Source organism: Streptomyces sp. NPDC003691 (genome assembly GCF_053981115.1).
The window spans coordinates 55058-111870 of record NZ_JBSFNQ010000011.1; the positions used below are offsets into that span (position 1 = coordinate 55058).

Consider the following 56813-nt stretch of genomic DNA (forward strand, 5'->3'; position numbering starts at 1 on the left):
GCTCGTCCCGCAACCACCTCCGAAGCAACGCACACCGTCTTCGAGGATGACCTGGACGCCTATCTCACCGACCACTGGCCGGCGTGGGTCATGCGGCGGAGGGAGCTGGTCAAGGAGAGCGACGGCTACTTCGACGGCAAGCATGCGCCGACGTACGGCGAGGCCGCCCGAACGGCCAGCGGCGAGCCGCAAGCCCTCCACGCACTGCTTGAGAACGTCATCGCCATGGCAAGGGCGTGAGATCAAGCGCCCATCAGGTCGCCTCAACGGAGGGTCCGCCCAACAGCCACAGCCTGGGCGGGCCCTCCGCACCGGTTTATGGAGACTCTACAGAGCAACACAAAGGCCAGTTGGTGGCGTCCTTCTCAGGCTCCCGTGCACCGTACGTTCACCTCAGCCCCGCGCGCACCGACCTCACGGGAACAGCACCGGAGGCGACGACAGGCCAAAGGAGCGATGGATCGCCCACTCCACTCAACATGACTACCTGTCAGTAAAGTCAGCATTGAGTCAGCATTAGGTTTACCTAACCTGGCCATAGAGCGCCATACACGGGAATGATCGCAGCCTGCCGCGCGCCCACCGGAGCGCCTCACGAGCCGCTCCGGTGAACCCGGTCGGCGCAGTGCGACCGCGTTGACAGCCGGGCCGCACCGCCCTCTAAAAACACCAGGTCAGCGCACCCGCCCGCGCTTCTTCAGCGGCACCGTCGGGAGTTCGGGGGCAGGCAACGGATCGCCGTCGTACCCCTTCACCTCGCCGAAGCGTGTGCCTTCCATCCAATCCTTTCGTGCCTGTACGATCTCGTCGTTGCTTCGTGCGATGAAGTTCCACCACATCACGATCTCCTCCTCGAACGGCGGGCCGCCCAGGAGGATCGTCCGGGCCGGGCTGCCCGAGTCGTTGGTGAGGGTGAGGCTCGTGCGGCCGGGGGCGGCGTAGCCGAGTTCCGCGGGGCGCAGAAGGGTTCCGTCGAGGCGGACGTGGCCCTCGTCGGAGAGGAGTCCGTGCTCGAAGCCGGGGTCGACGTCGAGGGTGGCGGTGGCTCCGGCGTCGAGCAGGACCTCGGCGCCGAGGAGCGGGGTGAAGGTACGTACGGGAGAGGTGTCGCCGGCGAGCGTGCCGAGGAAGACCCGCAGTTCCGCGCCGTCGAGGCGGCGCGGAACGGGGGCGTGGTGCTGGAACTCGCGCGGTGCGTGGCGGTGCTCACCGGGAAGGGCCACCCAGAGCTGGACGCCGTGGAGCACGGTGGTGCCGGGGGTGGATACCTCCGTATGGCTGATGCCGCGGCCCCCGGTCATGAGGTTGAGCTCGCCGGGCCGTACGAAGGCGTGCGTGCCCAGGCTGTCACGGTGCTCGATCTCCCCGCTGAAAAGCCAGCTGACGGTCTGGAGCCCGGTGTGGGGATGGGGCGCGACGTCCATGCCGCCGGAGTCGGCGACCCGGTCGGGGCCGTAGTGGTCGGCGAAGCACCAGGCCCCGATGAGCGTCCGGGCCCGCTGCGGCAGGGTGCGCCGCACGGTCATCGCCCGCGGTCCGCCCAGCGGGACGTCCCGCGCGGTGAGGACCTCGACGCCGGCCTCGACGCCGATATCCGTGTGATCCATCTCCCGGCCCTTCCCCAACAAAGTAGTTTTGTTTTCAACAATTATGGGTGATCATAGATCCGAAGACAACCCGGGACGGCAGACGGAGGACACAGGTGACCGAGACCGCACAGGCCGCGGCGGCCCACCGGCCCAAGAGGCGGATCTACCTCGACAAGCAGAGCCCCGCCGCCTATCAGGCGCTGGTCGGGACCGCCGACGTGGTCCGTACGACGGCCGCCGAGGCCGGCCTGGACCGGATCCTGGTGGAGCTGGTCAACCTCCGTGTGTCCCAGCTCAACGGCTGCGCCTTCTGCCTCGACGTCCACACCCGGGCCGCGCTGCGCGCCGGGGAATCCACACGGCGTCTCGGGGTGCTTCCGGCCTGGCGGGATACGGAGCTCTTCACTGCCCGGGAGCGCGCGTCCCTCGCCCTGGCCGAGGCCACCACCCACCCTGCCGACGCCCTCGCCCAGGAGCGGGCGTACGCGGAGGCGGGGCAGGTGCTCAACGACGAGGAGATCGCCGCCGTGGTCTGGGTGGCGATCACGATCAACGCCTTCAACCGGGTCTCGATCCTGAGCAAGCACCCGGTACGGGAGACCCCCGCCCGCTGAACCTCCGCAGGGCCGTCGGTGCGGCCTCGCGCCGGGCCGGGAGCCGCCGTGCCGTCGAGGCCGGGCTCCTCATGACGTACGACGCCGACGGCGGTCATGGCAGGGGCGGGGAGGCCGGCCCCGGACCGCGCCGACGGCCCGGCCTTCGAGCGGTGGCCGGGGAAGTCCCGCGGCCCGGCGCCGCGGGAGTGCCGTCCCGCGGCGCCGGGCGGAGTGGTCAGCGGAAGGTGCGGAGGAAGACGTCCGGCTTGCCGTTGGTGTCGCCGGGGACGATGTCGTCGGCCGCGGACTGGAAGACCACGTCCCGGCCGCCGGAGCTGACCGCGTCGATGCCGGCCGAGGCGGGCCGGGCCGAGACGATCTCGTCGGTGTCCGTCCGCAGGTCTCGCAGGACGAGAGCAGGGCCGGTCGTGGTGTGCGGGGCGTACAGAAGGTACTGGCCGGTGGGGTCGATGGCGACACCCTTGACGTTCGGCACCGTCCGGGTGGTGCCCGAGGCCGTGTCGTAGACGTAGGTGTCGGAGCCGGAGAGATAGACGACCTTGCTGCCGTCGTCGCTGAGCTGGACGAGCGTCGCGGCCTTGGACGGGCCCTCGATGGGGCCGGCGGGGGTGCCGTCGGCCCGGTCCCAGACGAAGACGTCCTTGGTGCCGCCGTCCTGGTAGGCGAGATGCCCGCCGTCGTCGCTGAGGGACGGTGCGGACGGTTCGGTGTTGTGGATGACGTCGATGGTGTACCTGATGTTGGTTTCCCAGTCGACGACGTCGATCCGCTGGTTCGGCTCCGGCGGCCGGAAACGGATGCTGTAGGCCAGGTGTAGTCCGTTCGCCCCCAGCGACAGTTCGCAGTTGTAGGCGGAACAGCTCTGGCCGATCGAGCTTCCCGTGCTCACCTGGTACAGACGGATCAGCTCGCTGTTCATCCACTGCACCGGGTAGCCCACGTACCCCCCGTCGGCGCTGATCACCGGGGGCTTCAGCGGGGCATCGGAACCGTGCCGGGTGGTCTGTCCGGTCTGCTGGTCGCGGACGTACACCATATTGCCCACGGCCGTGTTGCCGGGCCTGAGGTTCTTCGCCCACGACGAGAAGACGATGCGCCGCCCGTCGGGTGTGATCGAGGCGTCGGCGGACCTGTCGTCGGCCTGGACGCCGCCGGCCGCGACGCTGATCCTCTCCACGGCGGTGACGCGGGCGTCCGATACGGGCTCGGCCGCCCGGGCGGCGCCCGGCAGCGCCAGCGCGACCGCGCAGACCGCGACCGCCGTGCTCAGGGCGGCTCGTGCCCGCCCGGCGGTGCCCGGCTTCGCGTTTCCCCTCATTCTTCCCCCTGGAAAAGAGACACGGAATTTCCCCTGGTTTCCTGCCAAAGAGCCAGAGAGGTATGCAAACACGAAGCCGCGGCAGGGTCGAGGCACGCTTTCGGTCATGTGGGAGGCCGGTTTCGGCGGTCCGCGCGCAGCCCCCGGTGCCGTGGCCCCGGTCAGGCGTCCCGGCGGAGCAGTCCGACCCGGCCCGCCCAGACCGCCGCGGCCGTCCAGAGGGCCTGAACGCCCAGCCCGCCCCAGGGGCCGAGGGTGCCGGACGGGTCCTGGAGGAGCATCTGCTGGCCCGCGTGGTCGGGGAGGAACTCCAGGAAGCCGGTCTCGCCCGGGCCGCCGAGGATGAACGAGACCATGATCAGAAAGGGGATCAGAATCCCCATCGTCAGGGGGCCGCTGCGCAGCAGGAAGGTGAGGGCCGCGGCGAAAACGGTGATCAGGGCCAGATAGAGGCCGCCGCCGACGATCGCCCGGGGCGCGCCCGGCGAGAGGACTCCGACCCCTTCGGCACCGAGGGCGGACTGCGTGGCGAAGAAGCAGACCACACTGGTGGCGAGGCCCACCAGCAGGGCGGATATCCCGATGACGGTGAGCTTGGCCGCGTACAGCACACCGCGGCGGGGGACCGCCACGAGCGAGAGGCCTATCCCTCCGGCGCGGTACTCCGCGGCGACCGTCATCGCACCGAAGCAGATGGCGGCGACCTGCCCCATGGCCAGACCCGCGAACGACGCGTACAGCGGGTCGAAACCGTCCTCGGTGCGCGCTTCCGCGGACAGGGTCGCGTTGGCGAGTACCGTGAAGCCGGCCGTCGCCACGAAGACCAGGCCCAGGGCCGCGCCGAGCGACCGGACGGTGACGATCTTCAGCCACTCGGAGCGCAGGGCCGCGGCGAAGACCTCGGCGGGGGCGGGCCGGGCCGCGGACCGGCCGACGGGCGCCGGGCCGGTGGCCGTGGGAGAACCGGATGTCGGGAACGAGCCGGTCATGGTGCTACCTCCGGGGTTTCGGTACGGGGTGCGGTGGCGGTGAACTCGGCCTCACCGGAGGTCAGGGCGAGATACGCCTCCTCCAGGGACGGTTCCTCCGCGGCGAGTTCGAGAACGGACAAACCCTCCCGGGCGGCCAGTGCCCCGATATCGGCGAGCCGCGCACCCTCCACGGCCCACCGCCCGTCACCGGTCGCGGAGAAGGTGTGCCCGGCCGAGGCCAGGACCGCCCGGGTCCGCTCGCCGTCGGCGGTCCGCAGCCGCACCCGCGGCACCGTCCAGGCGGAGACGAACTCCCCGAGCGGCAGGTCGGCGAGGAGTCTGCCCTTTCCGAGCACCACCAGATGGTCGGCGAAGGCGCTGGTCTCGCCCATCAGATGGCTGGAGACCAGCACCGTCCTGCCCTCCGCCGCCAGGCTCCGCATCAGCTCACGGATCCAGGTGATCCCTTCGGGGTCCAGCCCGTTCGACGGCTCGTCCAGCAGCAGCACCCGGGGATCGCCGAGCAGGGCCGCCGCTATCCCCAGGCGCTGGCGCATCCCCAGGGAGTACGTCCTGATCCTGCGGTCCGCGGCACCGGCGATACCCGTCTGCTCCAGGACCTCCCGCACCCGGCGGTCCGGTATCCGCGCGGCGGCGGCGAGGATCCTCAGATGCCCGCGGCCGGTGCGTGAACCCAGCGCCGCCTGCGGATCGAGCAGCGCGCCGACCGTGCGCAGCGGGTCGGCCAGTGAACCGTAGGCACTGCCTCCGACGGTGGCGGTGCCCGCGGTCGGCCGGTCCAGGCCGACGATCAGGCGCATGGCGGTGGACTTGCCGGCTCCGTTCGGTCCGAGGAAACCGGTGACCCGGCCGGGCCGCACGCTGAACGTCACGCCGTCCAGGGCCCGTTTCATCCCGTACTTCTTCGTCACTCCGACGACGTCGATACTGGTCATGTCCGTAAGCCTGGCCGGGAAAAGCCGACGGGAGATCCCCCGGGCGGGGGGATGCGGCTCCCCCTGGAGAGTGTTCTGTTTTCCCCCGTGCGGGGGAGCCGCTCACGGGCCCGCGCTGGCACGATGGCGCAATGCCCACCCTGTTCCGGCCGCTGTTCAGGCGTGTCACCTACACCCGTGTGCTCCATCTCCTCATCGGCACCATTGCTTTCGCGATGTGGCTCTTCGTCATGGACGAGCACCTGTACGTGCCGTTCGTGCTGATGGCACTGGTCGGTCTCGTCCCCGCGGCAAGAGTGGCGGAGGGGTTGCAGGCCCGGCTGCTGCTCACCCCGTACGGCTACCGGAATCCCGTCTCCGGCATTGCCGCGACCCCCTCGGCGAGCTGGGCCGACCGGGGGCGCACGGTCGTTTGGATGGAGGCCCGGATGGTTCTCGGCCTGCTGACCGGCCATCTGATCGTCAATCTGCCGGCGCTCTCCGTCGACCTGGCCCGCGGTACCGCCGGCGGACCCGGCCGGGTCTCTCTCATCGGCCTGCCGGGCGGGGCCGACTGGCCCGCGGCGCTCGCCCCGCTGCCCCTAGTGGTGCTCGCCGTCTCCGTCGTGGGCATCGGCGAACTGGCCGCACTGCTCGCCCGGCGGCTTCTCGGGCCGTCCGCCCAGGAGCAGCTGACCGCCCTGGAGGAGCGCACCGAAGACCTGCTGGAGCGCAATCGCATCGCCCGCGAGCTGCACGATTCCATCGGGCACGCCCTGACGGTCGCGGTGGTCCAGGCTGGCGCGGCGAAGGCGGCGGGCAGCGCGGAGTTCACCGAACGCGCGCTGACCGCCATCGAGGAGACCGGGCGGGAGGCCCTGGAGGACCTCGAACGGGTACTCCGCGTACTGCGGGACTCCGGCGCGCCCCCGGGCGCCCGCCCGTCGCTCGCCGACACCGACCGGCTCCTGGAGTCGGCGCGTGCCTCGGGGGCGGAAGTCGACATGGAGGTGACCGGGCCGGTGGCACGGATACCGGGCCCGGTGTCCCGGGAGGGGTACCGCATCCTCCAGGAGTCGCTGACCAATGTGCTGCGCCACGCGGGGCCGGTCCCGACCCGGATACGGATCGCCGTGACCGGCGAGCTCCTGGAGCTGGAGGTGACCAGCCCCCTCCGGGAACCCGTCCGGCCGGGCGGCGGCAGCGGACTGCGCGGTATCCGGGAGCGGGCGGCGCTCCTGGGCGGCAAGGCCGTCACCGGCCCGCAGGACGGCGAATGGCGGGTCCGCGTGGGCCTGCCGCTGAGCGGACCCGGGTGACCGCCTTACCGTCCCGCCGCAGTGCCCGCAGTGCCCGCAGTGCCCGCAGTGCCCGTCGTGCGCGACTCCACGCCCGGAGCCGCCGCCCGCCGCCCAGGACGGGACTCGCGGTGAACGGGTCCGGCACCCCGTGCCGGGCCTCGGCCTCGGCGGTCCCCACGGAGCGGGCTCGCGCAAGGGCAGGCCGCCGTCCCGTACCGGGGCGCTCGCCCTTACGCTGGCACCGTGCCCATCTCCGTACTCCTCGTCGACGACGAACCCCTGGTCCGCGCCGGTCTCCGGGCCGTCCTGGAGGCCCAGCCGGATATCGAGGTCACCGGGGAGGCCGCGGACGGCGCCGCCGTCGTCCCGCTGGTGCGCCAACTGCGCCCCGATGTCGTGGCCATGGACGTACGGATGCCCCTGCTCGACGGCATCGAGGCGACCCGCGCCGTACTGCGCTCCGTCGACCAGCCGCCGAAGATCCTCGTCGTCACCACCTTCGAGAACGACGAGTACGTCTACGAGGCGCTGCGCGCGGGCGCCGACGGGTTCCTTCTGAAGCGCGCCCGGCCCGCGGAGATCGTCCACGCGGTGCGGCTGATCGCGGAGGGCGAGTCGCTGCTCTTCCCCGCCGCCGTACGGTCCCTGGCGGCCGAGTACGGCGGCGGCGCGGCCCGCGCCGCCATGGAGCGCGCCGGGCTGACCGACCGCGAGGCGGCGGTGCTGCGGCTGATGGCGCACGGACTGACCAACGCCGAGATCGCGAAGCGGCTCACCCTCGGCACCGAGACGGTGAAGTCCCATGTGAGCGCGGTCCTCGCGAAGCTGGGCGTGCGGGACCGCACCCAGGCCGTGATCGCCGCCTACGAGTCGGGGTTCGTGGCGCCCTCCTGACGGGCGGGCGGACGGGCCGTGTGCGGGCGAGGCCGGTGAGCGCGGCGCCCGGTGGTGATACCTGCCGCCCGGTCCAGCCGGAAGCAGGAGCCCCGGTATGTGCTGCGGGGCCTGTGAATCGTCGGGCACTGCACCTGTTCCCCGGGCTCCGGCAGAGAGAGCGGGCTTGCACGGCGCATCGGCCCGTCTGTTGCGGCTGCGGTCGTGAACGGGCGCGCCCCGCCCCGGGAAGCGGTAGGGAGCGGCTGCCGGGAATCCCTCCACCCCACCCGCCCCGGTGTGTGCGGCTGTCCCGCCGGAGTCCACGGCACCGGCCGGATGCCGCCGGAACGCCCCCAATGATGATCGGCCGTTGCTACGCTCCAAGACACGCAGCGGAGCACGGGGAGGCGGCAATGGCTCCACGGCTGGTGTTCGTGCACGGAATCGGTGGCCCCCGTGATCCGGAGCGCGAACTGGCGAACTGGTGCACAGCACTTGCCAAGGGGATGGCCGGGGCCGGGCACACCCGTTTTGCCGACGAACTTGCGGACCGGGCCGAGTGCGTCTTCGCCGACTACTCCGACCTTTTCCGCCGGGACCAGGCCCAGGGCACCGGTGGTGCTCCCGGCACGGCGGACGACGAAGCGGAACTGCTGGCGGAACTCCTGGTCGCCTGGGCCGGCGGGCAGAGCGCCGCGGAGGACGAGCCGGATGGGCAGTCGCGTCTGCTTCTGGCCCGCGCCCGTGCCGAGGCGGGCGTGCGAGACCAGAGCCAGGGCGGCATGGACGTGGTGCGCCGCGCGGTCAACGTCGCGACGGCCGTGCTGGCCCTGCGCCCCTGGTCCGGTGCCGCGGGATGGATCACCCCCAAACTGATGGTCCACCACTTGGCGCAGGTGGCCCGCTATCTGGCCCGCGGCGAGCCGGACTCCGCAGGACGCACCATCGACCAGCGGATCCGGGACCGGATCGCGGAGGCGATCGACGGACGGCCCGCGGTGATCGTCGCCCACTCACTCGGGACCGTCGTGGCGCTGGAGACCCTGCACCGGACCCCTGCGCCGATCCCACTCCTGGTCACCCTCGGCTCACCGATCGCTCTGCGCACCGTGGTCGCGCCCCGACTGGTTCCCCAGCCGCCCTCCGTCCCCGCTTCCGTGCAGCGCTGGGACAACTACTGGGACCGCGACGACATCGTCGCCGCCCGCCCGCTCCTGGAGAACGACCTCCTCGCAAGTCCGGCGGGCGTCCTGCCACGCTCCCGCCGTGTCGACTCCGACGGCTTCTGGGTCCACTCGGCCGAGACCTACCTCGCCCATCCCGACGTCGCCGGGCCGGTCGCCGAGGCACTCAAGGAGTCGGCAGGCGGATGAGGGGACCCACCACAGTCCGCCACGCCCTGGTGGTGGCGCCGCACTGTATCTCCATGCCCCCGCTGGCCCGTCTGGAACAGGCCGCCACCGGCCTCTACGAGGCACTGACGGACCGTTCGCTGGGCGGTTGCGCGCCGGGTCTGCCCTCGGACGGCGGCCTGGTCCACGGCGACCTCACCAGCCGCGCGATCATCGATACCGTCCAGGAGGCCACCGCCCATGCGGCACGCCGCGGCGCGGTCCTGGTACTCGCGCTGCTGGGGCACGGCTTCATCCCCGGCAACGCGACCGGTCTGCGGTTGATGGGCGCCGATTCCCAGGAGGACATCAGACTGGGCTCGGTGAACGTCCCGGAGCTGCTCACCGACGCCCTCGACCACCCCGGTATCCCGGGTGTTCTCGGCATCATCGACACCTGCCACGCCGCCGGTGCCCTCCCCCGGGCACCGGATCTGATGGCCGGCACCCGCCATGGGAACAGCCGCATCAGCCTCCTCATGGCCTCGTCCCTCACTGAAGAAGCCGTCGACCTCGCCTTCTCCCGGGCACTCACCTCCGCGCTGCGCGACGGTGTCACCGGCGCCGGCCCCGTACTCACGCCCGGACGGCTGAGGGACCGGCTCCGGACAACCCTCCCCGGACAGAGCGTCACCGGCTTCGACTACGACGGAACCCCGGCCGAACCGCTCTGGCTCGCCCGCAACGTCCGCCACACCACGACCGGTTCCGGTGCACTCATCGGCCGGCACGCCCACGATGTGCTCACCGACGCCCTGGGGGCGCTGGACCCGCCGATCGCCCTGTCCGGTGCCGATCTCCCGTTCGTTACGGCCTGCCGCGCGGAACTCGACACCCGTCCGCCCGGCTGGGCGAGAGAGCAGGCCCGGCACGCCGTGGGACAACTGGACACGGCCCTCCGTACCGTGCTGTTCATCAGGGACTGGCTCGGCGGGGACGTCACCACCTCCACCCTGCGCTACGCCCTGCGCACCCTCTTCGCCGACGAGCGCCGTCCCCACGCCTCCGGCATCGCCCTGACCGATGTGGCCATTGTCGACGAACTGACCTTCAACCACCCCGCCACCGAGCCGGACGGCACCGCCGGCCTGGCCCGGTACCTCGCCCTGCTCGCACACGCCCTGGGCAAGGACCCCGGTGGTGAACTCCACCGCTGGGCACGAGAGGTGCAGATCTCCCCGACCGTCGTCAACGACGCCGTGGACCGGGTACGGGCACTGACCGCCGGGAACCGCCTCGGTCTCGTCGTCAGCCTGCACTCCTCCCTCGTCGGGGAGTGGCCGGACCTGCTCGACGCATGGCTGCTGAGAGACGGCTCGACGGTGGCCCGCGAACAGTTCCCGAACGGCAGCGCCGACCGGGAAGGTGCCGAAACGGCACTCGAGGAGGCCGCCCAGTGGGCCCTGGACCATGCGAGGCACCTTGCCCTGCCCCTGAAACGACTGGACGTCGCGGTCCCCGGCACCCTGCTGCTGGGCTGGCGCCCCGAGGAGTCCGGTACCGGCCTGCGGATCGGAGCACGCTTCGACGTACGGCTCCACTGGAGCGACCGGCTCACCCCCGATGCCGTGCTGCGCAGCATCGAGAGCACCTTCACCGAGAAGTGGGAGACGATCGACCGCTGCAACACCGGCGCTCCCGTCGACTGGCTGGCGCACGACGACGTCCGGGACCGGCAAGGGCTCCGCGGCCGGCTGCGCAACGGCGGTTACACCCGCGGCATCGGCCTGACCCACCACCCCGGATCCGATACCGGCCTGCTGGAGACACTGCTCGCCTACACCCCGGTTTTGTTGTGGCCGAGTGCTCCCGACGGTTTTCCCAAGGAGCGCCACGCCTGTCTGGACGCCGGCTGGCTGACCATGCCCGAAGCCCTCGGCCGGGCCTACCGGGAGCGCTGGGACGCCCCGGGCACCGGGGGCTCCGCCGATGCGCTCCGCCCCCCGGACGCCGACGGCCCCGACGCCCTCGCGGACCTGCGGGCCGTCTGGGACGACAAGGATTGGCTCCGTTTCTGCTGGGAATTCCGGTCGGTGCCTTCGGCACGGACCACGGACGAGGAGACCGCACCATGACCTACTACCGCGGGGACGGTATCGCCAGGCCCGGCACGGAGCTGCCGGTGCCGCCGCCCTGGCGCACCTTCCCCCGTACCTCCCAGGCCACGGTGTTCCAGCCGCCCGAGGGTCTCACCGACGCCGTCGACGCCGCTCTCGCCCTGCGCCGGCCGCTGCTGATCACCGGTGGGCCCGGTACGGGCAAGTCCACCGTCGTCGAACAGGTCGCCGCCGAACTCGACCTCGGCCCCGTACTGCGCTGGCACATCACCTCCCGCAGTACTCTCGCGGACGCGCTCTACCGTTACGACGCACTCGGCCGGATCCACGCCCACCGGCTCCAGCAGGCCGGAGCCCGCGCCGGAGAGGAGGCCGGAAACGATTCCATCGACGACTTCCTGACGCTCGGCCAGCTCGGCACCGCGCTGCTGCCCGCCCCGCGGCCGCGGGCCCTGCTGATCGACGAGATCGACAAGGCCGACCTCGACCTGCCCGGCGACCTGCTCGACGTGCTGGAGCGCGGTGAGTTCCACATCACCGAACTGCTCAGGGAAGGCCAGGAAGAGGCGCACGTACGTCTCTGGGGCGACGGGCAGCGCCATCTCGTGCGCGACGGACACATCCAGTGCACGGAGTTCCCGTTCATCGTGATGACGAGCAACGGCGAGCAGGACATGCCCGCACCGCTGCTGCGCCGCTGTGTGCGGTTCACCATGCCGAAGCCGGACACCGCATTCGTCACCCGGGTGGTCCGGGCCCATCTCGGTCCGGACACCGGTGCGGACGATCCGGCTGCCGCCCTGGTCAACGACTATGTGCAGCGGGTCGCGGCCGGCGGGAGCGTTGCCATCGACCAGCTCCTCAGCACCCTGCACCTGCTGAACGGCACCGCTCGCACCCCGGAGGAGCGGCAACGCGTCGTCGCACTGCTGATGAAGGATCTGTCGGGTGCCTGAGCCGGCCGGAGGTTCGCAGCCCGATGCCGTGGGCCGGGTGGTGGCCGCGCTGCACGGTCTGGAGCGGGACCTCGACGGCATCGGGATCGCCGAACTGCTGTGGCTGGCGGCCGGCTGGCGCGACCGGCCACCGGATCGCGGAGGGGTCTCCCCGGTGGGTTCCGGCGAGCGGGAGACCCGCGCCGAGTTCTCACGACCGCCGCCCGTCGCCCACCGGCGGGAGCTGCCGGTCCATGGACACACCGGTGCCGCCGAGACCGAGGACCGGGCGCGGGAAATCGTCGTCCCCAGGGCATCGGCGCTGCCGGGGGCCCGCCGGATCGCGACCGCACTGCGTCCCCTGGGCCGCCCCTGGCCGGCCGGGCGCGGCCTGCGGCTCGACATCGGGGCCACCGTCGCCGACTACGCCCGCAGCGGAGAACTGGTCCCGGCGTTCGTCTCCGCACCGGAGCGCTGGTTCGACCTGGCGGTCGTGGTCGACCGCACGCCCACCATGCGGGTCTGGGACGACACCGTCTCCGAACTGCTGAAGCTGCTCACCCGGTCCGGTGTCTTCCGGACCGTGCGGGTGTCGGGCACCGACCTGGGCGGCACCGGGGAGAACACCCGGCCCGGCCCCGGTGCGCGATTGCCCGGACCGTCCGGGGACGTCCGCAGACTGGTGCTCGTCGTCTCCGACTGCGTACCCGGCCGGACCGGCGGACAACTGCTGTGGGAGCGGCTCCACCAGTGGGCAGGCGCCGGTCCCACCCTGCTGGTCAACCCCCTCCCACAGGAGAAATGGCGGCTGAGCGGTCTGGACCTGCCCGCGGTCCGGGTGACCCGGCCGTCCCCTCCCGGACTCCACGGCAGCCGTCTGCGCTTCACCCGGCCACCCGTACTGGACGCTCTCCCGCCCATCGGGGGCCCGCCCGCGCCGGACGACTGGCTGCCCGTGCCCGTGGTCGGTCTCTCGGCCCGTGCGGTCCACCGCTGGGCCCGTACGGTGATGCGGGGTGATCCGGCCGGCTGTCCGGCGGTCCTGGTGCCCGCGCCCGGTGTCTTCCGCCGCCTGCCCCCGCAGCCGCCCGCCGACGGTGCCCACGCGGTGGAGTCCTTCGTCCAGCGTGCCTCCGACCCGGCCTTGTCCCTGGCCGTGCTGTGCTCGTCCTTCTCCCGGCTGAATCCCGCCCTGCTCCACCTGGTGCGCCAGGAACTGGTACCGGATGCCACCACGGCGGATGTCGCCGAGATCGTCACCGGCGGGCTGGTCGACGTCGCGGCCGGTGCCATGGACCGCTCGGGGCCCGTTCTGGTCTTCCGGCCCGGGGCACGGGAGGCGCTGGCGCGCCGTCTCGGGGTACGGGACCGGCTCCGCACCCGGGAGACGGTGAGCCGCTGGATCGCCGCCCGTCCGGCCGCGCTCAGCACCTTCCACGCACTGGTACCGGATCCGGCGGGCGACCGCGGGATCGCCGGGGACTCCACCCCCTTCGCCGCCGTGCCGGCGCACCGGCCCGCGCCGTTGGACAGGCCCGGTCCCGGTCCGGAAGCCGCGGCCGCCCGAGAGCCGCGGCGGCCGATGCCGCGGCTGCCGCTGTTCCGGAGGCGGATGGCAGCCACGGAACATCAGCCCTACTTCTTCCTGAGCTATGCCCGTACCCCGCGCATGCTTCCGGGGGGACCCGATCCGGACATGTGGGTGGAGCGGCTCTTCCGGGATCTCTGGGACCATGTGGCAGCCATGACGGACCTGCCCGGGAGATCACCGGCTGGGTTCATGGACCGGGAGGTCCGTTCAGGAGAAGGCTGGTCGGCGGGAGTCGCCGAGGCGCTGGCGACCTGCAGGGTGTTCGTACCGCTGTACTCACCGCGGTACTTCGCCAGCGAGCTGTGCGGCAAGGAGTGGTCCGCCTTTGCCCGGCGTGCTGCCTACGGCCGGGCCGGGAGCGACCGCCCTGCCGAGGCGATCGTGCCCGCGCTGTGGGTTCCGATGCAACCGGCGGAACTGCCGGTACCCGCCGAGCGCATCCAGTACAACCACCGGGCCTTCGGGGACCGCTATGTCACCGACGGGCTGTACGGGCTGATCAAGCTCCGCATCTTCGCCGAGGAGTACGAGGCCGCCGTCTACGAGCTGGCCAAGCGGATCGTCACTGTCGCTGATACCACCCGGGTCGCTCCCGCTTTTCCCGCCGACTGCTGGAGCGCTCCCAGTGCCTTCGGGACCCCCACCGGCGGTCCGAGGCCCCTGAAGCTGACCGTGGCGGCTCCCACGCGCCACGATCTCCCGGCAGGCCGCGTTCCCGACTACTACGGCAAACGGCCCCAGGACTGGAATCCGTACCATCCGCGATCCGTCCGGCCGATCGCCTCGGTGGCACAGGATCTCCTTCGCTCCCTCAACTACCGGGCGACGGTCTCCTCCCTGGAGGAAGAGACCCTTCCCCGCTCCGGACAGCCTCCCACCCAGCCCGAGATCCTGCTGGTGGACCGGTGGACCCTGGCGGACGACAACCGGTGTGCCCGGCTGGCCGCCTTCGCCGCGGAGCCGCGCCCCTGGGTGACTGTCGTGACGCCCTGGAACCGGGACGACCCCCAGAGCCGGACCTCCGAGGCGGAACTGGACGAACGGCTGGAGCGGATCATCCCCGGCCAGCGGCAGACCGGCCGGGTCACCGGCCGGGACGTCCTCAGCATGGAGGCCTTCGGGCGGATCCTGCCCCAGGTGGTGGAATGGACGGTCAACGAGTACCTGCGGCATGCCGTTGCACGGCCGCCGGCGCCGGGCGAAGCTCTCGCCCGTCCGCCGAGAGCGCTTCACCACACGGGTGAGGCCCCGGGGGGCGGGGAGTCCGAGGAGTAGTCCTCTTCGCGGAGAACGGCGATCGCAGGCGGACCTGCCGGGGGATCAGGACTTCCCCGCCCCCCGCGACCTCATCAGCGGCTGGATCCGGGTCCCGAAGTTCTCCATGCCCGTCAGGAACTCGTCGAAGACCAGGATGATCCCCTTGACCCCGGTGACCCCCGCGATCTCGTCCAGCATCCCCGCCACCGTCCCGTAGGACCCGACCAGCGTCCCCATGTTCAGGTTCACGGCGCCCTCCGGCAGGGCCACCGTCTTCGCCGTCGACGCGGCGTCCGCGTCCTTGTCCGTCGCGGTCTGTTCGGTGAGATAGCCGAGTGCCGCGAGGTCCGCGTGGTCGTGGTAGTCCTGCCACTTCGCCCGCGCGGCCTCGTCCGTCTCGTCGGCGATGACCATGAAGAGGGTGTAGGCGCCGACGTCGCGGCCGGTTGCGCGGGACGCTTCGGCGAGGGTGGCGGTGGCGTCGGTGAGGGCGAGCGGGGTGTTGACGCCGCTGCCAAGGATGAAGTTCCCGTCGGCGTGTTCGGCCGCGAACCGCATGCCCGTGCCGCTCTGGCCCGCGGCCAGGACGTCGATATGCCCGTTCGCCGGGCGCGGGGAGAGGACGCAGCCGTCCATGGTGTAGAAGTCGCCGCTGAAGTCGCTCCTGCCGTCCCGCCACAACTGCCGCAGTACGGTGACGTATTCGGCGGCCCGAGCGTAGCGGTCGGCGAAGTGGCCGTCGCCGGGCCAGAGGCCCATCTGGGCGTACTCCGCGGGGGCCCAGCCGGTGACGATGTTGACACCGGCCCGGCCGGGGGCGACGGCGTCGACGGTCACCGCCATCCGGGCCGCCATCGCCGGGGGGAGGGCGAGGACCGGTACGGAGGCGTAGAGCCGGATCCGGTCGGTCACGGCGGCCAGGGCCGCGGTCAGGGTGAACGATTCGAGGCAGTGGTCCCAGAACTCCGTCTCGCCGCCGAAACCCCTGAGTTTGATCATCGACAGGGCGAAGTCGAGCCCGTACTCCTCGGCCCGCTGGACGACCGCCTTGTTCAGTTCGAAGGTCGGCAGGTACTGCGGGGAACTCTTCGAGATGAGCCAGCCGTTGTTGCCGATGGGGAGGAAGACCCCGATCTCCATGCCGCTCCTCAGTCGTCGGGCCGCCGCCCCTGCCGCCGCGTCCCCGCAGGGGCAATCCTGCCGGTGCCCCGGTGCCGGGCACAACGGCGCCGTCCCGCCGTTCACCCGCCGGCCGGGCCGCTCCCGGATTCTTCTCGGTAGGCGTGGGAACCATGGGACCGCCGATGAGCATCGCTATGGGCGCGGACCGGTGCGGCAGGGGGAGCGGGAGCGTGCCACGTACCCGCGAACACCGGACGGACACGATACAAAGGGCGGGGATCGTGACGTATGCAAGGGCTCGGCTGGGGTGGGGGTCCCTCGCCGTGTGCGGGGTGCTGGTGACCGGCTGTACCGGTGACGGGGGCGGGAACAAGGGGGACGCCCCCGGCGGCGCGGTGGTCGCTTCGCCGGATCCGGGGGTGTCACCCGCCGCCGTACTGAAGGCGGCGGATCCCGGACAACAGCCCGGGACACCCGCGGCGGCCCGGAAGCTGATCGCGAAACTGATCGCCGGGCCGGGGGACTTCTCCGCGGGGGTGCGTGCGGCGGTGCCGTACGAGAGCGACCCGGGCAGTTGGTCGGTGCTCCGCGGCAACTGCGTATGGAACCGCGAGCCGCTGCCCCGCGACGTCCTGGCCACCCTCACCCGGCACTTCGAGCTTCCCGCCGCGGCCGGGAAGGGCCGGGTCCGCCTCTCGGCCACCGTCACCTTCCACCGGACCGCCGCCGATGCCGCCTGGGAGCAGTCCCGGATGGTCGAGGAGGCCCTGGACTGCGACGAACAGACACTCCGGCAGGGCGAGCGGCTGACCGGGCTGATGCCCCAGCCCGCCCGGCACGGCGAGGCCGCCAACCTGTACAGCGAGGACTCCCTGATGGAGTCCGGGCAGTGCGTCAGCGCGGAGCACGGCGGGCCGTACCCGTACTGGTGGCAACAGGTGACATACGGCTCGATGGTGGCATCGGCCTCGGTGTGCGGCGGCCGTGGATACGACACCGACGCGCTGATGAAGATCGTGGTCAATGCCCTGCCCACCATGCAGGCCAGAGCCCGCGGGGAGTTCGGCCGGGATCCCGTGGTCAAGGGCGGCACGCCCGCGCCCGGTGGTACGCCCGCGCCCGGCGGCTCGGCCTCGCCCTCCGGCGCCAAGGACGGTGAGTGATGGAGCGGCTGCTTCCGTCCGACCCCTCGCGGCTGGGCGCCTACCGGCTGCTGGGCCGGCTCGGCGCGGGCGGTATGGGCGTGGTCTATCTCGCGCGCGCCGCGAACGGCGATCTCGCCGCGGTCAAGGTCATCCAGCCGGAGTACGCCGAGGAGCAGGCGTTCCGGGCACGATTCCGGCGCGAGGCCGATACCGCACGCCGGGTCCGGAGCCCCTGGGTGGTGCCGGTGCTGGACGCCGACACGGAGACCGCCGCGCCCTGGCTCGCCACGGCGTTCGTCCCCGGCCCCTCGCTCGCCGAAGCGGTCCAGGAGTGCGGGGTGCTGCCCCCGCGCGCGGTCCGGATCCTGGGCAAGGTGCTGGCCCGGGCGCTGGCCTCGGTCCACACCGCCGGGCTGGTGCACCGGGACGTCAAACCCGGCAATGTCCTGCTGGCGATGGACGGGCCACGCCTCATCGACTTCGGTATCGCACGCTCCACTTCGGCCGAGGCGACCGAGCTGACCTCCGCCGGTGTTGTGGTCGGCACCCCCGGATTCCTCTCCCCGGAGCAGGCCCGGGCCGGTGAGGTCGGCGCGGCCAGCGATGTGTTCTCGCTGGCCTGTGTGCTCGCGTACGCCGCCACCGGACGTCCGCCGTTCGGCACCGGCGCCGTGGACGCCCTGCTGTACCGCACCGTGCACGACACGCCGGATCTGGCCGGCCTCGCGGACGAGGAGTTGCGGGACCTCCTCGGGCGCTGTCTCGCCAAGGATCCGGCCGCGCGGCCCGCGGCCGCCGAGGTCGACGCGGCCCTGGCCGGGGACGCCCCCGAGGGGACCGTCGACTGGCTGCCGGATCCGGTGGTGATGGTGATCGCCCGGCGGTCGGACGCGATGCTGGCGCTGCCCGGCATCGAACCGACTCTCGCCCCCGAGAGCACCGTGTACCAGCCCGCGCCGGACCGGCGGCGGTTCCTCGCCCTGGCCGCCGGGGGTACGGCGCTGCTGGCGGCGGGCGGCGGAACGGCCCTCTGGTGGGCGCTGCGCGACGACGGCGGTAAGCCCGCCGCCGGGCCGGAGCGCGTCATCGGCCTCCACGCGGACCTCAGCGGCCCCGAGAAGGCCGACGGTATCGCGCAGGAGCGGGCCGCCCGGCTGGCCGTGGACGAGTTCAACGCCCGGGACGGCAAACCGTTCACCCTGGTGCTCGACGTGGTGGACGACAAGGGCGAGGCGGCCCGGGCCGTTGGGGCGGCCCGCAGGCTGACGGAGAACCCGGCCGTCCTGGCCGTCGTCGGCCCGACCGGCTACACCTCGGCCGTGGCGGCCGTCGAGGTCTACGAGCGGGCCCGGCTGCCACTGGTCTCGGTGACCGAGCTGTCGCTCGCCGCCGGGAACACCTCACTGCTGACCTCCCCGAAGTGGTACTACCGGGCCGCCCCGATCCGCCCGTACACCGCCTTCGGGACGATGATGGCGATCTCCGCGCAGGGCGCCCGGCGTCCCGGGCTGCTGATCGACCGGGTGGGGGGCATCACCCGCTGGGAGCTGACCTTCCTGGCCAAGATGTCGGCCCGCAATCTCTCCCTCGACCTCCGGGTCCGGGTCGTTCCCGAGCGGGCCCGGCCCGACTCCGTACTCGCGGACATGCTCGCGCGGGACATCGACGGCCTGTACTACACCGGCACACCCGAACGCGCCGCCGTGGTGGCCCGGGCCCTGGGACAGCGCCGGTTCGCCGGGCCCCGGTTCCTCGACGCCGCCTCGGCGACGGACGGCTTCACCCGGGCCGCGGGCGCCGCGGCCGAAGGATGGCAGGCGATCACCCCGTTCATCGGACCCGAAGCGGCTCCGGTGAAGACCTTCGCGGCGGCCTACCGCAAGCGCTACGGGACCGCTCCGCCGACCGGTGCCGCCGAGACGTACGACGCGATCCGGATGCTCGCCGACCGGATCGTCCCGCTCCGGCAGGGCGAGGGCCGCCGCCAGTTGGGCGACGCCCTGGCGAAGGTCAGGTTCCAGGGCCTGACCCAGACCTTCGCGTACAACGAGAGCCGCCATCTGGAGGCGAAGTACGTCCACCGGCACACGGTCAGCGGCGGCCGGTTCACCTACACCGGGCCCCTGGAGCTGCCCACCTGACGCACCGGCGCAGAAACCAGGGACGGCAGCAGGTACGGCGAGGACGGCGAGGAACGACGCATGCGCGCACTACGGCCCGAGGACCCCGAGTCGCTCGGCGGGCACCGGCTGCTCGCCCGGCTCGGCACGGGGGGCATGGGCACGGTCTATCTGGCCCGCGCGGCCGACGGGACACCCGTCGCCCTGAAGGTGATCCGTGCCGAGTACGCCGCGGATCCGGCGTTCCGGGCCCGGTTCCGCCGCGAGGTGCGGCTGGCGGGCAGCATCTCCGGGCGCTGGGTGGTGCCGGTGACGGCGGCCGACGCCGAGGCCGCCGCGCCCTGGCTGGCCACCGCCTTCGTCCCGGGCCCGTCATTCGCGGAGGCGATGGCGGTGCTCGGGGCGCTGCCGGCCACGACCGTCGCCGTGCTCGGCGCCCGGCTGGCGCGGGCGCTCGCCGAGGTGCACGGCGCGGGACTGGTGCACCGGGACGTCAAACCCGGCAATATCCTGCTCGCCCTCGACGGCCCCCGGCTCATCGACTTCGGTATCGCCCAGGGCGCGGGCGCGACGGTGCTCACCGCGCCCGGCGCCGTGATCGGTACGCCCGGCTATCTCGCCCCGGAACAGACCCGGGTCACCGGGGGCGAGGCGGCCCCCGCCACCGATATCTTCGCCCTCGGCTGCGTACTGGCCTACGCGGCGACCGGGCGGCGGCCGTTCGGCACCGGGGACTCCGGCGCGGTGCTCTACCGCACGGTCCACGAGGAGCCCGATCTCGAAGGGCTCGGTACGGCGGTGCCGCCGGAGCTGGCCGCGGCGATCGCGGCCTGTCTGGCCAAGGACCCGGCCCGGAGACCGACCGCCGCCCGGCTCCGGCAGTGGTGCGAGGCCGCCGGGGGAGCCGGGGGCGGCGACTGGCTGCCGCCGGAGGCCCTGCGTCTGGTGGCGGAGCGCTCGGCCCGGGCCCTGGACCCGCCGCCCCGGCTGCCCGGAACGCCCACCGAACCGGACCTCCAGGTGACCGTGGCCCTGCCGCCCACCCGGCGCAAGGCGCTGCGCATCGGTGGCACGGCGGCCGTCGCCGTTGCCGTCTCCGGCACCGCCGCCGCGGCGGTGCTGCTGCGCCGCGAGCCGGACGGGAAGGGCACCGGCCCCACCGTGCCGACCCGCACGATCGGGCTGCACGCCGATCTCTCCGGCAGCGGCGCGGACACCGGCCGGGCACAGGAGCGCGGGGCACGGATCGCCGTCGCCCGGCACAACGCCCGGAAGGGCGTGGCCTTCCGGCTCGCCCTCACCGTCCAGGACGACCGGGGCGAGGCCGGACGGGCCGTGACGGCCGCGGGACGCCTGACCGGGAACCCGGCCGTGTGCGCGGTGATCGGCCCCGGCACCGCCGCCGGTGCGCGGGCCGCCGCACCGGTGTACGCCGCGGAGTCGATGCCCTTCCTGCTGGCCTCGGCCGACCCGGACGAAGCCGGGCTGACCATCAGCGCCTTCCGGACCCTGTGCACCGTCCGGGCCCCCGCCTCCTACCGCCTCTTCCCGGTGATCTCCTATCTGACCCGGGTGGCCGACAGCCGCCGCACGGCCGTCGTCGAGGACGCCGCCGCGGGCAGCACGGCCCGCTCCCTGACCAGGAGCCTGAAGGAGGCACCGCCGAACGGGGACGAGGGCACGGTCTCCGAACACCTCGTCGCCGCGGACCGGGACGACTTCGCGCCGGTGGTCGGCCGGGCGCTGGCCACCCGCCCGCAGGCCGTCGTGTACGCCGGGACCTCACCGGTCCGCGCGGCGGCCTGCGCCCGCGCGCTCGCCGCGGCCGGTTTCACGGGCACCCGCACCGGTTTCGAGCCCGCGATGCGGCCGGAATTCCTGAAGGCGGCCGGCCGAGCGGCCGAGGGCTGGGTGTTCGAAGCCCCTTACACCGAGGCGCAGTCGGCCACCGGTGCGGCCGCGCGGGCGTTCACCACCGCCTACCGCACCGAGTACGGCACGGCACCGGCCCGCTGGTCGGCGGAGGCCCACGACGCGGTGGGGCTGGTCGCCGCCGCCCTCGGCGCGTTCGGGTCGCGGACCTCCGTGGTGCCGGGCGAGGTCGCCGAGCGGGTCTTCCGTTCCTCGTACGAAGGGGTGGCCAAACCCCTCCGTTTCCAGCAGGACGGCACCCATATGCTCCAGTTGGAGGCCTCGGCGTTCCTGTACCGGGCGGAGAAGGGGGCGTTCCGCTATCTGGGCCGGTTCGACCAGGTGAAGTGAGCGCTCCGGCACCCCATGCAGGGGACGGTTCCGGTGGCGCCCGGGAACGGCCGGATACGCCAACCGGTGTGCTGTGCAAGGGAAAAGGGAACGCACCGGCCGGATTTCCCGTCCTGCTGCGCGGAGTGCACGGCAGGTTCGGCCGTGCGCCGTGGAACGAAAGGGAGAACATGCCCGTGCTCATCAGGCGTGCCGCCGCCGTCCTCACCACCTCGGCTCTGGCCGCGACCGCTCTCGCGGTGACCGCCGCTCCGGCCACCGCCATCCACGACGGGCAGAACACCACCGTGACGGACCATCCGTACGCGATGCTGCTGACCACCTCGGACGGCAGCCAGGCGTGCGGAGGCACTCTGGTCGCACCCACCAAGGTCCTCACGGCGGCCCACTGCGTCGACGACACGACCGCCACCACCATGAAGGTCATCGGCGGCCGTACCGAGCTGGCGAGTACGAAGGGAACGGTCCGCGCGATCCGGTCGGTCGCCCTCCACCCCCGGTACGACCAGCGGGGCCTGGTCAACGACGTCGCGGTGATCACGCTCGACAAGGCGATGCCGTACGCGTCCCTGCCGGTCGCGGGCCCGAAGGACAAGGCCCTCTATACGGTGGGCAGCACGGCCAAGGCCGTGGGCTGGGGGATGATCGCCCGCGACACCCAGGCGACCCGGCTGAAGTCGGCGTCGCTCAAGCTCTCGCCGATCGCCCAGTGCGATCCCTTCACCGACTCGACCGACTCCCTCGCCAAGAAGGTGTGCGGTACGCCGCCCGCCGGGACGCAGAACAGCATCTGCCGGGGCGACTCGGGCGGTCCGCTGGTCGCCGGGGGCAAGGTCATCGGCGTCGTCACCACCGGGAACAAGTACTGCGACACCGATCATCCGAAGTCGGTCTTCGTCCGTACCAGCGCGGTCGCGGCCGACCTCGGTCTGCCCACCGGCTGACCCGTGCCTTCCGGCTGACCGCCTGCTGACCCGCGCCTCCGGCTGACCGCCGGACCCGGCCGGGCGGCGCCCCCGGAGGGCCCGGGAAAGGCGGAAGGGCCCGCACCACGAGGGTGCGGGCCCTTCCGGAAAGCGTCTCCGGCGATCAGGCGGGGACGATGTTCTCCGCCTGCGGGCCCTTCTGGCCCTGCGTGACGTCGAAGGAGACCCGCTGGCCCTCCTGGAGCTCACGGAAGCCCTGCGTCGCGATGTTCGAGTAGTGGGCGAAGACGTCGGGGCCGCCGCCGTCCTGCTCGATGAAGCCGAAGCCCTTTTCCGAGTTGAACCACTTCACGGTTCCCTGAGCCATGACATTCTCCTTTAGGTAGGCAGAGGCCCCATCCGGAGATGCCGGAAAACCAAAAATGCGCCCGATGGATAAACAGTCCCGTCAGGCGCACATAAGTTCTATGGGTACCACAACTGCAACGCCTTTATTCTAGCACGTCACGTACCGGAGCGGGGCGTGTACGCGTCCGTACGGTGTGGCGCCCGGTCGATCCCGGGTGCGGGGCCGCGGGGCGGCCCGGTCTACCAGTAGTGCCGGCGGCCGCCGACCGCATGGCCCAGCAGGCCGAGGATCCACAGGATCAGCCCGATCACCACCAGGACGATGCCGATGGTCCACAGCACGCCGACACCCGTGATCAGGCCGACGATCAGCAGAATGACACCAAGGACGATCATGGTCACTCCCCGGTTGATGGGGTTCCCGCGGCCGGCGCGGTTCGTGCGGTTTGCGGGCGGGCGGTTACGCGGGCTTCGCGTAGTCGCCGTATCCGGTCCAGTCGATCGTGACGCAGGCCTCGTCGCCCTCCACCCAGGCGTCATGACCGGGCGGGATCTCGACGAAGTCGCCGGGGCCCGCCTGGGCGCGCTCCCCGTCGTCCATGACGATCGTCACTCGTCCGCTCACCACATAACCGGTGTGGGCCGCGCGGCAGGTGTCCGTTCCCGCCAGGGGTTTGACATGGGACGACCAGCGCCAGCCCGGCTCGAAGACGGCACGGCCGACCGGGCCGCCCGCGGTGTTGAGGACATCGAGCCGGCCCTTGCCCTCTTCGAAGGGGCGGGTCTCGTCGGCGCTGTCGAAGTTGCGGATCACCAGTCCGGCCATGATCCTTCGCCTCCTGGCCAGAAACGGCCCCGAGTCCTCGTACCAGCGTAGTCCTCCGTACCGCGCCCGGCTTCCGGGGCCGGGCGGGCCGACGGGCCGGAGCGGGCCGACGGGGGCGGAAGACGCCGGAGGGGGCCGGACCGGCCGGTGTCCGGTCCCGTCCGAGGCTTTACGATCATCGTCACCACGGGTGGACCGTGCCCGGCCCCGACGAGGAGACCGCATGAGCAGACGTGCCGGCCGCACCGCTTCCGCCCCGGGGGCGATACGGCCCACCGTCACCGTGTGCCGGGGCTGCTGCTGCGGCAGCCCCAAGATTCCGGGCGTCGACCACGCCGCGCAGCTCCGGGAGTTGCGGGCGGCGGTGGGGGACGGGGCGACCGTACGGGTCACTGACTGTCTCGACGTCTGCGATCAGGCGAACGTCGTGGTGGTACAGCCGTCCGCGGAGGGCCGCAGAGCGGGCGGGCGTCCGGTCTGGCTGGGGCTGGTGAACGACCGGGACGCCGCCGGGGACATCGCCGCCTGGGTCGAAGGGGGCGGGCCCGGGATCACCGAGCCGCCCGGGGTGCTCGACCTCTATGTCTTCACTCCCTCCCGGCGCGTCCGCGCCGAACTCGGCGAGGGGTAGTCCGCCCGGTCCCGGCGTAGGCCGCCACCGGCGTCCACGATGCCGGCCGCCGACCGCGCGGCCGTACTCCCCGCCGCCGTCATCGACGGTGCCGGAATGCTCACCTTCCGTCATGGCGGCAGCCCTCCGGTCACCCCGGAGCGGCGCGCGGGACGCCGTACGCCGAGGGCATCGGGATCAGGCCCCCCTATTCGGTGAATCCCGCCGACACGGAGGCGCCGGAGGAGACCGCCGCCACGACGGGCTGTCTGATGGGCGCGGCGGACGCGGCCGGAAGGGAGTTCAGCCCATGACGGAGACGGAGCACGGCGACGGTGACCGTGGACCGGGGCGCCGGGAGACGGAGGAGGAGCGGGCGGACCGGCGCTGGGCGGATCTCATCCAGGAGGTGAGGGTCACTCAGACCGGTGTGCAGATCCTCTTCGGGTTTCTGCTGACCGTGGTTTTCCAGGCCCGCTTCACCGAGCTGGGGACCACGGACCTCGATATCTACACGGCCACGGTGATGCTCGGGGCCGCCGCCACCGGTGCCCTGGTCGCACCGGTCGCACTGCACCGGATGCTCACCGGCCGCCGGGTCAAACCCCGGACGGTGGACCTGGCCGCCCGGCTGACCGTCGTCGGGCTGGTGCTGCTGCTGTGCACGATGACCTCCGCGCTGGTGCTGGTGCTGCGGGTGGCCCACCACGGCGGTCCCGCCGTGTGGCTCGTCGTACCGATGGTGCTCTGGTTCGTCCTCTGCTGGTTCGTGCTGCCGCTGTGGATCCGCCGGCACGACGGATCGTGACGCACGACGGATCGTGACGCACGACGGATTGTGACGTACGACCGATCGTGACGTACGACCGATCGTGACGGCGGTGGGCCGGACCGGCCCACCGCCGTCTGCACGGCTGTACTTACGGCTACGGCTACGGCTACGGCTACCGCTCGATCGCGGGCTGGTCCGCGACCCAGAGCCACGTCCCGTCCGGCTGACGGCGGGCCACCTCCGCGGTCACATCCCCGTTGGTCTGCACGGCCGTCGTCAGCGCCAGGTCGCCGCTCACCAGCGCCGGGTGCTGCCGGCCCGGCGAGAGCACCGGCGCCGCCGCGACGAGCTGCTCGAACACCTTGCGGATCTCCGCGTGTCCGGTCGCCCGGCTGCCCGGCGGGAACTCCAGTACGGCATCCGGTTCGTACAGTGCCACCAGTCCGTCCACATCGCCCGCGTTCGCCCGCTCGATAAAGTACTTGCCCAGGTCGTTCGGCTCGGTGGCCACGTTCTTCGCTGTCATGCGGAGCAGCCTCGCAGCGAATACACGACACCTTCTGTCATGTATCCCTTAGGGTTTCCGGATGCGCGCCGACCGGCTGGTCTCCCTCGTTCTGCTGCTGCGACAGCACGGCCGGCTCTCCGCGACCGCGCTCGCCCGCGAGCTGGAGGTCTCCACCCGTACCGTGCTGCGGGATATCGAGGCGCTGTCCGCGGCCGGTGTCCCGGTCTATGCCGAGCGCGGCCGGAACGGCGGATTCGCGCTGCTGCCCGGACTCCGGACGGAGCTGACCGGGCTCAGCCACGACGAGGCACTCGCCCTGCTGGTCGCCGGATCCCGGCGCGGCGCCCAGGTGTTCGGGCTGGGCTCCGCACTCGCCTCGGCCATGCGCAAGGTGGTCGACGCCCTGCCCGAGAGCCATCGGGTCGCCGCGGCCGGCGCGGTCCGGCGACTCCTCGTCGATCCGGAGACCGACCTGCTCGCCCGCCGCCCGCCCGGTGACGACGACGAGATGCCCGACGACGTGCTGGCGGAGGTCCGGCGCGCGGTGTTCGCCGGGCACCGGCTGCGCATCCACTACGCGGCCGCGGACCGGGCCCCGGAGTGGCGCACGGTGGAGCCGGTGGGGCTGGTCACCGTACGCGGCAAGGGCTATCTGCTGGCCGTACGGTCCGGCGCGGACCGCACCTACCGGCTCTCCCGCATCCTGGCCGCCGAGGAACTCGCCGAACCGGCGCGGCGGCCGGAGCGCGTCGATCTGGACCTGGCCTGGCAGGAGCGCAGCAACCGGTTCCGTACCGGCGGCGACCAGGTCGCCGTGGTGGTGCGGACCGCGGCGGCACGGCGGGAGGAGCTGGCCGGTACCGCGCTCGCCGTTCTCGCCGAGGACACCGAGGCCGACGGGCGGCTCCGGCTGGAGGTCACCTTCCAGGACGCGCGACATGCCGAATGGGCCCTGTGGAACCTCGGCACGGACGCCGAGGCCCTGGCCCCGCGGTGGTTGCGCGACGCCCTGCGCGACCGTGCCGCCGCTCTCGCCGCCCGCTACGCGACACCGTCCTGAAGGCCCGGCCCGGAGAGACCGGACCGGGCCGCGCGAATCTCCGGTACGGACGCATGACCGTGCCGGGACGGGGCAGGCGCCTCGCAGGGCTGCGGCATCTGGAGGAGGCGGCCCGGACGGCCGCCCGCGCCGGGGTCGGATTCGTCCTGGGCGGCCGGCCGCAGCCCCTGGTCGCCCGCGTTCTCACCCTCACCGGCACCGAACTGGGGCCCCGCCCCCGACGTTCGGTCCCGGCCGGGACCCGCCGCGGCGCCGGGCAGCGGCTTCCGTCCGTTCAGGAGCGACTGCTGCGGCTCTCGATGCTCGCCGTCGCCGGCTCCACGGTCCTCGCCTCCGTCCTGCTGGCGACGTTCGCCGGACCCGGCTGACTCCGCCCGCCGCCCGGCCGGGGCGGGGCCGGGCCGGACGGAGAACGGAACCCGGACGCCCGGCATCCGATGGACGCCTGGGACTCCTGAGGCCCGCCGTGATTACCGGAAAGCCCTTTCCCTGCCGCCTTCAGGACATTCACAAAGGCCGTGTTGACGCCGGCTCCGGGAACGCCGGAACATGAAATCGCGCCGAACCGTGAACCGGTCGACGGCGCGGCGCCCCCTTCTGCTCCTCCGGCACCGTGCAACGGGAACCTTCGGCCGGATCCGAAAACCGGGTCCGGAAACGGTCCCGTGCGCGCGAATCGCCCTGCCGGGAAAGCCGTCAGTAATCCTGCGGCGGAGTGCCTTTCCGGCGGTCATCGCCGGGCAAAGAATTCCGGCAACCGTGTTCGATCGGTCTTCAGGGAGAGAAGTATGGCTGCGAACCAAAGGAATTCCCGGCTCCGTACCGCCGTGGCGGTGCTCTCCGCCGGACTCACGGCGGCGGCGGGCACCCTGGTCGGCGGCAGTGCCGCCCAGGCCGCACCCGGCGGCGACGGGGGCGGGCTCGCCGCCCGCGCCGGGCAGTACACGTTCACCGTGCCCCAGGGGGTCACCTCCTACCGGACGGGTGCCGGGGCGGCCTCGGCCGGGATCGTCCGCACCGCCGCACAGGCGCAGTCGGCCATCGACTGCACCCTCACGGCGAGCAACCCGTTCCGCTACTGGGGCGGCCCCTACGGCGGCGGGGTCCAGGGCCTCGCCAGTGTGAACTGCACCGGGACCGTGCAGCAGATCAGTGTGACCGTGGGGCTCTACCGGTACGGCAACCTGGTCAGCTACCGGACCCGTTCCACCTACGGCAACTACATCGGCGGGGCGACCACCGAGTACCCGTACAGCGCGGGCCAGTACCAGACCGGCGCCGTCGGGACCGTCTGGTTCCCGGCCGGCTACTCGCCGCCGAGCGGAAGCTTCCCCCAGACCAACAGTGCCGTCGTGACGATTCCCTAGCGGCGCGGCGCATACAGAGCGGCGTGGTACGGGGCGGTACGGCGCGGGCCCGGAATCCCCGGCGGGCCCGCCCCGCCCCGCCCCGACCCAACAGCTCACCCCGCCCCGGCTGCCCCGTATGCCGGGCAAAGGATGGTTTCACGTTGTATGCGGCGGTGGCCGCGAATCGGGTGTCGCGTACGATTCATTTCGGCCATCCGGCGGTCTCGTCATCCAACCTCCCCACTTCCTGCACACGGTCGCGGAGGGACTCCCGCGGCGCATAGCAGAATGGGCGCGTCGACGGGCCCGCGGCGCGGGCCCGTCCGCTGCACAGTGCGCAACCAACGGGGAGGGGATCCCGCCATGGCGTGGGACGAGTGGGAGCAGTTGAAAACGGCTGCCGTCGAGCGGCAGTCGACCCAGATGCAGTTGAACCGGGTGCCCGACGAGCCCGGTGACGGCAAGACGCTGTCCACGAACAGCCAGGGCGACCTCAAGGTGGACCAGCAGCATCTGGCCAAGGTCGGCGACCAGGCCTACGGGCTCTACAACCGTCTGTGGAACGAGGGGCGGGTGGCCGAGAAGGCCACCGACTCCGCAGGCTCCGATCTGTCCTCCCAGGGCTTCGACCTGGGCGGCGCGCTCAGCCAGGTCAGCGTCGCCTGGATGTCCTCCCTCTCGGACCTCATGGACGCCTGCGCCCATATCTCCAACCATATGGACTTCACCCAGAACGCCCACGCGGGCGACGAGGTCTTCATCCAGCGCGAGATGAGCAGCATCGCCGCGCTCGAATCCGGATTCGACGAGCGGGTCGGCCCGCCCGGAAAGCGCAACGAGGCGTACGGCGACGAGAAGAAGAAGGACGACAAGTAAGTGGACTTCGATACTCTTCTCCACGCCAATTTCGGCAAACTCGACGCCGCGGTGACCGACTGGGACACCCTCGTCAAAAACCTCAAGAACCTGGACACGGCCGCCAACGAGGGGCTCAAGGCCACCGCGTACGGTGCCGACTGGCGCGGGGTGAACTCGGACGTCTCCCGGAAGTTCATCGGCAAGACCGTGGGCGAGTTCGCGGACGCCCACACCCAGGCCGAGTCCATCCGGAACATCCTCAAGGACACCGCCGGTGAGCTGCGGGGCTTCAAGGGCGAGCTGGACGAGGCGATAACCGCCGCGCGGAACCGCGGTATGTCGGTACGCCCCGACGGCTCCGGTTACGTGGTCCGGGCCGCCGACGGCGACGCGGGGAAGGATGTGAAGCAGGGCGACGTCGACGGCGTCAGCGACCGGATCAAGGGCATCCTCGCCAAGGCCACCGAGAGCGACAGCACTGCCTCCCGGGTGCTGCGGGCCCTGGTCGCCCAGGCCGACAAGGGCTTCGGGGACGCCGCCTACCGGGACCGCGACCAGGCCGCCAACGCGGTGAAGAAGGCCGAGGAGCTGGCCGCCCTCGCGAAGAAGGACCCGGGCAAGCTCACCGCCGAGGAGTTCGACCGGCTCAATGCCGGGCTCGCCGAGTACAACAAGGACGACCTGTTCGCCACCACCTTCGCGCAGCAGCTCGGCGCGCAGGGCACGCTCGACTTCTGGGCGAAGCTCAACGATCCGAACGCCCGGGACTACCCGGCCGACGGCAAACGGCTCGACCAGTACGCGGAGCTGCAGAAGAACCTCAGCCTGACCCTGGCGAACGCCACCCAGAGCGGCTCCCCGGAGATGTCGCTCTGGAAGTCGGACATGCTCCAGGCGGCCGACAGGCCCGTCGGCGCCCTCAACGGGCTCTCCGGCTATGTGGTGATGTCCAACCTGATGCGCCACGGCGACTACGACGACTCCTTCCTGAACAGCTACGGCACCGGGATGATGGCCCGGGAGCAGGAGGGCATCCGCAACGGCCAGCGTCCCGAGCAGATCTGGGGCTACCACGGCGGCGGTCTCTGGCCGCATCTGAACTCCTCCGGCACGGACTTCGGTTTCGACCCGATGACCGGCTATATGAAGGCCCTCTCCAACAGCCCGGACGCGGCGACGGCGTTCTTCAACGCCGAGTTCATCGACAAGGACGCCGAGGGCAACCCCTTCAAGCGCGACACCGACGACAACGGCAAGAAGGGCCATGTCGACCTCAGCAACTTCCAGTACCTCTTCGAGGAGCGGGCCTGGATGCGCGAGGAGGACTCCGAGGGCGAGCAGAGCATCTCGGGCAAGAACTACCTCGCGGCCGCCCTGGAGGCGGCGACGACCGGGCACCCGGCGGGCGAGCTGCCGACCTCGGAGACCGTGGCCCACTCCCCGGAGCAGGCGTCGCTCTACAAGAACATCGTGGAATCCGTGTCGGACAACCCCGACCGGCTCCTCAAGAACGGCTATATGTCGGACAGCTTCGGCCAGATGACCGCCGAGTACATGCCCGACATCAACCGTGCCTTCAGCGCCGGTGAGAAGGGCGAGGCGGATGTGTTCATCGCGCCCGGCGCGACCGCCGACATCGACCAGGGCGACGCGACCCGCTTCCTCTACACCCTGGGCCGCAACCCCGAGGGGTATGCCGCGGTCACCCTGGGCCAGCACAACTACACCTCGAACCTCCTCGAGTATCATGCCGCCAACCCGGACGCGTTCATCAAGGACGACAAGGGCGTCACGGCGTCGATGCGGGCCGCGGAGGCGATGGGCGAGGTGCAGGGCATCCTGGGCGGCGGCCGGGCCTACGAGGCCGAGGTGCAGGGCGCCGCGCACGACGCGAAGTACAACGGCGCCCTGGACGCGGCCGGCACCTGGGGCGGCGCCCTCGCCGGTACCGGCATCGGTCTGCTGGTGGCGCCGACGGCCGGACCCGGCGCCATCGTCGCGGGTGAACTCGCCGGTACCTTCGCCGAGGCGGCGATCGGCTCCATCACCGACGGTATGAAGAAGGACAGCACGGACGACGTCCTCTACCGGAACGGGACGAAGTGGGACTCCACCCACGACGACACCTACCGGCTGCTGGAGCGCGAGGCCGCCGCCGCGGGCGAGGCGGCGAAGGCCCCCAACCCCGCCCTGGAGCGGACCATCGCCTCCGCCGCCGAGCGGGGCTTCGACCACGCGACGACGAATGTGAAGAACCACATCGACGGCGAGGCCATCCCCCGGACCCTGGACTCGGAGAAGTGACGAGCATGCGCAAGAGCCTTGTGATCGCCGGAGCGACCGCGGCCGTCCTGGTCGCGGGGGGCGTCGTCTACTACGCCGCGGGCGGGCCCCCGTTCGGCGAGGACGCCGAACTGACCGCCGGACAGCTCTGCCCGCAGCTCGGGCCCGCCGGGCAGGCGGCGAAGGCGCTGAACACGGTGCTGCCGAAGGCCGGTTCGTACCGGGTCGACGCCGAGACCGCCGAGCGCCGGGCGGCGGATTCCGACGGCTACGCCTCCGCCTGCCGGATCCGCGACGGGGAGAAGAAGCTCCTCTTCGTCACCGAGTCGGAGCTGCTGGCCGCCGAGCCGGTGGCGAGCTGGTTCTCCTCGGTCCGGGGCCGCGACTTCCCGGACGGGGAGACCCGTCCCTTCGGACCGGGCGACACCGGCCGGGCATCCGGCCGCGCGGCGGCGGTTCTCGTACCGTGCGCCCCGGCGGGCCAGTCCCCCGAGGGAGCGCGGAGTCTCAGTGTGACCGTACGGCTGCCCGCGGGCGCCCGGCAGTCCACCGCGGCGGCCCGGGACGCGCTCCGGGACCTGGCGCTGGTGGCGGCGGAGCGGAGCCACCGCGAGGCGGCCTGCGACACACCCGCGAATCTCTCGCGCTGAGCGGCGGGGCCGGGACGGGCCGGGGCGGTGCCGGGGCGGGAACGGGGACCGGGGGCACTCGCGCCCCGGCCACCCGCCCCGCCCCGGCCACCGGTCGGGACCGGGTTCGTCGGCCCGGCCCCGCCCGCCCCGCGGCCGGTCAGCCCCCGGCCGCGGCTGCCGTCCCGCCGTGCGGCGGGGCCGCGGCCCCGGCCAGGGCCGTCACGGCCGTATCGACGTCCCCGGCCGTGGTCCAGCGGCCCAGCGACAGCCGCAGCGCCCCGAGGGCCCGCGCGGGGCCGAGCCCCATGGCGGTGAGTACGGGGGAGGGCGTACGGGTGCCGCTGTGGCAGGCCGATCCGGTCGAGGCGGCGATCCGGCCCGCCGCGGCGAGGAGTTCGTGCCCGAGCGCCCCCGCCACACTGATGTTCAGGGTGTTCGGCAGCCGCTCCCGCTCCGGCCCGTTGAGCCGGATCCGGCCCGGCAGCGCCGCCGCCAGCCCGTGGTGCAGCCGGTCGCGGAGGGCCGCGGTCCGGGCCGGGGCGCCCGCGGCCAGTTCGGCGGCCGCCACCCGGGCGGCGGTGCCGAGGGCCACGGCCAGGGCAACGTTCTCCGTCCCGGCCCGCAGCCCGCGCTCCTGGGCGCCGCCGTACACCACGGGTTCCAGCGGGACCCCCTCGCGTACGTACAGCGCGGCGGAGCCCTTCGGGGCGTACATCTTGTGCCCCACGACGGTGAGCAGGTCCACCCCCAGCGCCCGGACGTCGACCGGTATCCGCCCCACGGCCTGGGCCGCGTCGCAGTGGAAGAGCGCACCGCGCGCGTGCGCGGCCGAGGCCAGTGCGGCGACCGGCTGGAGCGCGCCGGTCTCGTTGTTCGCCGCCATCACGGAGACCAGCACGGTGTCGTCGGTGAGCGCCGCGGCCAGCACGGCCGGGTCGACCAGACCGCGGCCGTCGACCGGCAGTACCGTCACCCGGGCGCCGTGCAGCCGCTCCAGCGCCCGGCAGGACTCCAGTACGGCGGGATGCTCCGTGGCCTGGGTGACGATATGCGGCCGCGGGCGGCCCGCGGCCAGGACGGCGCCCCGCAGGGCCAGCAGATCGGCCTCCGAACCCGACCCCGTGAACACCACCTCGCCGGGGCGGGCCCCGATCAGCCCGGCGACCGCGGCCCGGGCCGCGTCGAGGGCCCGGCGCGGCTCCTCCGCGTACGGATGCCCGCTGGAGGGGTTGCCGAAATGACCGGTGAGATACGGCAGCATCGCCGCCGCGACCCGGGGGTCCACCGGTGTGGTGGCGTTGTGGTCGAGATAGACCGGGCCGTCCGCGAGGCCCGGCGGGGGCAGGGCCTCACCTGCCGGGGCGGTCGTTCCGGTGGTTAAGGCAGGGGCGGGCGCGTCCGCGCCGCCGGGGATGGCGTGCCGCAACGGGTTCCTCCGGTGGTCCGTCTTGTCGGCGGGCCGTACGGCTCATGTCGGCCGCCCGGTCCACCGGCCGGGGCGGCCGTACACCAACTGGCCGCTTTTGTCATCCTATGTGACGATGAAAATGCAAAGTTCCTGGCAAGGAGGGCGAGATGAACCCCGCAGAAAGGGAGTACGGCGACGCCCTGCGACCGAACATGTACGTCTCCGACGCCGATGTCCGGCAGTCCACGTGGTACAAGTCCGCGTTCTCGGGCTCCGTGTTCGCCGAGTCACTGATGGACGACTCCCAGTTCCTCTGGGTCAATGCGCCACGGTCGACCTTCGCCGGACTGCTGCTCGACGGCAGCCGTCTGGTGGGCTGTTCGCTGCGTGACGTCGCCTTCGAGGACTGCGACCTCACGGGCGTGACCATCAACGGCGTCAGGGTCGAGGAGCTGCTGGCCGCGCGGGAGGGGGCGCACTGATGTCCACTCCCATGATCTTCATCAAACCGGAGCTGCGGCCCGATCTGGCCGACGCCTACGACATCGAGCCGATCGGCATCGAGGACGCCATCAGCAGCGCGGTGGCACGCGGCGAGAGCCTGGAGGGCAAGGAGGACGGTGTGGCCCGGCGCTTCCTCGAAGGCACCGGCAAGGAGGCCAGCGACGGCGGTACGGGCAAGGAGGCCACCGACGGCGGCACCGGCAAGGAGACCTGCGACACCGGCAAGGAGGCCTGCGACCAGTTGATCCGGTTCCGGCACGGCGACGTCGAGGCCGTGCGGGACTTCATGCGGCCCATCATTTAGGGCCGCCCCGGTGAGCGCGAGGTGATCCTCCTGCTGGGGGCCGAACCGGAGGAGCCGGGGCTCGCGGGGTTCGCCGCGCATCTGCGGCGCCGTGCCGTACCGCACGCCGTCGTCGGCGATCCCGCCCGCCTCGGCTTCGGTGTCGGACTCGACGACCGCGGCCGGAGCACCGTCCGGCTGCACATCCCCGGACACGGCACCCTGCCCGGCGACGAGGTCGCGGTCTTCGTCCGCGACCCCTGGACCTACGCGCAGGCCGGCGCCGCGGAGAGCGGCCCCCCGGACGGCCCCGGCGGGGACGCCCGGTTCGCCTCCAACGGGGACGCCCGGTTCGCCGCCAAGGAGTACCACGCCGCGCTCTGGACCCTCTGCGCCCTGCTGCCCGGGGTCGTCAACCGGCCCGGCCCGCAGGCCTGGCAGTACGACCCCGTCCTCCGCGCGGCCCTGGACCCCGCGGCACTGCTGCCGGAGTACTGGACCACCGACCCGGCGGCGCTGCTCGGCCGGTGGGCCGCCGACGGCACGCCCGAACTGCATGTCGAGGACCTCCTCACCCGCGAACGCCGGATCCTCACGGACCCCGGGCCGCCGCTCCGCTCCGGTACCGAACCGGGCTCCGCGCACCTGCGGGCGGTCTTCGCGCCGTCCAGCCGGTACGCGATCGTGCTGTACGTGGGCCGGCGGTCGTTCACCGTCCTCGACGAGACCGGCACCGACCTCGGGGCCGAGCCCCACCGCACCTTCCTGGACGGCCTCGCGGACACCCTGCGCCGCTACGGGATCCGGTTCGCTGCGGCCGCCCTCGTCGTCCGGGAGCGGCGGCTCGCCGTCAGCCGGATCCTCACCGACCCCCCGTACGCCTGGTACCGCGCCCGCGCCGAAGAAGTGCACGAGGCGCTCCACGCGGAGCTGTGCCGCCCGTTCCCGGCCGACGGGGAGGCGGTGCGATGAGCGTCCTCGTCATCGGGTCGCCCCACGACCGCACCACGGTCCACACGGTGCGCGCCGCACGGCTCACGGGCGTGCCCCACCACTACTTCGACCTCGTACGGTTCCTGCACGGCGGGACCTACCACTGGGACTCCGGCAGCCGGTGCGGCCGGCTGTCCGACGGCGGGACGGCCGTGGATCTGCCCGGCCCCGCGGTCACCGGGATCTACGTCCGGCTCGTCGATGTCGTCGACCGGTTCGCCGCGGCGGAGCGCCCCGCGGCCGCGGCCCGGCTGCGGGCCCTGACGGAGGTCCTGGCCGGTGTTCCCACCACGGTCGTCAACCGCCCCGGCGGCGATCTGAGCAACTGGGCGAAGGCGTACCACCTGAACCTCCTCGGCCGCTGCGGCTTCACCGTGCCCCGGTCGCTGCTCACCAACGACGAGAAGGAGGCCCGGGCCTTCCTGGACGCGGTGCCGGACGCCGTCTTCAAGGGCGCCAGCGGCGAGAAGACCATCGCGTCGGCCTACGATCCGGCGCTGGAGGCGGAGCTGAGGCTGCTGCCGCACAGCCCGGTCCTGTTCCAGGAGCGGATGGCGGGCGCCGATGTCCGCACCCATCTCGTGGGCACCGAGCACTTCTCGGAGCGCATCCGCAGCGAGGGGGTGAACTACCAGTACTGCCGGGGCACCAAGTCGTTCGCTCCGGTCCGGGTGCCGCCGGACATCGTCGCGAAGTGCCTGGCGTACCGGGCGATGAGCGGTCTGGATTTCATCGGATTCGACTTCATGGCCGGCGACGACGGCCGCTACACCGTGCTGGAGGCGAACCCGATGCCCGGCTACGACGGCTACGACCGGCGGCTGGGCCTGCGGGTCTCCCGGGCCCTGCTGGACCTCCTCCAGGGGCACGGGGGCGACTGAGCGTCCGAGCCCGCAGCGCCGGACCCGGGGGAGCGGGGGAGCGAGGGACGGGGAGAGAGGAGTGGTCATGCCCGGAGCACGGGACGAAGCCACCACCGACGGTACGGAGGTGCTCGTCGTCGGCGCCGGACCCGTCGGCCTCACCGTCCGTGCGCTGCTGGAGAGGTGGGGCGTCCGGACCCTGCTGGTGGAGAAGCACCGTACGCTCTCGCCCTTCCCCAGGGCCCGGCTGGTCAATGTGCGGTCCATGGAGATCTTCCGGCTGCTCGGCGTCGACGGTGCCCTCACGGCGGCCGCCTTCCCGCCCGCGTACGGCCGCATCCGCTTCCGCGACACCCTGCGGGAGCCGGACTTCGCCACCGCGGCGATGGTGGGCATCGACGGGCCGGTGCCCGAGAGCCCGGCCGTCGGCATCGTCACCTCGCAGGACCGGCTGGAGCCCGTGCTGCTGGGGGCGGCGGACGGGCCCGTACGGTTCGGCACCGAGCTCACCGAACTCACCGGGCTCGCCGAACGCGCGGAACTCAGCGGCCTCACCGGACTCGACGGTCCCGGCGAGGAGCCCGGCGGAATCGTCGCCCGTCTCACCGACCGCCGGAGCGGCGCCGAAACCCGGGTCGCCGTCCGCCATGTCGTCGCGGCGGACGGCGCACACTCGGCGGTACGGCGACGGCTCGGCATCGACACCGGGGGACCCGGGTCCCTGGGCCCGTTCACCAGCGTCGTCTTCGACGCCGACCTCGGCCCCTGGTGCGACGGCCGGCCCGCCGGGGTGTACTTCACCGCGCACGGCATGTTCGCCCCGGTCCATCCGGAAGGGGGGTGGGTCTGGTTCGTCCCGACGCCGGACGCCGCGGCGGGCGCCGACTGGCCCGGCCTGGTCGCGGATGCCCTCGGTGGCAGCGGGCCGGGCGCCGGCGCCGTGAAGGTGGTCCGTGTACAGCACTGGGAGATGAACGCGTTCGTCGCCGAACGCTTCGGCCTGGGCCGGGTGCTGCTGGCGGGCGACGCCGCGCACGCGCTGCCCATCGTCGGCGGCCTGGGCATGAACGCGGGCCTCGCCGACGCCCACAACCTCTGCTGGAAACTGGCGGGCGTGCTCCGGGGCTGGGCCGGACCCGCACTGGTGGACAGCTACGGCACCGAGCGGCGGCCCGTCGCCCTGCGCACACTCGACCAGGCGGTGGCCAACACCCGGCTGCTGCTGCGCGTCCAGAGCGCGCGCCAGGAGCAGCGGGCCGCGGCCGGAGCCACTGCCGGAGCGGCTGCCGGAGGCGATCCGGGCCCGCTGGAACTGCCCTGGTCGGAACGGTACTTCGCACAGCTGGGGCTGGTGCTCGGGACCGCCTACCGCTCCACGGCCGTCCTCGGCGACGGCACCGGCACCGCCGGGGAGGCAGGGGAGTCTGGGGAGGCCGGGGAGGCCGTACCGTTCGGCGACGGTACGGACTACGTCCCCCGTACGGACCCCGGCCACCGGATGCCGCATGTCCCGCTCGGCGACGGCCGCTCCGTACTCGACACCTTCGGCGAATGGTTCACCCTCCTCACCCCCGAGCCCCGGACGCCGTACCCCGTGGCCCCCTGGCCGCTGCACGTCGAACCCCTGCCCGGCGGCGCGGGCGCGCTCCCCGGCACCGGCCCGCGGGGCGCGCTGCTCGTCCGGCCCGACGGCCATATCGGCGCCCGCTGGCGCACCGGGCCGCCCGACGGGTCCGCCCTCCGCGCGGCCCTCGCCGCGATCACCGGACGGTCCGCGGACGGAGCCCCGCTGCCCTGACGGTGCCGGTCCGGGACGCGCCGCGCGGATCCCCGGACCCCGGGCGGACCGGCCGCGGTGTCCGAAAGACGATCTTGCCGGGCGAATTTCGGACGCCGCATGCTTCCCTCACGCGCGGAGCCCACCCCCACTCCACGGGATCCGCGCACTCCCCCCACAGCGAAGGAAGCACCGGTGACGAACCCACCCGCGCGCGAACCCCGGACCCCGGTCGCGGTCCACCGCCCCGCCGTCGTCCTCCCCGATCACGTGGTGACCCAGGAGGAGATCATCAGCGCCCTCGGCGACCACTTCGCCCGGATACCCCATGTGGAGCGCGGCCTCGACCTGATGCGCAGCACGACCGTACGGACCCGCAGTCTGGTGGCCGGCCTCCCGGCCATGCTGTCGCCCCGCCCCTTCGGACGGCGCAACGCCCACTACCGGGCGGAGGTCGTCCGGCTCGGCGCGGCCGCCGCCGAACGGGCCCTGGAATCCGCCGGAGCCGCGGCCGCCGACGTGGACGCCTTCGTCTTCGTCTCTTGCACCGGCTATGCGCTGCCGGGCCCCGACGCGTACATAGCCCAGGAGATCGGCCTCCGCCCGACCGTACGGCGCACCCCCATCCAGCAGTTGGGCTGCGCCGCCGGAGCCTCCGCGCTCGCGGAGGCGTTCCACTACCTCCAGGGGTACCCGGACGCGACCGTCCTCGTCGTCGCCGCCGAACTCAGCTCCCTCTCCTTCCAGCCCGACCAGCACTCGCTGAGCGACTTCATCTCCAACGGCGTCTTCGGCGACGGCGCGGCCGCCGCCGTACTGCGCCGCGCGACCCCCCGGAGCACCGGTTTCCGGATCCAGGGCGTACGGCAGCATCTGCTCCCCGGCTCCCAGTCGGTGATCGCGGGCAGCACCACCGAGCACGGCTTCCACTTCCGGACCGATCCCCGGGTGCGCTCCACGGTGCCGCGGGTGATCCCCGAGATCGCCGCCTTCCTCACCGAACTCGGCTGGCACCCGGACGATCTGCGCTTCTGTGTCTCGCACACCGGGGGCCCGGTCATCATGGACGGTGTCGAACAGGGCCTCGGGCTGCGCCCAGGCACCCTGGAGCACAGCCGGGAGAGCATGGCCGAACTGGGCAACACCTCCAGCGTCTCCGTCTTCGACGTCCTCCGGAGACACCACGAGAAGGCTTCCCCCGAGCACGGCTCCCGCGGGCTGATCGTCGCTTTCGGTCCCGGCTTCACCACGGAGGTCCTGGCGGGGTCGTGGCAGGACGGCGGCGGTACGGCGGCGGACACCGGCTGACCGTCCGTGGCCGCTCCCGTGGCCGAGGTCCCGGCCCCGCCTGCCGGTGCGCCGGTCCGGCGCCGGCCGCGGGAGTGGCGTTTCCCGGTGCCTGCCATACTCGGGCCGTGATGGATGCCGAGGAGTTCTGGGCCCTGATAGACGAGGCGTGCGCCGAGGCCGACGCGCTGGAACCGGACTTCGACGACCGGCGCGAGGCGATGGAGCGCGCGTGCGAGGAACGGCTGATGAGCCGCACGCCCGCCGAGATCGTCGGGTTCTCCCTGCGCCAGTGGCAGTTGCGCGACCATGCCTACCGGTACGACCTGTGGGCGGCGGCGTTCCTCATCGAAGGCTGGTGGTCCGACGACGGCTTCATGGACTTCCGCGACGGCCTCGTCTCGCTCGGCCGGCACTGGTACGAGCGCGCGCTCGCGGATCCGGACTCGCTCGCCGGCCATCCGGCGGTGCGGGACGGCGGGGACGTGCTCATCGGGAACGAGGACTTCAGCCGGGTGGCCCACCGGGCCTACCAGCGTCTCACCGGTGAACCGGACGGGCTCGACGAGGCGCTGGCGGCTTCCCCGGAAGCCGGCCCGCTCAGCGTGGTGACCGAGCCGGCCGGAACCCGGTGGGACGTCGCCGACGACGACGAGCTGCGCCGCCGGCTGCCCCGCCTCGCCGGGATCTTTCTGGACTGAGGCTCCGGCGGTGGATCCCGATCGCACCGGTGCGATCGGCGCGGGCAGGGCCGGGCCCTTGTGGACCGGCCGGCCCGGCCGCTGTCAGGCGGCCGGACCCGGCCCGGACACCGTGGTCGCGATGACGACCCACCGCGGGAGTACTAGCGGTAGATCGTCTGGATCTGCTGGTAAGCCGCCAGACCCTCGGGGCCCAGCTCCCGGCCGAGGCCGCTGGCCTTGATACCGCCGAACGGGGCCGCCGGGTCGGGGATGTAGCGGTTCACCCCGATGGTTCCGGTACGGACCCGGCGGGCCAGGGCCGCCCCGCGCTCCGGGTCCGCCGTCCACACGGTGCCGCCGAGCCCGAAGTCGGAGTCGTTGGCGAGCCGGACCGCGTCGTCCTCGTCCTCGTACGCGATGACCGAGAGCACCGGGCCGAAGATCTCCTCCTGGGCGATGACGGACGAGTTGTCGACATCGGCGAAGACCGTGGGCCGGACGAACCAGCCGCGTTCCAGTCCCTCCGGGCGGCCGCCGCCCGTCGTCAGCCGGGCGCCCTCGCCGATCCCCTTGGCGATGTACGACTCGACCCGCTCGCGCTGCCGTTCGGTGGCCATCGGGCCGATCTGCGTCGCCGGGTCGCTCGCCGGGCCCACGGTGAGGGAGCCGGCGAACGCGGTGAAGGCGTCGACGACCTCGGCATAGCGGTGCCGCGGGGCGAGGACCCGGGTGCCGAGGAAGCAGGTCTGGCCGTTGTTGAGCAGGGTGGCGCCGAACAGCCCCTCGCCGATCTCCGCCAGGTTCAGGTCGGCGTCGTCGAGGACGATCGCCGCCGACTTGCCGCCCAGTTCCAGGGTGACCGGGCGCAGCAGCCGCCCGCAGGTCTCCGCGATGGCGCGGCCCGCGGGGGTGGAGCCGGTGAAGGCGACCTTGTCGACGCCGGGGTGCGCCACCAGATGGGCTCCGGCCTCCCGTCCGCCCGGGACGATATTGATCACACCGGCGGGGAGCCCGGCCTCCTCGACGGCCTCGGCCAGCAGATAGGCGTCGAGAACGGTCTCCGGGGACGGCTTCACGACGAGCGTACAGCCGGTCGCAAGGGCCGGGGCGATCTTGAACATGGCGAGGGCCTGGGGGAAGTTCCACGGGACGATGGCCGCGACGACCCCGATGGGCTCGCGGCGGACCTCGATGGAGCCGCCGAAGAGTCCGGGCCGGACGTCCGCCGTCGGCAGCTCGCGGGCCAGGCCCGCGTAGTAGCGGAGGATCGCGCTCGGATAGCCGGTCTCCAGCTGGCGGGCGACGGACACCGGCATGCCGTTCTGGGCGCTGACCCGGGCCACGAACTCGTCGGCCCGCCGGTCGATCGCGTCGGCCAGCTTCTCCATCGCCGCGGCGCGCCGGGCGGGCTCCCAGGAAGCCCAGCCCGCGGGGGCGTCGAAGGCGGTACGGGCGGCCGCGACCGCGCGGTCCATATCCGCCTCGGTGCCGTCCGGTACCTCGCCGAGCGGCTCCTCCGTGCTGGCGTCGACGGGGGTGATCGTACGGCCGGTGGCGGGGCCGACCCAAGCGCCGCCGATGTAGAAGGTGCCGTAACGCAGGTTCATCGCGGACTCCTCGGTGGTGATGCCTGGAGGAGCCGGACGGGCACGCCGGCGCACGGGAGCGCCTGGCCCGGCTCCTTTGCCAGGGGTTCTCCGGCACCGTAGGGCCGCGGGAAGGGCGCGGACTGTACGGATCCTGGACACCGGGCGGCCTCCGGCCCGGTCGAGGGGGTGGGGCCGGCCCCGGCCCCGGTCCGGGCGGCGGCTCCGCCCTCCGGCCGCGGCTTCCCGGCCCGGCCCGGGCTCGGAGAGCGGGCCCGGTGGGTGCCGGGCGCCCGAAGGCCCGGCACCGCAGTGCCCCGGGGCAGGACGCCCGGGTGCGGCGTGGTTCGGGAGCCGGCCGGGCGCGGTCGGGCGAGGCCGGACAGCGGCCGTGCGACGGCCGGTGGGGACGGGACGGATGCCGGGCGGCGACAGGGACCGGGCGGGACAGGGCTGCGGCGCCGGGTCGGAGCGGACAGAGGCAGGGCGGCGGTAGGCGGGGGCGTGGGCAGAGACAGGGCCGGACCGGGCGAGGGCCGAAGCCGGGCGCGGCCGCGCGGGGCAGGGGGGGCAGGAGGGGGAGCGGTCAGACGGTGATCCGGAGCGCGCGCATCCGGCTGTAGAGCGTGGTCCGGCTGATGCCCAGCTGCCGGGCGGCCCGGAGCTTGTTGCCGCCGTGCTCCGCCAGGGCCGCGCTGATCGCGTCGTGCTCGGCCCGTTCCAGCGGGGTCATCGCCGGGCGGCGGGGGCTGATCCGGTACCGCTCGGGCAGATCCCCGACCGTGACGCCGCCCGCGGAGCGGCGGGCCGCGACATCCCGGACGACCGCATGGAGTTCCCGCAGGTCACCCGGGAAGGGATGGGCGCTCAGCGCGGCCAGCGCGGCCGGGGTGAAGTGCAGCCGCCCGTCCGGCACCAGCGCGTCGGTCATGGTCCGCACCAGCGCGGGCAGCTCCGCCGTACGCTCCCGCAGCCGGGGCAGGGCGATCTGTACCGGGCAGTCGGCGGCGAGCACCGCATGCGCTCCGGTGAGATCGGCGAGCGGCGCGCCGGTCAGCACCGTCCGCGGCCCGGGACGCCGGGCCATCACCCGGCGGAGCCGCACCGCGCAGGTCTCGGAGAGCAGATGCACGTCCTCGACGAGCAGCAGCCCGGCGCCGTCGGCGGCCGCCCGCTCCAGCTCGGCCAGCCAGGCGGCATCGCCCCGTACCACCGCTTCCGAAGCATCCAGCGTCCGCACCCCGGTGCCGGTGCCGGTGGCGGTGCCTGCCGTCCCGGTCAGGGCCCGGGCCGCCGTGGTGCGCCCCGTGCCGGGCGCGCCGCCGATGTACACCGGGGTCCCCGTCGCGGGGACCGGGACCGCGGTCCGCACCGGTCCGCCGGTGCGCCGGGCGGGGGGAGCGGCCTCCGGTACCTCGGTGAAGTCGAAGAGGACCCCGTCGGATCCGTCGACCGGCCGCCATCGCACGGCGACCGTACGGCCCGAGGAGAGCCTTACGGCGGGCAGTGCGTGCCCGGCCGCCGCCCCGGCGGTGTCGGGACGGCCCGCGGCCAGTTCGCGCAGCGTCAGATGGTCCACCGGATCCAGCAGCTCCACGGCCTCGGGAGTGGCCAGCACCACGCCGTCGCCGAGCACCAGCACCGGTCGCCGCCGGGCGGCCGCGGACCGGAAGGCCGCCAGCATCCGGCGCTCGGCGGCGCGTGCGGTCCGCAGCAGGCCCTCCTCCACATCGCGGGCGGCGCGGGCCACCAGCGGGGCCAGCAGGGGGGAGTCGTGCGCGCTGGGGCAGGTGATGTCCAGCACCCCGACGAGCCGGCGGGTCACCGGATGGGTGATCGGATGGCCGTAGCAGCTGAACCGTTTGAACGGCTCCAGATAGTGCTCCTCGCCGTGGACGGCGACCCCGCGGCGCAGCTCGTATGCGGTGGCCAGCGAGTTCGTCCCGGTCGTCTCCTCCAGGAAGACCCCGCCCGACACCACTCCCAGCGACTCCAGCCGGTCGCGCAGTCCGCGGCCGCCGCCGGACAGCTCCGCGATCCGGGCCGCCCGGTCGGCGAGCACCACACAGAAGTCGGTGTCCCCGAGCTGCCGGGCCAGCTCCGCGAGGACCGGCCCGGCGGCCGTCCGCAGCCTGCCCCGCCGGTCCACGGCATCGGGCTCCACCCTCGGATTGGGCGCCGAGGGCGTCAGCCCGCTCCGCTCGGAGCGCCACCAGGAGTGGGCTATCTCCGGGCGGAGTGTGGTGTCACCTGCGGGCACAGCGACCTCCGAACGGTTGTGCCTGTCGTCCGTATGCGCAGGGTAGAACGGTTTCTCACGGCGGCGGAACCCGGGTTCCGCTCTTCGCCCCGGCCGACTCCGGAGAGTACGGACCGTGTGGCGGGCGTGGCGGACGCTGTGCCTCCAGATGGGCCAGGAGTGCCGCCCCGGTCTCCTCGGGCCGTTCGGCCGCCAGATGACCGCAGCCGAGGATCCGCAGCGAGCTGCCGTCGATGCCCGCCGCCAGCTCCTCGGCGTGCCCGGGCGGGGTCGCGGTGTCGTGGGAGCCGCCGATCACCAGCGCCGGGGCGGTGATCCGGTGCAGCGCGGACCGGAGGTCGTACGCGGCGAGGGCGTCGCAGCAGGCCGCGTAGCCCGCGGGGTCCGCCGCCGCCAGATCGGCGAGCAGCTCCCGGCCGGCGGGGGTACGGGCCGTGGCGGGGTCCGCGAACCAGCGGCCGGGACTGACCGCCAGCAGCGGAGCGGTGCCCTCGGCCCGCACCAGGGCGGCCCGCTCCCGCCACGGCCCGGGCGGCCCGAACCGCGCGGACGAGCAGACCAGCGCCAGGGAGGCGATCCGCCGCGGCTCGTGGACCGCGAGATGGGCACCGACGGCACCGCCGAGGGAGATCCCGGCGTAGTGGAACCGCTCCCAGCCGTGGTGGTCGGCGACGGCGAGCACCAGTGCGGCGAGGTCGCCGACCGTCGTACGGCCCGGTTCCGGGGAGGGCAGCAGCCCGGCCGGGGAGCCGCCGTGCCCCGGCAGATCGAACCGGAGCACCCGGAACCGGTGGCTCAGGGCGGGCACCCAGGGGGCCCAGACCGCGGTGGAGGTGCCGAGGGACGGACCGAGGACCAGCGGCGGGGCGCTGGCCGGTCCGGTGAGGTGGTGGTGCAGCACGGGCGGGGCTCCTGCGGAGGTCGGGGCCGGTTCCGTGGGGGCCGCCACGGCGGGGCGGCCCCCACGGAACTTGCCGGAGGAGGGGGAAGGGGGCGCTGCCGGACGCCGTACGGTCCGGGACCCGGGCCGGTCCGGGACCGTACGGCGTCGGGCCGACCGGGTCGGACGGGGGATCCGGGGCCGGGGGCACGGCCTACCGTTCCAGGACGAGAGCCAGCCCCTGGCCGACGCCCACACACAGCGTTGCGACACCGGTCCCCGAGCCCCTGCGGGCCAGCTGATGGGCTACGGTCCCGGCCAGCCGGGCCCCGGACGCGCCCAGCGGATGGCCCAGCGCCACCGCACCGCCCCAGGGGTTGAGCACCGCGGGATCGGCCTCCGGCCAGGCGGCGAGACAGCCCAGGACCTGCGCGGCGAACGCCTCGTTCAACTCCAGGACATCCACGTCGGCGAAGCCGCGGCCCGCCTTCGCAAGGGCCCGGTTCACGGCCTCGACCGGGCCGAGACCGAAGTAGTCCGGGTCGATTCCGGAGACCCCGGCCGCGGCGATCCGGGCGAGCGGCTCACGGCCCGTGCTCCGCAGCCCTTCCTCGTCGGTGAGGAGCAGCGCCGCCGCGCCGTCGTTCAGCGGCGACGCGTTCCCCGCGGTGACCGTCCCGTCGCCGCCGGTCCGGAACACCGGCCGCAGCGCGGCCAGCGCCTCGGCGGACGCGTCCGGGCGTACGCACTCGTCCTCGGTCACGGCCACGGTGCGCCCGCCACCCCGGCGGCCCGGCACCGCGACCGGCACCAGCTCGGCGTCGAACAGCCCCGCCGCCCGGGCCCGGGCCGCCTTGCGATGGCTCTCCAGGGCGAACGCGTCCTGCTCGGCGCGGCCGATGCCGTACCGGTCGGCGATCAGCTCCGCGGACTCCCCGAGCGGCACCGTCCACCGGGCGTCCATGGCCGGATTGACCATGCGCCAGCCGAGGGTGGTCGAGTACAGCTCGGTGTGGCCCGCCGGGAACGGCCGGTCGCTCTTGGGGAGCACGTACGGTGCCCGCGTCATGGACTCGACCCCGCCCGCCAGCACCACGGACGCATCCCCGCAGGCGATGGCGCGGGCGCCCTGGATCACGGCCTCCAGACCGGACGCGCACAGCCGGTTCACGGTCACCCCCGGCACGGACGTCGGCAGCCCGGCGAGCAGCACCGCCATCCGGGCGACGTTGCGGTTCTCCTCGCCCGCGCCGTTGGCGTTCCCGAGGACCACGTCGTCGACACGGGCCGGGTCCAGGCCGGGAGTCCGGTCGAGGAGCGCCCGCAGGGTGTGTGCGGCCAGATCGTCGGGGCGTACGGCGGCGAGGGCGCCGTTGTACTTCCCGACCGGGGTGCGGACCGCGTCCACGACATAGACGTCCCTCATCGGGCCGCCTCCTGCTGCTCGCTTCTCCGCCCGGGCGGTGCCGGGTCGCGGGTTTCGTCGTCGGTCGCGGGCCGGTGGCCGCCCGTGCGTCGCTCGCGTGGGGCCACCGTCAGCGCCGCACCCGTCCGCTCCACCACCTCGTCGACCGTCACGCCCGGCGCCGTCTCCACCAGCACCAGACCCTCCCCGGTGACATCGAGCACCCCGAGGTCGGTCACGATCCGGTCGACGCAGGCCCGGCCGGTCAGCGGCAGGGTGCACTCGTCGAGGATCTTCGGTGAGCCGTCCTTGGCGGTGTGCGTCATCACCACGACGACGGTACGGGCACCGTGGACCAGGTCCATCGCGCCGCCGATACCGGTGACGAGCTGCCCCGGGACTGCCCAGTTGGCGAGGTCGCCCCGGGCCGAGACCTGCATCGCGCCCAGCACGGCGACGTCGACATGGCCGCCGCGGATCATCCCGAACGACAGCGACGAGTCGAAGAACGACGCCCCCGGCAGTACGGTGACGGTCTCCTTGCCCGCGTTGACGAGATCCGGGTCCACCTCGGATTCGGCCGGGTAGGGGCCGGTGCCCAGGATTCCGTTCTCGCTCTGGAGGATCACCTCCACCCCGTCCGGCAGATGGTTGGGGATCAGGGTCGGCAGGCCGATCCCGAGGTTCACGTACTGGCCGTCGCGCAGTTCGCGCGCCGCCCGTGCGGCCGTCTCCGGCCGGGTCCAGGCCATCAGTCGCTCACCGTCCGCCGCTCGATCCGTTTGTCCGCCGCCTGCTCCGGGGTCAGGGCCACCACCCGCCGGACGAAGACTCCGGGCAGATGCACGGAGTCCGGGTCCAGTACGCCCGGCTCCACCAGCTCCTCGACCTCGGCGATCGTGATCCGGCCCGCCATCGCCGCCAGCGGGTTGAAGTTCCGCGCCGACTTGGCGAAGACCAGATTGCCGTGCCGGTCCCCGCGCGCCGCGCGCACCAGCGCGAAGTCCGTGCGGATACCGCGCTCCAGGACATACTCCGTACCGTCGAAGGTGCGGGTCTCCTTCGGCGGCGACGCCAGGGCGACACCGCCCGATCCGTCGTAGCGCCAGGGCAGCCCGCCCTCCGCTACCTGGGTGCCGACCCCGGCGGGTGTGTAGAAGGCCGGGATTCCGGTACCGCCGGCCCGCAGCCGCTCCGCGAGCGTGCCCTGCGGGATCAGCTCCACCTCCAGCTCACCGGCGAGGTACTGCCGGCCGAACTCCTTGTTCGCGCCGATGTACGAGCCGGTGACCCGGGCGATCCGCCCGGCCGCCAGCAGGACCGCGAGCCCGCTGTCCATCGCCCCGCAGTTGTTGGAAACCACGTGCACACCGGTGGTGCCCCGCTCGTACAGGGCAGAGATCAGCACCTGGGGAACCCCGCTGAGGCCGAAGCCGCCCACCGCCAGCGACGCGCCGTCCGGCACGTCCGCGACCGCCTCCGCGGCCGAAGCCACCGTCTTGTCCATCAGACCGCCGCCAGATCGGAGGGGTGCTGCGCCAGCGGGGTGATCTGCAGGCTCAGATAGGGGAAGAGCGGCAGGTTCCACAGGATCTGGTGCAGCGCCTCGTTGTCGGCGACGTCGAAGACGCTGATGTTGGCGTACTCGCCGGCGCACCGCCAGATATGTGCCCACTCGCCGGACCGCTGGAGTTCCCGGCAGTACTCCTTCTCCCGGGCCACCAGCCCGGCGCGGACCTCCGGGTCGAGACCGGGCGGGATCGAAACGTCCATCCGTACCGCGAACAGCACCGCCGTCACTCCCCGTCGAGCACGAAGTCGTAGGTCACCAGGCGGCCTTCGCCGTCGCCCGCCGGGACCGGGTCCAGCACCAGTTCGGGCTTGACGGCGGAGGCGATGTCGTCGCCGACGTGCTCGCCGCCCCGGAAGTAGAGCTGGGTGGTGATCAGCCGGTGGCCCGGCGCGGAGACCTTCAGATGCAGATGCGCGGGGCGCCAGGCGTGCCAGCCCGCGGCCTCGATGAGCCGCCCGCAGGAGCCGTCGGTGGGGATCCGGTACGGCGCGGGCTCGACCGTGCCGATCCGGAACCGGCCCTCGTCGTCGGCGGCGACCGCGCCACGCAGATTCCACTCCGGCAGCCCCGGCGCGAACTGCGAGTAGTAGCCGTCGGCGTCCGCCTGCCAGATCTCCACGGAGGCTCCGGGCAGCGGCTTCCCGTCGACATCCGTCACCTGCCCCCGGAACGTGAGGGGGGTGCCGCGCTCGTCGTCGCGCATCGGGAGCACCGCCTCGGCGGGCAGCGCGGGGGAGCCGGGGACGTAGTAGGGGCCTTCGATGGTGCCCTTGCTGCCCTGCCGGTCCTCGTGGGCGACCTCCTCGACGACGTGTTCCAGCCAGACGTCGAGGAAGAGCGGCCATTCGCCGTCCTCGCCCACCTGGATGAGCCAGGTCTTCAGCGCGTCGTACTCGGCGTACGTCACCTGATGGCGGCGGACTATGTCATGGGCGGCGGTGAGGAGTTCGGAGACGAGGGTGTTCACGCGTGCGGTGTCGACGCCCGGGCCGTCCGCCCGGTCCCGGCTCCGGAACCGTTCGGTGGCGGCGGCCCCGGAGGCGGCCGCGGTGGCCTGCTCCGCGTCGTGCCCGGTGTCGTGTCCGGGGTCTGCGGGGCTGAGGATTTCGGTCATGACGGTCCCGTCCTTGAGGTCAGGGGAGCAGGGCAACAGGGGTACAGCGGTGCGGGGGGTGGGGGAGGAAGGAAAGAGAGAGGGGGGCGGCGGCCGTCAGCGGTCCTGCCGGTAGCGGGCCAGCTTCTCCGGGTCGATGCCGATGCCGAGCCCGGCGCCCTCACGGACGCGCAGCGTCCCGGACTCGATGGTGAGCGGCTCGGCGAGCAGATCGTCGGACATGTCGAGGAAGTTGGAGAGTTCGCCCGCGTACCGGGACGAGGAGCGGTGGGCGGCGCCGAAGGCCACCGTGCACAGGGTGCCGATCTGGCCGTCGATCTGATTGCCCATCACCACCTCGGTGCCCAGGCCCTCGCAGAGGTGCAGCACCCGCTGGGAGCCGGTGAACCCGGTCCGGGCGGTCTTGATGCTGATGGCCGTGGCGGAGCCGCCGAGCAGCTCGCGCGTCACCTCGGCCGGGCGGGTGGCGCTCTCGTCGGCGATGAACGGCAGCGGACTGCGGGCGACCAGCCGCCGCCGCCCCAGCACGTCGTCGGCGGGGCACAGCTCCTCCGCGAAGAGCAGCCCGAGATCGGCGGTCTCCTCCAGCACCCGCGCCGCGTCCGAGGCGGACCAGCCGCGGTTGCCGTCGATGTACAGCTCCGCATCCGGGCCGAGGGCCTCGCGCAGCGCCCGGCAGGCGGCCACGTCCCGGCGGTACGGCTCCCGGCCTACCTTCACCTTGAAGGTGGTGATGCCGTACGTGTCCCGGATCCGCTCCGCCTCCGCGACCATCTCGTCGGCGGGTGCGAAGCCGACCATGTGGGAGACCCGCATCCGGTCCGTGTAACCGCCGAGCAGCCCGGAGACCGAGAGGCCGGCCGCCTGGCCGAGGATGTCCCAGAGGGCCATGTCCAGGGCTGCCTTGGCGGCCGGGTTGCCGACGGTCCGGTCGAGTACGGCGTGGACGGCCTCGCGGTCCAGTGCGGTACGGCCCAGGAGCTGCGGGGCGAACACCTTGCCGATCACCGCGACGATCGACTCCTGGGTCTCGCCGTAGGTGTACGGGCGGGGCGGGGCCTCGGCGGTGCCGGTGAGCCCGTCGTCGGTGTGGATCCGCACCAGGACATGGTCGGCGGTGCGCACCTCGCCGCTCGCGAACGCCAGCGGCTTCGTATAGGGAATGGCGAAGGGCACGGCCTCCACCGCCACGATCTTCACGCTTCTCCTTCGGTACGGGGCGGGGTCCGCCCGGTCGGGCGGTCGGTAAGCGGGCGATCGGTGAGCGGGCGGGAGACGGGGGATCCCGGAGCCGCCGAGGGCTCCCGGTCCGCCGCGGGCTCCGGGAACACGCCGTGCCGCTCCAGCACCCGAAGTACGTTCCGCAGCAGCGGTGAGGTGTCGTCCGCCCGCCAGGCCAGGGCCAGCGGTACGTACGGGGCGTCCTCGATCTCCTCGTACCGCACGCCCTCCCGGGGCGCGGAGCGCACCGAATCCGGCAGGACGGCCACGCCCAGCCCGGCCGCGACCAGCGCCAGGGCCGCGGAGGTCTCGGCGACCTCGTAGGCGCGGTGCGGCAGGAAGCCCGCGTCCCGGCAGGCCCGGCCGACGGCATCCCCGACGACGGAGCCCAGGGCGGCCCCGTAGACGATGAAATCCTCGTGGCGGAGCTGCCCGAAGCGGACCCGGCCCGCCCCGGCCAGCCAGTGGTCCTCGGGTACTGCGACGAGCAGCGGCTCGTCCGCCAGCGCCCGGTGCGCGAGGCCCTCCCGGCGCAGCGGCGGGCGCAGCACCCCGATGTCGAGGCGCCGTTCGAGCAGCGCCGTCTCCTGGGCGGGCGTGAGCATATCGGTGTGCACCTCCGTCACCACGTGCGGCATCGCGTGTTTCAGCAGCTTCGCCAGGGCCGGCAGCCGGCGGTACGAGGCGGAGCCGGTCAGACCGAGCCGCAGCACCCCCTCCACCCCGGACGCGAAACGCCCGACCCGGGTGACCGCCTCGTCGACGGCCCCGAGGATGCGCTCCACATCGGTACGGAAGACCTCTCCGGCACCGGTCAGCGCGACCTGCCGGGTGGTCCGGGTGAACAGCTCGACACCCAGCTCCGCCTCCAGCCTCCGGATCGCCTGGGAGAGCGGGGGCTGCGCCATATGCAGCTTCTCCGCGGCCCTCCCGAAATGACAGGTCTCGGCGACGGCTGCAAAATAGCGAAGTGTTCTCAGTTCCATCGGGGCCGCTTTCTTCTCTTCCGGTTGCCCGGCTGGTTCCGGCATCCGGTCCCGGATTTGCATCCGGTCCCGGATATCCGGGTATCCGGGTATCCGGGCACCGGGCATCGGTTTCTCCGGTGTTCCGGGGTTTCGGGCCCTCGACAGGCCATCAGCGTAGGAAGCCCGTCCGGCGGCCCGCAAATATGTATCCGCAGGCTATTAGGACGCCTCCGATATCAATACCCCCCTGGGTCAACCCTGGGGGAATGCCCGGGGCCCGAAACTTCACCCCGCTGTCATCGTGCTGAAAAGCAACGGCAACGAAGCCGCCGCAGAGGCGGCCCTGCCCAGAGGTGAAAGGGGCGGCCATGACCGAGGACCGCAGCCGAGCGCGCACCCTCCTCGACGACGCCCTCCAGGAGGACCCGGACACCGGGGTCTACCGGGTGCGGCGGAGCGTCTTCACGGACGAGGAGCTGTTCGAGCTGGAGATGGCGCACATCTTCGAGGGGAACTGGGTCTATCTCGCCCACGAGAGCCAGATCCCCGGCATCGGCGACTACTTCACGACCTATATCGGCCGGCAGCCGGTGGTGATCTCCCGCGACAAGCAGGGCGAACTCCACTGCCTGGTCAACGCGTGCAGCCACCGGGGCGCCATGCTCTGCCGCCGCAAGACCGACAACCGCACCACCTTCACCTGCCCGTTCCACGGCTGGACTTTCAGCAACAACGGCAAGCTGCTGAAGGTGAAGGACCCGCGGGAGGCCGGCTACCCCGAACAGTTCAACACCGACGGCTCGCACGACCTGACCCGGGTCGCCCGCTTCGAGAGCTACCGCGGCTTCCTCTTCGGCAGCCTCAACGCGGACGTCAAACCGCTGCGGGAGCACCTCGGCGACGCGGCCGTAGTCATCGACATGGTCGTCGACCAGTCCCCGGAGGGCCTGGAGGTGCTGCGCGGCTCGTCGACGTACCACTTCGACGGCAACTGGAAGCTCCAGGCGGAGAACGGCGCCGACGGCTACCACGTCTCCGCCACCCACTGGAACTACGCGGCCACCCAGGCCCGCCGCACCTCCGGCGAGTCCAGGAACGAGACGAAGACCATGGACGCGGGAGGCTGGTCGAAGCAGAAGGGCGGCTTCTACTCCTTCGACCACGGCCATCTGCTGCTCTGGACCAAATGGCTCGACCCGTCCAACCGGCCGCTGTACGAGCGGCGCGACGAACTGGCGGCCGAGTTCGGCGCGGAGAAGGCCGACTGGATGATCGGTGTCTCCCGCAATCTCTGCCTCTACCCCAATGTCTATCTGATGGACCAGTTCAGCTCGCAGATCCGGCACTTCCGGCCGATCTCCGTCGACCGGACCGAGGTCACCATCTACTGCATCGCCCCCAAGGGCGAGCCCGCCGAGGACCGGGCCCGGCGTATCCGCCAGTACGAAGACTTCTTCAACGCGACGGGCATGGCGACGCCCGACGACCTGGAGGAGTTCCGCTCCTGCCAGAAGACCTATCTGGCGGGCTCCGCCCCCTGGAACGACCTCAGCCGCGGCGCGGTGCACCAGATCGACGGACCGGACGAGGACGCCGAGAAGATCGGCATCAACCCGCTGGCGAGCGGCGTGCGGGTCGAGGACGAGGGCCTCTACCCCGTACAGCACGGCTACTGGCGCTCCACCCTGAGCAAGGCACTGGACGCGGAGGCGGCGAAGTGACGACGGCGAACAGCACCATCACGGCGTACGGCGCCGCAACGAACGGTTCGGCCGCCGGCGGCATGACCGTGGAGACGCTGCTCACCCTGGAGCGGATCCGGCAGTTCCTCTACCGCGAGGCCCGCCACCTCGACGACCGCGAGTTCGAGCGGTGGCTGGAGTGCTACCACCCCGACGCCGAGTTCTGGATGCCGGCCTGGGCGGACGACGACGGGCTCACCACCGACCCGCAGCGGGAGATCTCCCTCGTCTACTACCCCAGCCGGGCCGGTCTGGAGGACCGCGTCTTCCGGATCCGCACCGACCGCTCCAGCGCCACCAGCCTGCCCGAGCCGCGCACCGGCCACAACATCACCGATGTCGAGATCACGGCCCGCGACGGCGACACCGCCGACGTCCGGTTCAACTGGTTCACGCTCTACTACCGCTACCAGAGCGTCGACACCTACTTCGGCACCACCTTCTGCACACTCGACCTCTCCGGCGCCGAGCCCCTGATCCTCCGCAAGAAGGTCGTCCTGAAGAACGACTACGTGCACCACGTCGTCGACATCTACCACGTCTGACGCGTCCGGCACATCCGGCATGTCCGACGCGCCGGGCACATCCGACGCGTACGACACGTCCGTACCGGTCACCGCCCGCCCGGAACCCGTCTGGAAATGAGCCCCAGCATGTCCTTCCAGGTCGCCCTGAACTTCGAGGACGGCATCACCCGCTTCGTGGAGTGCCGACCCGGCGAAACCGTCGCCGAAGCCTCGTACAAGGCCCGTATCAACATCCCGCTGGACTGCCGCGACGGCGCCTGCGGCACCTGCAAGTCCCGCTGCGACGCGGGCACGTACGACGGCGGCGACTACATCGACGAGGCGCTGACCGAGGAGGAGGCCGCACTCGGCTACTGCCTGCCCTGCCAGATGACCCCGCAGAGCGACCTCGTCCTGCGGATCCCGTCCACATCCGCCGCCGCGAAGACCGGGCCGGCCGCGCACACCGCCACCGTCGCCGCCGTCGAGCACCTCTCCGCCACCACCACGGAACTGGTCCTCGACATCGACGACCGCGGTGCCCTGGACTTCCTGCCGGGCCAGTACGTGAACATCGCCGTCCCCGGCACCGGCGAATCCCGCTCCTACTCCTTCAGCTCGGCACCCGCCCGGGGGCAGGCGTCCTTCCTGGTGCGGATCGTGCCCGGCGGCGCGATGTCCGGCTATCTCACCGAACGGGCCCGCCCCGGCGACCGGCTGGAGTTCACCGGCCCGCTGGGCGGCTTCTACCTCCGCCGCCTGGACCGCCCGGCGCTGCTGCTGGCGGGCGGCACCGGCCTCGCCCCGCTGCTCTCGATGCTCGACCATCTCGCCCGGGGCCCCGTGGCACAGCCGGTGAGGCTGCTCTACGGCGTCACCACCGACGCGGACCTCGTCCACCTCGACACCCTGGAGCGGTACGCGGAAGCCATCCCCTCCTTCAGCTTCGACCACTGCGTCGCCGACCCGGCGAGCACCGCCCGCAACAAGGGCTATGTCACCGGGCTGATGGACACCGGCACCCTGCACGGCGGCGACAGCGACGTCTACCTCTGCGGACCGCCCGCCATGGTGGAGGCGGTACGCGGACACATCACGGCGCTCGGTACGCCCCCGGCGGGCTTCCACTACGAGAAGTTCACGCCCGCCGCCGTACGCGAGCAGGCGGCCGCGGCATGAGCGTCCACCCCGAACGCTTCGCGGGCCGCAAGGCCGTCGTCACCGGTGCCGCGCAGGGCATCGGACTGGCCGTCGCCCGGCGGCTCACCGCCGAAGGGGCCGACGTCGTCCTCGTCGACCGCTCCGGGACCGTCCGCGAAGCGGCCGACGGCCTCGGGGCCGGGGCGGTCCTCGCCGATCTGGAGACCTACGAGGGCGCGGAGAAGGCGGTCGCCGGAGCGCTGGAACACCTGGGCGGCCGGATCGACGTCCTCGTCAACAACGTCGGCGGCACCATCCTGGCCAAGCCCTTCGAGCACTACGCGCCCGACGAGATCGAGGCGGAGATCCGGCGCTCCCTCTTCACCACCCTCTGGACCACCCGGGCGGTGCTGCCGCATCTGATCGCCCGGCGCTCCGGCACCGTCGTCAACGTCTCCTCCATCGCCACACGCGGCATCAACCGCATCCCGTACTCGGCGGCCAAGGGCGGCGTCAACGCGCTGACCGCGTCCCTGGCGATGGAGGCGGCACCGCACGGAATCCGGATCGTCGCCGCCGCGGCGGGCGGCACCGACGCCCCGCCCCGGCGGGTGGCCAGGGGCCCGGCCCCCGGCACCGACCAGGAGCGGGAGTGGTACCGGCAGATCGTCGACCAGACGGTGGACTCCACCCTCCTGAAGCGGTACGGCACGGTGGAGGAGCAGGCGGCGGCCGTCTGCTTCCTCGCCTCCGACGAGGCGTCGTACATCACCGGCACGATCCTCCCGGTCTCCGGCGGCGACCCGGGCTGACCGGCTCGCGCCGGGCGGAGAGGGCCGGGCCGGGCGTCCGGGTGCGCCGGGAGGGCCCCGGCCCCGTACCGGACCGCCCGCCGGGCCGGTCCCGCGCGGGAAGGGGCGCCGGACGGCTCCCGGCGGAACCCGGTGCAGGTCCGGGCACCGCCCGGCCGCGGGCCCTCGCGGCGCCCGCCACCGGGGGCCGGCGCGGCGGGCTGCTAGCGTCCGGAACATGAACGACCGTCCCGAGGCTTACGGGAGCCCGATCGGGCGGGCCGGTGAGATAGCCGCGCTGGCCCGCGCGGTCCGGGCCGCCCGCGCCGGGCAGCCCACCACGGTCCTGGTCGAGGGCCCCGCCGGAATCGGCAAGACCACCCTCGTCGAGCACGTGCTGCGCACCCGGGCCGAACCCGCGGGACAGGAACCGCCCGCCGTGCTGCGCGTCAGCGGCGTCCCCTGGGAGGCCGGCGTACCGCTGGGCATCGCCCACCGGCTGCTGCGCGCCCCCGGCAGCCCCATGGACAGCCCCGGCACCAGTAGCACCAGCGGCACCGATGGCCGCAGTCGCACCGGCACCAACGGGGACACGGCCACAGGCACCGGCACCTGCGGCGGCCCGGGCCGGGAGTCCGCCCTGCCCACCGACGTCCTCGGCGCCGCGGACCTCCTCCACCGCCGGTGGGCCGCCCGCCAGGAGCGCGAACCGCTCGTCGTGGTCGTCGACGACGCCCACTGGGCCGACCCCGACAGCCTGCGCGCCATCAGCTCCGCGCTCCGCCGGACGATCACCGGACGGATCCTCGTCCTGCTCGTCGCCCGGGACGACCCGCGGGAGCTGTCCGAGGCGTACGAGTCGTACGTCTCGTACGGTCCCGAAGGCCCGGACGGCCCGGACGACACCCCGGAACCGACCGCCCTGGCCGCCCTGGAGGTCCTCGACCACTGCCGCGAGCACACCGTGCGGCCCGGCCCCCTCACCCCGCAGGAGCTGCGCACCCTGGCCCGCGAAACCGCGGGCATCGCACTCGACCCGCCCGCCGCCCGGCGGCTCCACCGCCACACCCGGGGCAACCCGCGCGACGCCGGGCAGCTCCTGCGGGAGCTGCCCCCCGACACCTGGCAGGACCCCCACGGCGACCTTCCCGCCCCCGCCCGCCGCACCGCCGCTGTCCACCGGCGCCTCGCCCGCTGCTCCGCCGCCGCCCGGGCCCTCGTGGAGGCCTGCGCCGTCCTCGGGGACGACGCCCCGCTCGCCGAGGCCGCCGCGCTCGCCCGTACCGGTGATCCGCTGCCCGCCGTCGACGAGGCCCGCGCCGCCGGACTGCTGACCGCCGCCGTCGACCCCGGGCGCGCCCTGCTGGCCTTCACCCACCCCCTCGTCCGCGCCGCCGTCCTCACCGGCATCGGCCTGACCCGCCGGGCCGAACTGCACGCCCGCGCCGCCCGGCTCACCGGCGACCCGGGCCGCGCACTGCTCCACCGCGTCGCCGCCGCCACCACGACCGACGCGGACCTCGCCGCCGAACTCGACCGCCACGCCACCGAACGCGCCTCCGCGGGCGCCTGGTCCGCGGTCGCCGACGCCCTGGTCCACGCCGGACGGCTCAGCCCCGGCCGGGCCGACCGCGAGGACCGGCTGCTGCGCGCCGTCGACGCCATGATCGGCGCCGGGGACGTACCGCGCGCCACCGCGTTCGCCGCCGAGCTGGAGAGCTTCCCGGCCGACACCCGGCGCGGCGTCGTCCTCGGCTATCTCGCCATCATGCGCGGGCGGCCCGCCGAGGCCGACGCCTTCCTCACCCAGGCGTGGCGGCGCTGCGACCCCGAGCGCCACCGCGATCTCATGGCCAGGATCTGCCAGCGCCGCGTGCTGCACGCCCTCGGCCGCTGGGACGGCCCCGCCCTGGTCGACTGGGCGCGGCGCGCGGTCGAGCTGGCCGATCCCCACGATCCGTCCGCCGTCGAGTCGCGGGCCGTCCTCGGCCTCGGCCTGGCCGCCGCGGGCCGCCCCGAGGAAGCGCTCGCCGCCTACGAAGCGGCCGCCGCCGCCCTGCCACCGGGCGGCGCCCAGCCCCAGCGCTTCCACCTCGGCCGCGGCTGGGTGGACCTCGCACTCGACCAGCCCGAGGCCGCCCGCCGCCGGCTGGAGGCCGCCGTACCCACC

52 protein-coding genes (2 of these 52 running past the window's edge) are annotated in these 56813 nt (G+C 73.0%); 32 read left to right on the forward strand and 20 right to left on the reverse strand.

The window, feature by feature from the left end:
* Nucleotides 1–240, forward strand: the final stretch of a protein-coding gene (locus ACWDR0_RS07985; protein ID WP_456350796.1) for an ATP-dependent nuclease. 1629 nt of this gene lie to the left of the window's left edge; the window shows 240 of its 1869 coding nt (coding positions 1630–1869); its start codon lies beyond the left edge, outside the window; its stop codon occupies nt 238–240.
* Nucleotides 241–674: 434 nt separating this feature from the next.
* Here the strand turns inward: ACWDR0_RS07985 and ACWDR0_RS07990 are convergent, their stop codons facing one another.
* Complete coding sequence (locus ACWDR0_RS07990; protein ID WP_456350797.1) at nt 675–1607, reverse strand: pirin family protein; 933 nt, start codon at nt 1605–1607, stop codon at nt 675–677.
* A gap of 95 nt (nt 1608–1702) precedes the next feature.
* Between ACWDR0_RS07990 and ACWDR0_RS07995 the strand changes: the two genes are divergently transcribed.
* Nucleotides 1703–2203, forward strand: coding sequence for a carboxymuconolactone decarboxylase family protein (locus ACWDR0_RS07995; RefSeq protein ID WP_456350798.1), 501 nt, complete (start codon nt 1703–1705; stop codon nt 2201–2203).
* Nucleotides 2204–2420: 217 nt separating this feature from the next.
* Here ACWDR0_RS07995 and ACWDR0_RS08000 read toward each other — a convergent pair whose 3' ends face one another.
* The 3 genes from ACWDR0_RS08000 to ACWDR0_RS08010 form a co-directional block, all read right to left on the reverse strand.
* Nucleotides 2421–3524 carry a TolB family protein gene (locus tag ACWDR0_RS08000; RefSeq protein ID WP_456350799.1) on the reverse strand — a complete coding sequence of 368 codons (1104 nt, stop codon included), beginning with the start codon at nt 3522–3524 and terminating at the stop codon, nt 2421–2423.
* Nucleotides 3525–3685: 161 nt separating this feature from the next.
* Nucleotides 3686–4513, reverse strand: coding sequence for an ABC transporter permease (locus ACWDR0_RS08005; protein ID WP_456350800.1), 828 nt, complete (start codon nt 4511–4513; stop codon nt 3686–3688).
* Nucleotides 4510–5451, reverse strand: a complete 942-nt coding sequence (locus ACWDR0_RS08010) for an ATP-binding cassette domain-containing protein (protein WP_456350801.1) — start codon at nt 5449–5451, stop codon at nt 4510–4512. Before ACWDR0_RS08010 ends, ACWDR0_RS08005 begins: the two co-directional genes overlap by 4 nt.
* A gap of 131 nt (nt 5452–5582) precedes the next feature.
* Between ACWDR0_RS08010 and ACWDR0_RS08015 the strand changes: the two genes are divergently transcribed.
* The 6 genes from ACWDR0_RS08015 (at nt 5583) to ACWDR0_RS08040 (ending at nt 14856) form a co-directional block, all read left to right on the forward strand.
* Nucleotides 5583–6749 (forward strand): sensor histidine kinase, encoded by a 1167-nt coding sequence (locus ACWDR0_RS08015; protein ID WP_456350802.1) that lies wholly within the window; start codon nt 5583–5585, stop codon nt 6747–6749.
* Nucleotides 6750–6974: 225 nt separating this feature from the next.
* Nucleotides 6975–7625, forward strand: a complete 651-nt coding sequence (locus ACWDR0_RS08020; RefSeq protein WP_456350803.1) for a response regulator — start codon at nt 6975–6977, stop codon at nt 7623–7625.
* Nucleotides 7626–8020: 395 nt separating this feature from the next.
* The gene (locus tag ACWDR0_RS08025) at nt 8021–8980 is read left to right on the forward strand and encodes a hypothetical protein (protein WP_456350804.1); all 960 of its coding nucleotides are present in this window, start codon (nt 8021–8023) and stop codon (nt 8978–8980) included.
* Nucleotides 8977–11073 carry a vWA-MoxR associated conflict system protein gene (locus ACWDR0_RS08030; protein WP_456350805.1) on the forward strand — a complete coding sequence of 699 codons (2097 nt, stop codon included), beginning with the start codon at nt 8977–8979 and terminating at the stop codon, nt 11071–11073. Before ACWDR0_RS08025 ends, ACWDR0_RS08030 begins: the two co-directional genes overlap by 4 nt.
* Entirely contained in the window at nt 11070–12011 is a 942-nt protein-coding gene (locus ACWDR0_RS08035) for an AAA family ATPase (RefSeq protein ID WP_456350806.1), read from the forward strand. The genes ACWDR0_RS08030 and ACWDR0_RS08035 overlap by 4 nt, the downstream gene beginning before the upstream one ends.
* Nucleotides 12004–14856, forward strand: a complete 2853-nt coding sequence (locus ACWDR0_RS08040) for a TIR-like protein FxsC (protein ID WP_456350807.1) — start codon at nt 12004–12006, stop codon at nt 14854–14856. Before ACWDR0_RS08035 ends, ACWDR0_RS08040 begins: the two co-directional genes overlap by 8 nt.
* Before the next feature lie 45 nt (nt 14857–14901).
* Here ACWDR0_RS08040 and rutA read toward each other — a convergent pair whose 3' ends face one another.
* Nucleotides 14902–15978: a pyrimidine utilization protein A gene (gene rutA / locus ACWDR0_RS08045; protein WP_456350808.1), complete on the reverse strand. Its 1077-nt coding sequence runs from the start codon at nt 15976–15978 to the stop codon at nt 14902–14904.
* A gap of 263 nt (nt 15979–16241) precedes the next feature.
* On the opposite strand from rutA, the gene ACWDR0_RS08050 reads away from it, so the two are divergent.
* From ACWDR0_RS08050 to ACWDR0_RS08065, 4 genes are all read left to right on the forward strand, one after another.
* Nucleotides 16242–17123, forward strand: a complete 882-nt coding sequence (locus tag ACWDR0_RS08050; RefSeq protein ID WP_456350809.1) for a hypothetical protein — start codon at nt 16242–16244, stop codon at nt 17121–17123.
* Complete coding sequence (locus ACWDR0_RS08055; RefSeq protein WP_456350810.1) at nt 17123–19246, forward strand: bifunctional serine/threonine-protein kinase/ABC transporter substrate-binding protein; 2124 nt, start codon at nt 17123–17125, stop codon at nt 19244–19246. The genes ACWDR0_RS08050 and ACWDR0_RS08055 overlap by 1 nt, the downstream gene beginning before the upstream one ends.
* Before the next feature lie 60 nt (nt 19247–19306).
* Nucleotides 19307–21487 (forward strand): bifunctional serine/threonine-protein kinase/ABC transporter substrate-binding protein, encoded by a 2181-nt coding sequence (locus tag ACWDR0_RS08060; RefSeq protein WP_456350811.1) that lies wholly within the window; start codon nt 19307–19309, stop codon nt 21485–21487.
* Nucleotides 21488–21657: 170 nt separating this feature from the next.
* Nucleotides 21658–22431: a S1 family peptidase gene (locus ACWDR0_RS08065; RefSeq protein ID WP_456350812.1), complete on the forward strand. Its 774-nt coding sequence runs from the start codon at nt 21658–21660 to the stop codon at nt 22429–22431.
* Nucleotides 22432–22576: 145 nt separating this feature from the next.
* Here ACWDR0_RS08065 and ACWDR0_RS08070 read toward each other — a convergent pair whose 3' ends face one another.
* From ACWDR0_RS08070 to ACWDR0_RS08080, 3 genes are all read right to left on the reverse strand, one after another.
* A complete protein-coding gene (locus ACWDR0_RS08070; protein ID WP_007502648.1) occupies nt 22577–22780 on the reverse strand; it encodes a cold-shock protein in 204 nt (67 codons plus the stop codon).
* 221 nt (nt 22781–23001) lie between these two features.
* Nucleotides 23002–23157, reverse strand: a complete 156-nt coding sequence (locus ACWDR0_RS08075) for a DUF6131 family protein (protein ID WP_456350813.1) — start codon at nt 23155–23157, stop codon at nt 23002–23004.
* 64 nt (nt 23158–23221) lie between these two features.
* Nucleotides 23222–23587 carry a cupin domain-containing protein gene (locus ACWDR0_RS08080; RefSeq protein WP_456350814.1) on the reverse strand — a complete coding sequence of 122 codons (366 nt, stop codon included), beginning with the start codon at nt 23585–23587 and terminating at the stop codon, nt 23222–23224.
* A 223-nt stretch (nt 23588–23810) separates the two neighbouring features.
* On the opposite strand from ACWDR0_RS08080, the gene ACWDR0_RS08085 reads away from it, so the two are divergent.
* Both ACWDR0_RS08085 and ACWDR0_RS08090 read left to right on the forward strand, forming a co-directional pair.
* Nucleotides 23811–24218, forward strand: a complete 408-nt coding sequence (locus ACWDR0_RS08085; RefSeq protein ID WP_456350815.1) for a (2Fe-2S) ferredoxin domain-containing protein — start codon at nt 23811–23813, stop codon at nt 24216–24218.
* Nucleotides 24219–24507: 289 nt separating this feature from the next.
* Nucleotides 24508–25005, forward strand: a complete 498-nt coding sequence (locus ACWDR0_RS08090; RefSeq protein WP_456350816.1) for a DUF6328 family protein — start codon at nt 24508–24510, stop codon at nt 25003–25005.
* 136 nt (nt 25006–25141) lie between these two features.
* Here ACWDR0_RS08090 and ACWDR0_RS08095 read toward each other — a convergent pair whose 3' ends face one another.
* Nucleotides 25142–25495: a YybH family protein gene (locus tag ACWDR0_RS08095; protein WP_456350817.1), complete on the reverse strand. Its 354-nt coding sequence runs from the start codon at nt 25493–25495 to the stop codon at nt 25142–25144.
* 61 nt (nt 25496–25556) lie between these two features.
* Between ACWDR0_RS08095 and ACWDR0_RS08100 the strand changes: the two genes are divergently transcribed.
* The 6 genes from ACWDR0_RS08100 (at nt 25557) to ACWDR0_RS08125 (ending at nt 31677) form a co-directional block, all read left to right on the forward strand.
* The gene (locus tag ACWDR0_RS08100) at nt 25557–26537 is read left to right on the forward strand and encodes a helix-turn-helix transcriptional regulator (protein WP_456350818.1); all 981 of its coding nucleotides are present in this window, start codon (nt 25557–25559) and stop codon (nt 26535–26537) included.
* Nucleotides 26538–26590: 53 nt separating this feature from the next.
* Nucleotides 26591–26905: a hypothetical protein gene (locus ACWDR0_RS08105; protein ID WP_456350819.1), complete on the forward strand. Its 315-nt coding sequence runs from the start codon at nt 26591–26593 to the stop codon at nt 26903–26905.
* Between the two features lie 420 nt (nt 26906–27325).
* Nucleotides 27326–27904: a hypothetical protein gene (locus tag ACWDR0_RS08110; RefSeq protein WP_456350820.1), complete on the forward strand. Its 579-nt coding sequence runs from the start codon at nt 27326–27328 to the stop codon at nt 27902–27904.
* A gap of 345 nt (nt 27905–28249) precedes the next feature.
* Nucleotides 28250–28762, forward strand: a complete 513-nt coding sequence (locus ACWDR0_RS08115; RefSeq protein WP_456350821.1) for a hypothetical protein — start codon at nt 28250–28252, stop codon at nt 28760–28762.
* The gene (locus tag ACWDR0_RS08120) at nt 28763–31048 is read left to right on the forward strand and encodes a hypothetical protein (RefSeq protein WP_456350822.1); all 2286 of its coding nucleotides are present in this window, start codon (nt 28763–28765) and stop codon (nt 31046–31048) included.
* 5 nt (nt 31049–31053) lie between these two features.
* Nucleotides 31054–31677 carry a hypothetical protein gene (locus tag ACWDR0_RS08125; protein ID WP_456350823.1) on the forward strand — a complete coding sequence of 208 codons (624 nt, stop codon included), beginning with the start codon at nt 31054–31056 and terminating at the stop codon, nt 31675–31677.
* A gap of 139 nt (nt 31678–31816) precedes the next feature.
* Here the strand turns inward: ACWDR0_RS08125 and ACWDR0_RS08130 are convergent, their stop codons facing one another.
* Nucleotides 31817–33085 carry a cysteine desulfurase family protein gene (locus tag ACWDR0_RS08130; protein WP_456350824.1) on the reverse strand — a complete coding sequence of 423 codons (1269 nt, stop codon included), beginning with the start codon at nt 33083–33085 and terminating at the stop codon, nt 31817–31819.
* Between the two features lie 149 nt (nt 33086–33234).
* On the opposite strand from ACWDR0_RS08130, the gene ACWDR0_RS08135 reads away from it, so the two are divergent.
* The 7 genes from ACWDR0_RS08135 (at nt 33235) to ACWDR0_RS08165 (ending at nt 39475) form a co-directional block, all read left to right on the forward strand.
* Entirely contained in the window at nt 33235–33549 is a 315-nt protein-coding gene (locus ACWDR0_RS08135; protein WP_456350825.1) for a pentapeptide repeat-containing protein, read from the forward strand.
* Complete coding sequence (locus ACWDR0_RS08140; RefSeq protein ID WP_456350826.1) at nt 33549–33875, forward strand: hypothetical protein; 327 nt, start codon at nt 33549–33551, stop codon at nt 33873–33875. The genes ACWDR0_RS08135 and ACWDR0_RS08140 overlap by 1 nt, the downstream gene beginning before the upstream one ends.
* Nucleotides 33876–33896: 21 nt before the next feature.
* Nucleotides 33897–34826: a hypothetical protein gene (locus ACWDR0_RS08145; protein ID WP_456350827.1), complete on the forward strand. Its 930-nt coding sequence runs from the start codon at nt 33897–33899 to the stop codon at nt 34824–34826.
* Nucleotides 34823–35728 carry an ATP-grasp domain-containing protein gene (locus ACWDR0_RS08150; protein WP_456350828.1) on the forward strand — a complete coding sequence of 302 codons (906 nt, stop codon included), beginning with the start codon at nt 34823–34825 and terminating at the stop codon, nt 35726–35728. The genes ACWDR0_RS08145 and ACWDR0_RS08150 overlap by 4 nt, the downstream gene beginning before the upstream one ends.
* Before the next feature lie 67 nt (nt 35729–35795).
* The gene (locus ACWDR0_RS08155; RefSeq protein ID WP_456350829.1) at nt 35796–37508 is read left to right on the forward strand and encodes an FAD-dependent monooxygenase; all 1713 of its coding nucleotides are present in this window, start codon (nt 35796–35798) and stop codon (nt 37506–37508) included.
* A 174-nt stretch (nt 37509–37682) separates the two neighbouring features.
* Nucleotides 37683–38795 carry a type III polyketide synthase gene (locus ACWDR0_RS08160; protein WP_456350830.1) on the forward strand — a complete coding sequence of 371 codons (1113 nt, stop codon included), beginning with the start codon at nt 37683–37685 and terminating at the stop codon, nt 38793–38795.
* A 110-nt stretch (nt 38796–38905) separates the two neighbouring features.
* The gene (locus tag ACWDR0_RS08165; RefSeq protein WP_456350860.1) at nt 38906–39475 is read left to right on the forward strand and encodes a DUF4240 domain-containing protein; all 570 of its coding nucleotides are present in this window, start codon (nt 38906–38908) and stop codon (nt 39473–39475) included.
* A gap of 143 nt (nt 39476–39618) precedes the next feature.
* Here ACWDR0_RS08165 and ACWDR0_RS08170 read toward each other — a convergent pair whose 3' ends face one another.
* The 10 genes from ACWDR0_RS08170 to ACWDR0_RS08215 all read right to left on the reverse strand — a co-directional run bounded on the left by ACWDR0_RS08170 (nt 39619) and on the right by ACWDR0_RS08215 (nt 50482).
* Nucleotides 39619–41064 carry an aldehyde dehydrogenase gene (locus ACWDR0_RS08170; RefSeq protein ID WP_456350831.1) on the reverse strand — a complete coding sequence of 482 codons (1446 nt, stop codon included), beginning with the start codon at nt 41062–41064 and terminating at the stop codon, nt 39619–39621.
* Between the two features lie 565 nt (nt 41065–41629).
* Nucleotides 41630–43303 (reverse strand): sigma-54-dependent Fis family transcriptional regulator, encoded by a 1674-nt coding sequence (locus ACWDR0_RS08175; protein ID WP_456350832.1) that lies wholly within the window; start codon nt 43301–43303, stop codon nt 41630–41632.
* A gap of 55 nt (nt 43304–43358) precedes the next feature.
* A complete protein-coding gene (locus ACWDR0_RS08180; RefSeq protein ID WP_456350833.1) occupies nt 43359–44204 on the reverse strand; it encodes an alpha/beta fold hydrolase in 846 nt (281 codons plus the stop codon).
* 193 nt (nt 44205–44397) lie between these two features.
* Nucleotides 44398–45609 carry a thiolase family protein gene (locus tag ACWDR0_RS08185; RefSeq protein ID WP_456350834.1) on the reverse strand — a complete coding sequence of 404 codons (1212 nt, stop codon included), beginning with the start codon at nt 45607–45609 and terminating at the stop codon, nt 44398–44400.
* On the reverse strand, nt 45606–46340 hold the full coding sequence (locus tag ACWDR0_RS08190) for a CoA transferase subunit B (protein ID WP_456350835.1): 735 nt from the start codon (nt 46338–46340) through the stop codon (nt 45606–45608). Before ACWDR0_RS08190 ends, ACWDR0_RS08185 begins: the two co-directional genes overlap by 4 nt.
* Nucleotides 46340–47095 carry a CoA transferase subunit A gene (locus ACWDR0_RS08195; protein WP_456350836.1) on the reverse strand — a complete coding sequence of 252 codons (756 nt, stop codon included), beginning with the start codon at nt 47093–47095 and terminating at the stop codon, nt 46340–46342. The genes ACWDR0_RS08190 and ACWDR0_RS08195 overlap by 1 nt, the downstream gene beginning before the upstream one ends.
* Nucleotides 47095–47379 carry a muconolactone Delta-isomerase gene (locus tag ACWDR0_RS08200; RefSeq protein WP_456350837.1) on the reverse strand — a complete coding sequence of 95 codons (285 nt, stop codon included), beginning with the start codon at nt 47377–47379 and terminating at the stop codon, nt 47095–47097. Before ACWDR0_RS08200 ends, ACWDR0_RS08195 begins: the two co-directional genes overlap by 1 nt.
* Nucleotides 47380–47384: 5 nt before the next feature.
* Complete coding sequence (gene catA, locus ACWDR0_RS08205) at nt 47385–48275, reverse strand: catechol 1,2-dioxygenase (RefSeq protein WP_456350838.1); 891 nt, start codon at nt 48273–48275, stop codon at nt 47385–47387.
* Between the two features lie 96 nt (nt 48276–48371).
* Nucleotides 48372–49475: a mandelate racemase/muconate lactonizing enzyme family protein gene (locus ACWDR0_RS08210; RefSeq protein WP_456350839.1), complete on the reverse strand. Its 1104-nt coding sequence runs from the start codon at nt 49473–49475 to the stop codon at nt 48372–48374.
* Nucleotides 49472–50482, reverse strand: coding sequence for a LysR substrate-binding domain-containing protein (locus ACWDR0_RS08215; RefSeq protein WP_456350840.1), 1011 nt, complete (start codon nt 50480–50482; stop codon nt 49472–49474). Before ACWDR0_RS08215 ends, ACWDR0_RS08210 begins: the two co-directional genes overlap by 4 nt.
* 350 nt (nt 50483–50832) lie before the next feature.
* Between ACWDR0_RS08215 and benA the strand changes: the two genes are divergently transcribed.
* The 5 genes from benA to ACWDR0_RS08240 all read left to right on the forward strand — a co-directional run.
* Nucleotides 50833–52185, forward strand: a complete 1353-nt coding sequence (benA, locus tag ACWDR0_RS08220; protein ID WP_456350841.1) for a benzoate 1,2-dioxygenase large subunit — start codon at nt 50833–50835, stop codon at nt 52183–52185.
* Nucleotides 52182–52751, forward strand: coding sequence for a benzoate 1,2-dioxygenase small subunit (gene benB / locus ACWDR0_RS08225; protein WP_456350842.1), 570 nt, complete (start codon nt 52182–52184; stop codon nt 52749–52751). Before benA ends, benB begins: the two co-directional genes overlap by 4 nt.
* A 96-nt stretch (nt 52752–52847) precedes the next feature.
* Complete coding sequence (benC, locus tag ACWDR0_RS08230; protein ID WP_456350843.1) at nt 52848–53891, forward strand: benzoate 1,2-dioxygenase electron transfer component BenC; 1044 nt, start codon at nt 52848–52850, stop codon at nt 53889–53891.
* A complete protein-coding gene (locus tag ACWDR0_RS08235) occupies nt 53888–54664 on the forward strand; it encodes a 1,6-dihydroxycyclohexa-2,4-diene-1-carboxylate dehydrogenase (RefSeq protein WP_456350844.1) in 777 nt (258 codons plus the stop codon). Before benC ends, ACWDR0_RS08235 begins: the two co-directional genes overlap by 4 nt.
* 217 nt (nt 54665–54881) lie before the next feature.
* A protein-coding gene (locus ACWDR0_RS08240) for a helix-turn-helix transcriptional regulator (RefSeq protein ID WP_456350845.1) crosses the window boundary here: on the forward strand, nt 54882–56813 show its 5' portion. 1008 nt of this gene lie beyond the right edge of the window; only the first 1932 of its 2940 coding nucleotides appear in the window; it begins with the start codon at nt 54882–54884; its stop codon lies off the right edge, out of view.

Excerpts from the sequence above, each read along its gene's own strand:
- ACWDR0_RS07990 (WP_456350797.1), bottom strand. The coding sequence starts at position 1,607 with ATGGATCACACGGATATCGGCGTCGAGGCCGGCGTCGAGGTCCTCACC.
- ACWDR0_RS08000 (WP_456350799.1), bottom strand. The coding sequence starts at position 3,524 with ATGAGGGGAAACGCGAAGCCGGGCACCGCCGGGCGGGCACGAGCCGCC.
- ACWDR0_RS08005 (WP_456350800.1), bottom strand. The coding sequence starts at position 4,513 with ATGACCGGCTCGTTCCCGACATCCGGTTCTCCCACGGCCACCGGCCCG.
- ACWDR0_RS08010 (WP_456350801.1), bottom strand. The coding sequence starts at position 5,451 with ATGACCAGTATCGACGTCGTCGGAGTGACGAAGAAGTACGGGATGAAA.
- ACWDR0_RS08015 (WP_456350802.1), top strand. The coding sequence starts at position 5,583 with ATGCCCACCCTGTTCCGGCCGCTGTTCAGGCGTGTCACCTACACCCGT.
- ACWDR0_RS08025 (WP_456350804.1), top strand. The coding sequence starts at position 8,021 with ATGGCTCCACGGCTGGTGTTCGTGCACGGAATCGGTGGCCCCCGTGAT.
- ACWDR0_RS08030 (WP_456350805.1), top strand. The coding sequence starts at position 8,977 with ATGAGGGGACCCACCACAGTCCGCCACGCCCTGGTGGTGGCGCCGCAC.
- ACWDR0_RS08035 (WP_456350806.1), top strand. The coding sequence starts at position 11,070 with ATGACCTACTACCGCGGGGACGGTATCGCCAGGCCCGGCACGGAGCTG.
- rutA (WP_456350808.1), bottom strand. The coding sequence starts at position 15,978 with ATGGAGATCGGGGTCTTCCTCCCCATCGGCAACAACGGCTGGCTCATC.
- ACWDR0_RS08055 (WP_456350810.1), top strand. The coding sequence starts at position 17,123 with ATGGAGCGGCTGCTTCCGTCCGACCCCTCGCGGCTGGGCGCCTACCGG.
- ACWDR0_RS08060 (WP_456350811.1), top strand. The coding sequence starts at position 19,307 with ATGCGCGCACTACGGCCCGAGGACCCCGAGTCGCTCGGCGGGCACCGG.
- ACWDR0_RS08065 (WP_456350812.1), top strand. The coding sequence starts at position 21,658 with ATGCCCGTGCTCATCAGGCGTGCCGCCGCCGTCCTCACCACCTCGGCT.
- ACWDR0_RS08070 (WP_007502648.1), bottom strand. The coding sequence starts at position 22,780 with ATGGCTCAGGGAACCGTGAAGTGGTTCAACTCGGAAAAGGGCTTCGGC.
- ACWDR0_RS08075 (WP_456350813.1), bottom strand. The coding sequence starts at position 23,157 with ATGATCGTCCTTGGTGTCATTCTGCTGATCGTCGGCCTGATCACGGGT.
- ACWDR0_RS08080 (WP_456350814.1), bottom strand. The coding sequence starts at position 23,587 with ATGGCCGGACTGGTGATCCGCAACTTCGACAGCGCCGACGAGACCCGC.
- ACWDR0_RS08085 (WP_456350815.1), top strand. The coding sequence starts at position 23,811 with ATGAGCAGACGTGCCGGCCGCACCGCTTCCGCCCCGGGGGCGATACGG.
- ACWDR0_RS08090 (WP_456350816.1), top strand. The coding sequence starts at position 24,508 with ATGACGGAGACGGAGCACGGCGACGGTGACCGTGGACCGGGGCGCCGG.
- ACWDR0_RS08095 (WP_456350817.1), bottom strand. The coding sequence starts at position 25,495 with ATGACAGCGAAGAACGTGGCCACCGAGCCGAACGACCTGGGCAAGTAC.
- ACWDR0_RS08100 (WP_456350818.1), top strand. The coding sequence starts at position 25,557 with ATGCGCGCCGACCGGCTGGTCTCCCTCGTTCTGCTGCTGCGACAGCAC.
- ACWDR0_RS08105 (WP_456350819.1), top strand. The coding sequence starts at position 26,591 with ATGACCGTGCCGGGACGGGGCAGGCGCCTCGCAGGGCTGCGGCATCTG.
- ACWDR0_RS08110 (WP_456350820.1), top strand. The coding sequence starts at position 27,326 with ATGGCTGCGAACCAAAGGAATTCCCGGCTCCGTACCGCCGTGGCGGTG.
- ACWDR0_RS08115 (WP_456350821.1), top strand. The coding sequence starts at position 28,250 with ATGGCGTGGGACGAGTGGGAGCAGTTGAAAACGGCTGCCGTCGAGCGG.
- ACWDR0_RS08125 (WP_456350823.1), top strand. The coding sequence starts at position 31,054 with ATGCGCAAGAGCCTTGTGATCGCCGGAGCGACCGCGGCCGTCCTGGTC.
- ACWDR0_RS08135 (WP_456350825.1), top strand. The coding sequence starts at position 33,235 with ATGAACCCCGCAGAAAGGGAGTACGGCGACGCCCTGCGACCGAACATG.
- ACWDR0_RS08140 (WP_456350826.1), top strand. The coding sequence starts at position 33,549 with ATGTCCACTCCCATGATCTTCATCAAACCGGAGCTGCGGCCCGATCTG.
- ACWDR0_RS08150 (WP_456350828.1), top strand. The coding sequence starts at position 34,823 with ATGAGCGTCCTCGTCATCGGGTCGCCCCACGACCGCACCACGGTCCAC.
- ACWDR0_RS08155 (WP_456350829.1), top strand. The coding sequence starts at position 35,796 with ATGCCCGGAGCACGGGACGAAGCCACCACCGACGGTACGGAGGTGCTC.
- ACWDR0_RS08165 (WP_456350860.1), top strand. The coding sequence starts at position 38,906 with ATGGATGCCGAGGAGTTCTGGGCCCTGATAGACGAGGCGTGCGCCGAG.
- ACWDR0_RS08170 (WP_456350831.1), bottom strand. The coding sequence starts at position 41,064 with ATGAACCTGCGTTACGGCACCTTCTACATCGGCGGCGCTTGGGTCGGC.
- ACWDR0_RS08185 (WP_456350834.1), bottom strand. The coding sequence starts at position 45,609 with ATGAGGGACGTCTATGTCGTGGACGCGGTCCGCACCCCGGTCGGGAAG.
- ACWDR0_RS08190 (WP_456350835.1), bottom strand. The coding sequence starts at position 46,340 with ATGGCCTGGACCCGGCCGGAGACGGCCGCACGGGCGGCGCGCGAACTG.
- ACWDR0_RS08195 (WP_456350836.1), bottom strand. The coding sequence starts at position 47,095 with ATGGACAAGACGGTGGCTTCGGCCGCGGAGGCGGTCGCGGACGTGCCG.
- catA (WP_456350838.1), bottom strand. The coding sequence starts at position 48,275 with ATGACCGAAATCCTCAGCCCCGCAGACCCCGGACACGACACCGGGCAC.
- ACWDR0_RS08215 (WP_456350840.1), bottom strand. The coding sequence starts at position 50,482 with ATGGAACTGAGAACACTTCGCTATTTTGCAGCCGTCGCCGAGACCTGT.
- benA (WP_456350841.1), top strand. The coding sequence starts at position 50,833 with ATGACCGAGGACCGCAGCCGAGCGCGCACCCTCCTCGACGACGCCCTC.
- benC (WP_456350843.1), top strand. The coding sequence starts at position 52,848 with ATGAGCCCCAGCATGTCCTTCCAGGTCGCCCTGAACTTCGAGGACGGC.
- ACWDR0_RS08235 (WP_456350844.1), top strand. The coding sequence starts at position 53,888 with ATGAGCGTCCACCCCGAACGCTTCGCGGGCCGCAAGGCCGTCGTCACC.